The sequence below is a fragment of the Archangium minus genome, assembly GCF_044360475.1.
GTDB lineage: Bacteria > Myxococcota > Myxococcia > Myxococcales > Myxococcaceae > Archangium > Archangium minus.
The window spans coordinates 7,061,931-7,119,601 of the sequence record NZ_CP043494.1 but is presented as its reverse complement, the minus strand read 5'-3'; the positions used below and the strand labels follow the sequence as shown (position 1 = coordinate 7,119,601).

Annotated in this window: 48 protein-coding genes (2 of these 48 cut by a window edge); 21 read left to right on the top strand and 27 right to left on the bottom strand. The window is 67.3% G+C overall.

Translation table 11 applies throughout. The features are described 5' to 3' along the window. The 3 genes in view from F0U60_RS28805 to tnpA are tightly spaced (at most 48 nt apart) and all read right to left on the bottom strand, a layout consistent with a single transcriptional unit that may run on beyond the window. Positions 1–76: the start of a transposase gene (locus F0U60_RS28805; RefSeq protein ID WP_395825491.1), read on the bottom strand. 452 nt of this gene lie to the left of the window's left edge; only the first 76 of its 528 coding nucleotides appear in the window; its start codon is at positions 74–76; its stop codon lies off the left edge, out of view. A 48-nt stretch (positions 77–124) separates the two neighbouring features. Further along, entirely contained in the window at positions 125–496 is a 372-nt protein-coding gene (tnpB, locus tag F0U60_RS28800) for an IS66 family insertion sequence element accessory protein TnpB (RefSeq protein ID WP_395804316.1), read from the bottom strand. Then, on the bottom strand, positions 490–867 hold the full coding sequence (gene tnpA / locus F0U60_RS28795) for an IS66 family insertion sequence element accessory protein TnpA (RefSeq protein WP_395804314.1): 378 nt from the start codon (positions 865–867) through the stop codon (positions 490–492). The genes tnpB and tnpA overlap by 7 nt, the downstream gene beginning before the upstream one ends. Positions 868–943: 76 nt before the next feature. Here tnpA and fdhA point away from each other — a divergent pair, with 76 nt between their 5' ends. Beyond that, positions 944–2,086 (top strand): formaldehyde dehydrogenase, glutathione-independent, encoded by a 1,143-nt coding sequence (gene fdhA / locus F0U60_RS28790; protein WP_395825488.1) that lies wholly within the window; start codon positions 944–946, stop codon positions 2,084–2,086. Between the two features lie 152 nt (positions 2,087–2,238). On the opposite strand, the gene F0U60_RS28785 is transcribed toward fdhA, so the two are convergent. Then, positions 2,239–3,168 (bottom strand): cupin domain-containing protein, encoded by a 930-nt coding sequence (locus tag F0U60_RS28785; RefSeq protein ID WP_395804312.1) that lies wholly within the window; start codon positions 3,166–3,168, stop codon positions 2,239–2,241. 146 nt (positions 3,169–3,314) lie between these two features. Between F0U60_RS28785 and F0U60_RS28780 the strand changes: the two genes are divergently transcribed. Further along, positions 3,315–3,743, top strand: a complete 429-nt coding sequence (locus F0U60_RS28780) for a DUF4267 domain-containing protein (RefSeq protein WP_395804310.1) — start codon at positions 3,315–3,317, stop codon at positions 3,741–3,743. Positions 3,744–3,774: 31 nt separating this feature from the next. Here F0U60_RS28780 and F0U60_RS28775 read toward each other — a convergent pair whose 3' ends face one another. Beyond that, on the bottom strand, positions 3,775–4,626 hold the full coding sequence (locus tag F0U60_RS28775) for an aminotransferase class IV family protein (RefSeq protein ID WP_395804308.1): 852 nt from the start codon (positions 4,624–4,626) through the stop codon (positions 3,775–3,777). A gap of 145 nt (positions 4,627–4,771) precedes the next feature. Here F0U60_RS28775 and gcvA point away from each other — a divergent pair, with 145 nt between their 5' ends. Continuing rightward, entirely contained in the window at positions 4,772–5,674 is a 903-nt protein-coding gene (gcvA, locus tag F0U60_RS28770; protein WP_395825485.1) for a transcriptional regulator GcvA, read from the top strand. Between the two features lie 11 nt (positions 5,675–5,685). On the opposite strand, the gene F0U60_RS28765 is transcribed toward gcvA, so the two are convergent. Then, positions 5,686–6,648, bottom strand: coding sequence for a class I SAM-dependent methyltransferase (locus F0U60_RS28765; RefSeq protein ID WP_395804306.1), 963 nt, complete (start codon positions 6,646–6,648; stop codon positions 5,686–5,688). 340 nt (positions 6,649–6,988) lie between these two features. Between F0U60_RS28765 and ubiA the strand changes: the two genes are divergently transcribed. Beyond that, entirely contained in the window at positions 6,989–7,849 is an 861-nt protein-coding gene (gene ubiA, locus F0U60_RS28760; RefSeq protein WP_395804304.1) for a 4-hydroxybenzoate octaprenyltransferase, read from the top strand. A gap of 6 nt (positions 7,850–7,855) precedes the next feature. Here the strand turns inward: ubiA and F0U60_RS28755 are convergent, their stop codons facing one another. From F0U60_RS28755 to F0U60_RS28740, 4 genes are all read right to left on the bottom strand, one after another. Next, positions 7,856–8,695, bottom strand: coding sequence for a dienelactone hydrolase family protein (locus tag F0U60_RS28755; RefSeq protein WP_395804302.1), 840 nt, complete (start codon positions 8,693–8,695; stop codon positions 7,856–7,858). A 256-nt stretch (positions 8,696–8,951) separates the two neighbouring features. Continuing rightward, on the bottom strand, positions 8,952–10,970 hold the full coding sequence (locus F0U60_RS28750) for a DUF4157 domain-containing protein (RefSeq protein WP_395804300.1): 2,019 nt from the start codon (positions 10,968–10,970) through the stop codon (positions 8,952–8,954). 57 nt (positions 10,971–11,027) lie between these two features. After that, a complete protein-coding gene (locus F0U60_RS28745; protein WP_395804298.1) occupies positions 11,028–11,819 on the bottom strand; it encodes a biotin/lipoate A/B protein ligase family protein in 792 nt (263 codons plus the stop codon). Positions 11,820–11,916: 97 nt separating this feature from the next. Then, on the bottom strand, positions 11,917–12,345 hold the full coding sequence (locus F0U60_RS28740) for a DUF533 domain-containing protein (protein WP_395804296.1): 429 nt from the start codon (positions 12,343–12,345) through the stop codon (positions 11,917–11,919). Positions 12,346–12,640: 295 nt separating this feature from the next. Here F0U60_RS28740 and F0U60_RS28735 point away from each other — a divergent pair, with 295 nt between their 5' ends. Then, positions 12,641–14,263: a DUF2330 domain-containing protein gene (locus F0U60_RS28735; RefSeq protein WP_395804294.1), complete on the top strand. Its 1,623-nt coding sequence runs from the start codon at positions 12,641–12,643 to the stop codon at positions 14,261–14,263. 74 nt (positions 14,264–14,337) lie between these two features. On the opposite strand, the gene F0U60_RS28730 is transcribed toward F0U60_RS28735, so the two are convergent. The 7 genes from F0U60_RS28730 to nhaA all read right to left on the bottom strand — a co-directional run bounded on the left by F0U60_RS28730 (position 14,338) and on the right by nhaA (position 22,890). After that, a complete protein-coding gene (locus F0U60_RS28730) occupies positions 14,338–14,805 on the bottom strand; it encodes an NUDIX hydrolase (protein ID WP_395804292.1) in 468 nt (155 codons plus the stop codon). Next, positions 14,805–16,400, bottom strand: coding sequence for a DUF2380 domain-containing protein (locus F0U60_RS28725; RefSeq protein WP_395804290.1), 1,596 nt, complete (start codon positions 16,398–16,400; stop codon positions 14,805–14,807). Before F0U60_RS28725 ends, F0U60_RS28730 begins: the two co-directional genes overlap by 1 nt. A gap of 210 nt (positions 16,401–16,610) precedes the next feature. Then, positions 16,611–17,534: a DUF2381 family protein gene (locus tag F0U60_RS28720; protein WP_395804288.1), complete on the bottom strand. Its 924-nt coding sequence runs from the start codon at positions 17,532–17,534 to the stop codon at positions 16,611–16,613. A 21-nt stretch (positions 17,535–17,555) separates the two neighbouring features. Then, positions 17,556–19,289, bottom strand: coding sequence for a serine/threonine protein kinase (locus F0U60_RS28715; RefSeq protein ID WP_395804286.1), 1,734 nt, complete (start codon positions 19,287–19,289; stop codon positions 17,556–17,558). A 104-nt stretch (positions 19,290–19,393) separates the two neighbouring features. Further along, positions 19,394–19,630, bottom strand: a complete 237-nt coding sequence (locus tag F0U60_RS28710; protein WP_395804284.1) for a hypothetical protein — start codon at positions 19,628–19,630, stop codon at positions 19,394–19,396. Positions 19,631–19,752: 122 nt separating this feature from the next. Further along, the gene (locus tag F0U60_RS28705) at positions 19,753–21,441 is read right to left on the bottom strand and encodes an ABC1 kinase family protein (protein ID WP_395804282.1); all 1,689 of its coding nucleotides are present in this window, start codon (positions 21,439–21,441) and stop codon (positions 19,753–19,755) included. Between the two features lie 66 nt (positions 21,442–21,507). Then, positions 21,508–22,890, bottom strand: a complete 1,383-nt coding sequence (gene nhaA, locus F0U60_RS28700) for a Na+/H+ antiporter NhaA (RefSeq protein ID WP_395825482.1) — start codon at positions 22,888–22,890, stop codon at positions 21,508–21,510. A 295-nt stretch (positions 22,891–23,185) separates the two neighbouring features. Here nhaA and mutS point away from each other — a divergent pair, with 295 nt between their 5' ends. The 8 genes from mutS (at position 23,186) to F0U60_RS28660 (ending at position 38,911) form a co-directional block, all read left to right on the top strand. Next, the gene (mutS, locus tag F0U60_RS28695; RefSeq protein WP_395825479.1) at positions 23,186–25,804 is read left to right on the top strand and encodes a DNA mismatch repair protein MutS; all 2,619 of its coding nucleotides are present in this window, start codon (positions 23,186–23,188) and stop codon (positions 25,802–25,804) included. Positions 25,805–26,081: 277 nt separating this feature from the next. Next, complete coding sequence (locus F0U60_RS28690) at positions 26,082–26,954, top strand: SAM-dependent methyltransferase (RefSeq protein ID WP_395804280.1); 873 nt, start codon at positions 26,082–26,084, stop codon at positions 26,952–26,954. Between the two features lie 55 nt (positions 26,955–27,009). Continuing rightward, on the top strand, positions 27,010–27,579 hold the full coding sequence (locus tag F0U60_RS28685) for a hypothetical protein (protein WP_395804278.1): 570 nt from the start codon (positions 27,010–27,012) through the stop codon (positions 27,577–27,579). Positions 27,580–27,620: 41 nt separating this feature from the next. Then, positions 27,621–28,601, top strand: coding sequence for an IPT/TIG domain-containing protein (locus tag F0U60_RS28680; protein WP_395804276.1), 981 nt, complete (start codon positions 27,621–27,623; stop codon positions 28,599–28,601). Positions 28,602–28,609: 8 nt separating this feature from the next. After that, on the top strand, positions 28,610–29,575 hold the full coding sequence (locus F0U60_RS28675; RefSeq protein WP_395804274.1) for an IPT/TIG domain-containing protein: 966 nt from the start codon (positions 28,610–28,612) through the stop codon (positions 29,573–29,575). Between the two features lie 59 nt (positions 29,576–29,634). After that, positions 29,635–30,678 (top strand): hypothetical protein, encoded by a 1,044-nt coding sequence (locus tag F0U60_RS28670; protein ID WP_395804272.1) that lies wholly within the window; start codon positions 29,635–29,637, stop codon positions 30,676–30,678. After that, positions 30,675–31,019: a hypothetical protein gene (locus F0U60_RS28665; protein ID WP_395804270.1), complete on the top strand. Its 345-nt coding sequence runs from the start codon at positions 30,675–30,677 to the stop codon at positions 31,017–31,019. The genes F0U60_RS28670 and F0U60_RS28665 overlap by 4 nt, the downstream gene beginning before the upstream one ends. After that, on the top strand, positions 31,013–38,911 hold the full coding sequence (locus F0U60_RS28660) for an RHS repeat domain-containing protein (protein ID WP_395804268.1): 7,899 nt from the start codon (positions 31,013–31,015) through the stop codon (positions 38,909–38,911). Before F0U60_RS28665 ends, F0U60_RS28660 begins: the two co-directional genes overlap by 7 nt. A 64-nt stretch (positions 38,912–38,975) precedes the next feature. Here the strand turns inward: F0U60_RS28660 and F0U60_RS28655 are convergent, their stop codons facing one another. Together F0U60_RS28655 and F0U60_RS28650 are read right to left on the bottom strand one after the other, a co-directional pair. Next, on the bottom strand, positions 38,976–39,815 hold the full coding sequence (locus F0U60_RS28655; protein WP_395804266.1) for a class I SAM-dependent methyltransferase: 840 nt from the start codon (positions 39,813–39,815) through the stop codon (positions 38,976–38,978). A gap of 44 nt (positions 39,816–39,859) precedes the next feature. Beyond that, positions 39,860–40,579, bottom strand: a complete 720-nt coding sequence (locus tag F0U60_RS28650) for a dienelactone hydrolase family protein (RefSeq protein WP_395804264.1) — start codon at positions 40,577–40,579, stop codon at positions 39,860–39,862. 193 nt (positions 40,580–40,772) lie between these two features. Here F0U60_RS28650 and F0U60_RS28645 point away from each other — a divergent pair, with 193 nt between their 5' ends. Beyond that, the gene (locus F0U60_RS28645; protein WP_395804262.1) at positions 40,773–41,492 is read left to right on the top strand and encodes a hypothetical protein; all 720 of its coding nucleotides are present in this window, start codon (positions 40,773–40,775) and stop codon (positions 41,490–41,492) included. Further along, the gene (locus F0U60_RS28640) at positions 41,489–41,656 is read left to right on the top strand and encodes a hypothetical protein (protein WP_395804260.1); all 168 of its coding nucleotides are present in this window, start codon (positions 41,489–41,491) and stop codon (positions 41,654–41,656) included. Before F0U60_RS28645 ends, F0U60_RS28640 begins: the two co-directional genes overlap by 4 nt. Positions 41,657–41,733: 77 nt before the next feature. Here F0U60_RS28640 and F0U60_RS28635 read toward each other — a convergent pair whose 3' ends face one another. After that, positions 41,734–42,297 (bottom strand): hypothetical protein, encoded by a 564-nt coding sequence (locus F0U60_RS28635; protein ID WP_395804258.1) that lies wholly within the window; start codon positions 42,295–42,297, stop codon positions 41,734–41,736. A 226-nt stretch (positions 42,298–42,523) separates the two neighbouring features. Between F0U60_RS28635 and F0U60_RS28630 the strand changes: the two genes are divergently transcribed. Then, a complete protein-coding gene (locus F0U60_RS28630) occupies positions 42,524–44,014 on the top strand; it encodes a carboxylesterase/lipase family protein (protein WP_395804256.1) in 1,491 nt (496 codons plus the stop codon). Further along, on the top strand, positions 44,011–44,367 hold the full coding sequence (locus F0U60_RS28625; RefSeq protein WP_395804254.1) for a DUF952 domain-containing protein: 357 nt from the start codon (positions 44,011–44,013) through the stop codon (positions 44,365–44,367). The genes F0U60_RS28630 and F0U60_RS28625 overlap by 4 nt, the downstream gene beginning before the upstream one ends. Before the next feature lie 29 nt (positions 44,368–44,396). Here the strand turns inward: F0U60_RS28625 and F0U60_RS28620 are convergent, their stop codons facing one another. From F0U60_RS28620 to F0U60_RS28610, 3 genes are all read right to left on the bottom strand, one after another. Further along, positions 44,397–45,860, bottom strand: a complete 1,464-nt coding sequence (locus F0U60_RS28620; protein ID WP_395804252.1) for an RtcB family protein — start codon at positions 45,858–45,860, stop codon at positions 44,397–44,399. Between the two features lie 33 nt (positions 45,861–45,893). Further along, the gene (locus F0U60_RS28615) at positions 45,894–46,313 is read right to left on the bottom strand and encodes an archease (RefSeq protein ID WP_395804250.1); all 420 of its coding nucleotides are present in this window, start codon (positions 46,311–46,313) and stop codon (positions 45,894–45,896) included. Between the two features lie 72 nt (positions 46,314–46,385). Next, positions 46,386–47,981, bottom strand: a complete 1,596-nt coding sequence (locus F0U60_RS28610) for an acyl-CoA carboxylase subunit beta (protein WP_395804248.1) — start codon at positions 47,979–47,981, stop codon at positions 46,386–46,388. Between the two features lie 221 nt (positions 47,982–48,202). Between F0U60_RS28610 and F0U60_RS28605 the strand changes: the two genes are divergently transcribed. Genes F0U60_RS28605 through F0U60_RS28590 form a run of 4 tightly spaced genes read left to right on the top strand, consistent with a single transcriptional unit; the run spans position 48,203 to position 52,491 of the window. Next, the gene (locus F0U60_RS28605; RefSeq protein ID WP_395804246.1) at positions 48,203–48,826 is read left to right on the top strand and encodes a hypothetical protein; all 624 of its coding nucleotides are present in this window, start codon (positions 48,203–48,205) and stop codon (positions 48,824–48,826) included. Positions 48,827–48,863: 37 nt separating this feature from the next. Next, positions 48,864–49,931, top strand: coding sequence for a WD40 repeat domain-containing protein (locus F0U60_RS28600; RefSeq protein WP_395804244.1), 1,068 nt, complete (start codon positions 48,864–48,866; stop codon positions 49,929–49,931). 43 nt (positions 49,932–49,974) lie between these two features. Continuing rightward, positions 49,975–51,330, top strand: a complete 1,356-nt coding sequence (locus F0U60_RS28595; RefSeq protein WP_395804242.1) for a CobW family GTP-binding protein — start codon at positions 49,975–49,977, stop codon at positions 51,328–51,330. Positions 51,331–51,387: 57 nt separating this feature from the next. Next, positions 51,388–52,491: a hypothetical protein gene (locus F0U60_RS28590; protein ID WP_395804240.1), complete on the top strand. Its 1,104-nt coding sequence runs from the start codon at positions 51,388–51,390 to the stop codon at positions 52,489–52,491. 29 nt (positions 52,492–52,520) lie between these two features. Here F0U60_RS28590 and F0U60_RS28585 read toward each other — a convergent pair whose 3' ends face one another. The 4 genes from F0U60_RS28585 to F0U60_RS28570 all read right to left on the bottom strand — a co-directional run. After that, entirely contained in the window at positions 52,521–53,510 is a 990-nt protein-coding gene (locus tag F0U60_RS28585; RefSeq protein WP_395804238.1) for an alpha/beta fold hydrolase, read from the bottom strand. A 169-nt stretch (positions 53,511–53,679) separates the two neighbouring features. Further along, entirely contained in the window at positions 53,680–54,705 is a 1,026-nt protein-coding gene (locus F0U60_RS28580; RefSeq protein WP_395804236.1) for an aldo/keto reductase, read from the bottom strand. 214 nt (positions 54,706–54,919) lie between these two features. Beyond that, positions 54,920–56,104 (bottom strand): DUF6348 family protein, encoded by a 1,185-nt coding sequence (locus F0U60_RS28575; RefSeq protein WP_395804234.1) that lies wholly within the window; start codon positions 56,102–56,104, stop codon positions 54,920–54,922. Positions 56,105–56,110: 6 nt separating this feature from the next. Next, positions 56,111–57,671, bottom strand: the 3' portion of a protein-coding gene (locus F0U60_RS28570; RefSeq protein WP_395804232.1) for a HEAT repeat domain-containing protein. It continues 47 nt past the right edge of the window; only the last 1,561 of its 1,608 coding nucleotides appear in the window; its start codon lies beyond the right edge, outside the window; the stop codon is at positions 56,111–56,113.

Sequence of the window (57,671 nt, the reverse complement as noted above, 5' to 3'; positions counted from 1 at the left end):
CGGCCAGCAGCGTGCGCAGCAGCGCCGCCACGCCGTGTACGTCCGTCGTCTTCTTGCCGGGAGCCGCGCCGCTCATGTCCCGGGACATGAGCCATGACCCGGACCCAGGACGCAAGAGGTATTCTCAAGCAACCGACTTCTCAGGTGGGGGCTGCCAGCGAGGCCGGCGGACACTGGCCTTCAAATCAATCCCCTCCAGCAGCAGGGTGAGCTCCACCGCTTCCAGGATGACGGCGCCCGTGTCCTCCGGTAGCGGGCGCGGCAGGCGGAAGCTGCCCTTCTCCAGGCGCTTGGAGAAGAGGCAGAAGCCACCGGAGTGCCACCACAACACCTTCACCATGTCGCGCGTGCGGTTGAAGAAGACGAAGAGGTGTCCACTCAGCGGGTCCTCTCGCAGGACCTGTCGTGCCAGCAAGGACAGCCCGTCGAAGGACTTGCGCATGTCCACCGGCTGGCTCGCCAGGTGGATGCGCACCGAGGAGGGTAGTGTCAGCATGCTTCCTCCAGCGCCCTCACCAGCCGCGCCAGCGCGTGCGCGTCGAAGCCCGGCTCCACTCGGATGCGCCGGCCCCTGGCCAGTAGCACCTCCATGCTGGCTGTGCTCGGTGCCCCACGTGCTTCTGGCGAGGGCGGCGCCGTGACGTGCACCGGGACGAACGAGAGCGCCGGGCCCGCCTCCCCGGCCCGCCGCTTCTTCCACCACCTCAGCCGCTGTGGCGTAAGCCCATGGCGGCGGGCGAACTCCGCCACCGACAGCCCGCTCGCCTCGTAGGCCTCCAGCACCGCCTGCGCTTCGGCCTCCGTCCAGTAGTTGCTTGCCGCCGCCCTCGCCAGCGTTGCGTCCACTCTTTCCGTGTTGCGTCCCATGTCTACACCTCCTGGAACGCGACGCTGAACGGCTCCTCCCTCACGCGGAAGGTGTGGTCCACCGAGCGCTTACGACATCGACTACCCGAAGATGGTCAACCCGCAGGGAAAGCCCGTCGAGCACGGCGTCATCCTCAAGGTCGTCTCCACCAACATCTGCGGTTCGGACCAGCACATGGTGCGTGGCCGGACCACCGCTCCGCAGGGGCTCGTGCTCGGCCACGAAATCACCGGGGAGATCATCGAGAAAGGCAAGGACGTCGAGTACCTGGAGCTGGGCGACCTCGTCACAGTGCCCTTCAACGTGGCCTGCGGACGCTGCCGCACGTGCCGGGAGCAGCAGACGGGCGTGTGCCTCAACGTCAACGCGTCACGTCCCGGTGGCGCCTATGGCTATGTGGACATGGGCGGCTGGGTGGGTGGGCAGGCCCAGTTCGTCATGGTGCCTTACGCTGACTTCAACCTCATCCGCTTCCCCGACAAGGCTCGGGCGCTCGAGAAGATAAAGGACCTGACGATGCTCTCGGACATCCTGCCGACCGGCTTCCACGGCGCGGTCTGCGCGGGAGTCGGGGTGGGGTCCACCGTGTACGTCGCGGGCGCGGGGCCCGTGGGGCTCGCCGCAGCGGCCTCGGCCCACCTGCTCGGGGCGGCGGTGGTGATGATCGGTGACATCAATCCGGAGCGGTTGAAGCACGCGAAGTCCGTCGGGTTCGAGCCCATTGATCTCACGAAGAGCGACAAGCTGGATGAGTTGATCGCCGCGGTCATCGGTGTGCCCGAGGTCGACGCCTCCATCGATGCGGTGGGGTTCGAGGCGCGCGGTCACGGCGCCCAGCACGTGACGGAGGCACCTGCCACGGTGCTCAACTCGCTCATGGCCATTACGCGGGCGGGTGGAGCCATCGGCATCCCGGGGCTCTACGTCACGGAGGATCCGGGCGCGACGGACGAGGCCGCGAAGCAAGGCAACCTGCGCATGCGCTTCGGGCTCGGCTGGGCGAAGTCGCATCGGTTCTTCACCGGGCAGACGCCGGTACTTCGTTACAACCGCCAGCTCATGCAGGCCATCCTCCACGACCGCCTGCCCATCGCGAAGATCGTCAACGCCACTGTCATTTCACTCGACGAGGCGGTGCGCGGCTACCACGAGTTCGATACGGGCGTGGCGCGGAAGTTCGTCATCGACCCCCACGGCCTGTTGAAGAAGGCCGCCTGAGCGGGGTTCAGGAAGATGAACGGCGCCAAAGAGGACCTGCACTTCCTGCAGATCTGGATCATGCAACGGGAGAGGCCGCATCCGCATGCTGGAGACGACCCGGTACTTGCGCAAAAAGCGCGCGGGGCTGGCAGGCGCCTGAAGCATCAACCTCAGGAGCGTGCCTGCCGCCGGTACAGCCCGGGCGGCACGCCCATGAGCCGGCGGAACGCCCGGTTGAACGCGAACTCGGAGTCGTATCCCACGCGCGCCGCGATGGCCGCAAGGCCGTCGTCGCTCTCACGCAGCTGCACGGCGGCCTCCTGCATCCGCAGCCGCGTGAGGTACGCATGAGGTGCCATTCCCACTTCGGCCGCGAAGCGGCGCGCGAGCGTCGCTCGCGACGTCCCCGAGCGACGCGCCAGCTCGTCCACGCTCCAGTCCCGTCCGGGCTCGGAGTGCATCCACCCCAGAGCGCTGGCGAGCGTCCGGTCCCCGAGCGCCCCCAGCCACCCCGCGCCTCCGGGCGGCTGAGCATCGGCCCATGCGCGAAGCACCTGCACCAGCAGGACGTCGAGCAGCCGCGAGACAACCACCGAGACACCCCGCTCGGCGCGCTCGTGCTCCCGCTCCAGCAGGGCCACGGTGGGCGACATGGCGCGCGCCGCCTCGGAGTCGCCGCGCAGGTGCACCCGTGAGGGCAGCAGCCGCAACACCGGATGCGCTCCAGGCTCATCGAACGCGAAGAAGCCACAGAGGAACCGCGACTCCGCACCTGTGCCGCCCAGCAAGTGCGTGGGCTCTTCCCCCCGATCCGCCAGCCACTGCTCCAGCGGCACCTTCGGACTGCGCGGGGAGTCCGCCACGGCATGCCCTTCCCCACGAGGCAGCAGCACGACATCCCCGGGGCCCAGGGCGATGACTTCACGCCCCTGCGTCAGGTAGCCGGACCCCGACGCGACGAGGTGCAGGGTCGCCACGGCCGTCGGCGGGAAGCGGAGGCCCCAGGGCGCACGGGCCACGGTGCGGCAGTAGAGCCGCCCGCGCAGTCGCGTGCGTTCGAGAATCTGCCCGAGCAGGTCGGAAGGGCGGGAGACGTCCATCCCCACACGTTAGCAACAAGCCTGTCCGGCCCGCTCGGACGATGAGCGCTTCGGGCAAAACATTGAGCCACCCGCGAATGGTACGCGGAGGCCGCGCCGGCCATATTCCACCTCGTGAAGCGCGCCACGTCGCGCACGGAGGCACCATGGAAACGCAGCGCAACGACTTGTCCTGGAAGCTCACCTCGCCCACGGCCCTGCTGACCCTGCTGCTGGGGGCTTTCATGCTCTTCCTCAGCATCCTCTCCCGGGTGGACCCGGTGGGCGGGGCACGGGGCTTCGGGCTGCCACTCTCCGGATCCGAAGCCCTCCCCTGGCTGAGCATCAAGTCCGGGAGGGACCTCGGCATAGGGCTGGCGCTGGTCGCCATCGTCGCCACCCGGCAGCGGCTCGCGGCGGGCCTCTTCGTGCTCGCCAGCACCGTGATGCCCGTAGTCGACGCGCTGACCGTCCTGAAGAGCGGCGCCTCACTCGCGCTGGCCCTGTCGGTCCACGGCAGCGCCGCGGTCTACTGTGTCGTCCTCGCCTCGGCACTGCTGCGCCCCTCGGCCATCCGGAAGGACAGACAGTCGTAGAACGGAGCCACCTGCTCCCTCAACCGGCCTCCTATTCGCCCTTCCGAGAAGCGGCGCCCCGAATGGACCCTGGCGCTACCGCTTCCTCGGCCTGGTAGGCACGGTGGAGCAGCTCGAGGAAAGCGGGCGCATCTGGTAAGCGCACAGAGCCGATCCGGTGTACCGCGACACCGGGTGTCCACGAGTTCATGACCACGGCCCCGGAAAGCGTAGGCAGATCGGCGAGGGTCACTTCCTGAAATCGCTGGGCTATACCGATGCGGTCCAGCTGCCGACGGACAATGCCCATCGTGGTTCCGCTCAGCATCTCCGCCACGGGCCAAACGACGGCCTCGCCATCCCAAAATGCTAGATTCCAAATCGACCCCTCACTGAGCCGACCCCGGCGGTCGACGAAGGCGGCGTCATTGAATCCTTGTTGAACGGCCTGACGTAGGAAGTACGTCTTCGCGACCTCGCCAACGTGCTTGACGGATGGAAGCACCCGCTCGTACTCGACCGTCGCCAACGCCAGCGGCCCCTTCGGACCTGAGGCGGGCGGTCCGGTACGGATCAGCAATTCGGGGGAGACGCCCGTTCCGCTCGCGGTGAATTCGCCTTCGGGCGAGTACACCGTTGCCACCAGCGACACATCGGCCGGGCTTGCTTCCAGGGCCGCCTGCAAACAGGATCGGACCTGAGCGTCGGGCAATGCCTGGCCGAATAGCGTCATCGACGCGGAACGAAGCCGTGCCAGATGAAGGTCGAGGCCGCGAACCAGGCCACCTCGGACCTGCATGGCAGTGAAGTGCGCATAGCCGGCGAAGGCGAGCGGTGCCAGCTCTTCAGCGGACGCCGCCCGATCGTTACGGTGAACAACGAAAGACTTCAGACGACCTGTCATTCTGGCGCTCCTGAGTGTCTGCTCGGGACCCGGCGACCGCCGTGTCGCAACATCGCTAATCATTAAGCTGAGCAACTATCGTCAATTGACCGGGCGTTGAGAAACGAGTACTTCTTGCCAGATCATCAAATTCGGCTTGAAGATCGTGATGAACGGAATGCTGCCAGGAACGAGAGCACTGAGGACGTTCGAGGCCGCCGCGCGGCACCTGAACTTCACGCGCGCTGCCGAAGAGGTGGGACTGACGCCGGCCGCGGTCAGTTACCAGATCAAGGAAATCGAAGATCAACTGGGCGTCACGCTGTTCACGCGCACCAGCCGCAGCATCCGCCTTACCCCCGCAGGCACCGTCTTGTACGAGGCGACTGCCGACGCGTTGGACATCTTGCGACGTGGGGCCAGCCGCGCGCGGAGGATGGCGCGGGGGGCAACTCAACTGCGCGTATCGCTCAGCGCGATGTTTGCTTCGAACTGGCTATTTCCGCGACTGCCGCAGTTCCGGGCCGCGAACCCAGGGTTGGAGCTGACGTTCGATGTTTCGGATGAGGTACGGGATTTCGACGCGGATGATATCGATGTTGCCATCCGGTTTGGCACGGGCCGGTATGAAGGTGCGCGATCGGAGCGGCTGTTCGATACGGTGGTCGTTCCGGTTTGCAGCCCGAGATTGATCGAGGCTGGCTCAAGCATCAAAGCGCCACGAGACCTGTTCCGCCATACCCTCTGCTACGTGGACTGCAAGATCGACGGGATGGTGTGGCCGAACTGGCGCATGTGGATGGCAGCGGCTGGTATTGAAGATTTTGATGACAGTCGGTGCGTTGCGTTGCCTGATTCGAGCCATGTGGTGCAGGCCGTCATCAATGGCGCTGGCGTTGGCCTTGCCGAACTGGCCATGGTTGCCAGCGATCTATCGCAGGGCAGGTTGGTGAGGCTGTTTGATATCGGCGTGCGGGTGCCGGAGGAGTATGGGTATTATCTGGTGTATCCGGAAGCCAGCAGCCAGGATTCGCGCGTGCTGGCTTTTCGGCAGTGGATGCTTGGCTGAACGCGTAACGACTACCGGCGTGCCACCAGCAGCCAGGCCGGCGCCCACCAGTAGGGGTATAGCACCTCGCGATCGACACGCGTGAAACCAGCCTCACGTAGCAGCACCTCCCAGTCGGTCATCGGCTGCTCGAAGTTGGTGCGGGTGGCGCCGCGATCCACGTAGCCGAACAACACCGGCATCAGAAAGCCCTGCGATACCGTCTCGAAGTCCGCCCCCGCGTACTCGGCCAGCCCCTCTCGGTAGCGGGTGAGGAAATGCCGCGCGGTCTCCGGCGCCAGCGGCTCATCCATGGGTGGAGCATCGAACTCGGCCAGCAACAGCGCATCGCAGCGTGAGCGTAGCCATCCCAGCATCGCCGGACGTACGGGCGGAGGGAGGGATTGCAGACTGAAGGTGGCCTGAGCCACCTTCCAGTGCCGCGACTGCATGCCGGGCTCGACGACGAACTCCTGCAAGCCCCCGGCGAAGGCGTCGAAGCCCACGCCCCGTGTGGCAAGCTCCCGGGTGGTGCGCTCGAGCAGCGGCTCCGCGGGCTCCACCAGGGTCACCTTTCTCACCGCCGAGGTCAGTGCGGGCAGCAGCGCCATCCCATCGCCGACGCCAATGTCGAGAAGCTCGAATGGCTCGCTGGGGTAGCACCGGGTCAGCGCCGCGCTCGTTTCCCGGTAGAGAGGAATGTTGCCCCCACCTCGGATGAAGGCACCAAAGCCCTCCGCCGATACGTAGACGTTGCGCTTGCCCTCCCGGGCCACTCGCCCGAGGTAGATCGCGGCCTCACGCGACAGCAAATCCTCCGGCGCGGCCCGCGCAGCACCTTCGGCGAAGGTGGCGGCCTCGGCGTAGCGCTCATCGGCGAAGGCAAACAGCGCCAGATAGAGGAGCCCCTCTGGGGAGAGCGTCGTGGCGCGAGCCGCAGCATCGAGGCCCCCGTCGCGGTAATGGCTCCAGAGATGGGAAAAATCATCGCTCATAGACGCGGGGGAATGTACCTCATCTTCCTGCGGACTGGCGCGTGGCGGTTCCGACGTCTTCACCCGCGACGTCACCTGCGAGGCCACCTGGAGCCCCGACAACCCGTCGAGAGGGCGGGGGCTCCCTCTTTCGGGTGAAGCGTTTCATGGGCTTTCAGGTGATTTCCACCGAGGCCTAACGCTCTACCCTGAAGTGCGTGATCGGAACATTCGATGGCAGCATAGGAGGTAGCTCCCGATGACTACGGCCTCGGAGTCCAACCCACCGGCGCCTGTCGTGGGCGCGGGCGCGCGGAGCGTCGGACACACTGACATGCGGCCTGGCTGGATAGACCGGTTCGTGCCCGCCCCCGCGCGCCCTTACTTGCGGCTGATGCGGCTCGACCGGCCTATCGGTATCTGGCTGCGGCTCTTTCCGGCCTGGTGGGCCATCCTGCTGGCCAACCAGGGGAGACCCCACCTGGGATTGATGGCGCTCTTCCTGGCGGAAGCCATTCTGACACGTAGCCTGGGCTGTATCATCAATGACATTCTTGACCGCCATATCGACGCGCAGGTGGAGCGCACCCGCATGCGCCCGCTCGCCAGCAACCAGCTCACCGTACGTCAAGCGATAGCGTTCCTGGCGCTTCTGGCCGTGCTTGAGTTTCTCATTCTGTCCTCGCTCGGTCCACTCCTCCTCTCGATGCTTGCCGCCACCCTGGTACTGGCGGCCCTCTATCCGCTCATGAAGCGGTTGACATGGTGGCCGCAAGCCTTCCTGGGAGTCGTCTACAACTCGGGCGCGCTGATGGGCTGGGTGGCCCTGAGCGGCAAGCTCGACCTGGCCCCTCTGCTGCTCTATGCGGGATGTGTCCTCTGGACGCTGGGTTACGACACCATCTATGCCCACCAGGACAAGCGAGATGATGCCCGCATCGGCGTGAAATCAACCGCGGTGTATCTGGGGCGGTCCTCGAGAGGGTGGGTCAGCGCGTTCTATGCCCTGGCGCTCCTGTTCTGGGGCGCGGCGCTCGCCAGCCAGCTCTCGCCCTCAGCGACACTCGCGGCGCTGCTTGCAGTCACCCTCCATTTCGTCTGGCAACTCCGGTCGTGGAACCCGGAGAGCCCCGCTGATTGCCTCGCCAAGTTCAAGTCGAACCAGAGCGTGGGATGGCTGCTGCTCGCCGGGCTCGCGCTCGTCGGGGGAGGGTTCCGGTAAGGCCGGTCAGCCCGCGAGTAGCCGGGTCCGGAAGAGCGTGAGCACCTGCTCGAGCGCCGCGCGCGTGGGCTCGCCCGGGGCATCGATGAGGTCGGCGGTGAGTACGCTGTGGTGTTTCGGGAGCGGCCCCGCGGGGTTGCCATCCGCCTGTGCGAGCTCGACGGCCACGAAACCTTCGCCGAGCCGCTCCCGGAGGAAGTCGAAGCGCTCCTTCGGGACGAACGGGTCCTCCTTGAAGCGCAGGCCGAGCACCCGCAGGCCCTCACCGGCGCAGCGGCCGGCTACGGCCTCGAGCGTGGCAGGATCGCAGTCGATCGACCGCCGCTGCCGCTCCGCGATGGGGAGGGGGAGTGAGGGCTGTGACAGCACGGGGGCGAGCACACGCGAATCAGCGGCCATGGCGAGCGCGAAGCCGCCCGTGAAGCACATTCCCACCACGCCCACCCCCGGCCCCCCGCAGCGCGCGTGCTCCTGCGCGGCGAGCGCCCGCAGCCACGTGACGACCGGGGAGGAGCGTCCCGTGGCGAGGGCCGTGAACTCCCGGCTGATACAGACCCGCGCGAACGTCGTGAGTGCATAGAGCCTCGTTCCCAGTCCCTTGACGAGCGGGTCACGCCCGGCGGTACCGAAGAGGTCGGGCAGGACCGCGGTGCAGCCCAGCGCGACCACCCGGTCCGCGAATCCCAGCACCTGGGGAGAGATGCCCGGCATCTCGGAGATGATCAGCACGGCCGGCCCACGGCCCTTGCGGAATATGCCGTGCGAGACGCGCTCATGGGTGAAGACCTCTCGCGCGAAGGTGCTCAGGTCCCCCTCGGGTGCACGGGGCTTCTCAGTGGTGTGCATCGGAGAACTGTATTCCCTGGATGCGTGCGGAAGCGACAGCAACTGCAACTGTAATTACAAGAAGACAACACAGTCTCCGCTCGGGTTATCGAGGCCGGACGAGCAGGGTCTGTTCGGCATCTCCACGGATTGTAAGGCCGCGCCGTCCGGTAGTCCGGTCAGCGCGGCCTGAGCTATCCCGCAGTCAGCGCTTCGCCTTCCCTGCGATCGCCGCCTGCGCGCTGAAGTCGAGGATGTGCACACGGGGCGCGGAGGCTCAGCCCTGCAAGCGATTGCCCTGGAGGAACAGGGACTCGGCGGCCAGGTACAGGCCGAGCACCTGGTCCGCCTGCTGTTGGAGCGCCAGAGGCTCCACGTCCGGGTGGGCCCGCAGTTCCTTGAAGCGCCGGTAGGCCTGGTCGCCGAGCGCCAGTTGGGTGAAGCCCTGGCCATACTTGCGCCTGGCCTCGGGCTTCACCTCCTCAGCCCTGCCCGTCGAGGTGAGCAGGTTGTAGCGTGAAGCGGCGGCGGCGGCGGTGCGACGGGCCGAATCGAGGCTCGGGAGGAGCCGGATCGCCGCGGCCTCGCGCTCCGTCTTGCGCTGCTCGGCCTGGAGCCGGGCCTGTTGTTGCGCCGACGCCTGGGCTCCAGGGCTCAACCCCATCAGCGCCTCCTGGGCGCTCCGGCGCGAGGCCTGCGCCTGGTTCGCCCGCTCCGCCTCTTCCATCCAGGCCTCGAGCTCCCTCGCGCGCGCGTCCGTCACGGTCTCTCCCTCAAAGATCCAGCTCACCGTGTCCAGTGCCGCATCGAGCACCTCTTGCGGAGCGATCTTCTCTACGGCATCGGCGATGGCATGGGCTTGATCGCTCTCCATCCAGCTGCCAATGCCTTCCGCGACCTCCTGGACGGGCCGGGGCGCCCTGTCTCCAAGGTCGTTGAGGGTGTTGAGCGTGCTCCGGCGGGCCGCCTCCTTCGCGGCCTCGTAGACCTCCTCGCCCAGGTGCTCCAGCTGATTGCTGTTGCTGGTGTCCTCGAACTTGAATTGGCTCTGCCCGTCACGCCGCAGGGTGAGGCTGGCTTCTCCCAGCTTGTATTTGTAGAGCGTCTTCTTGATCTCCGGCCCCAGGCTGAAGCTCCCCAGGCCCGCCTTGGCTCGGGCGGAGAGGAAGAAGGACACCTCGATGGGGGCCGAGAGGATGACGTTCTGGCCCTCCGGAGTACTCAGGGGAATGGACAGCTTGGTGCCTCCCTCGAAGCCACCGCCGATGCCCACCTCGTAGCCAGGGACATCCTCCTTGTCCATCGCGTCCACGGGAGCAGCGGAGTGTTTTGCCTCGGAGATCCACCCCGCGCTCACGAGGCCCTTGGCGGAGAGGGAGACGTAACCCGAGGAGGGACCGGGCTGGTCCACACGGCTCTCGCCTCCCAGCTTCGCCTCCACGCCGCCGTTGGCGAACATGGGCACCGCCCGAATCTTGAAGGTCTTCGGCCCGAAGTCCTTCTTGTGGATCAGCGTCTCGACGCCGCCCTGCCACTCGGAGCCCTCGTCGTTGGTGCCCACCTTGAAGGTCGTCCGGCCGACGTCCATGGAGAATTCCCAGCCGCCGCCCGCCGTCGGAATGGTGCCCTTGCACTGCACGGCGCTGCCCGTGTCCACGGAGCGCCGCGAGGAGGCGGCTCCCAGCCCCTCCAGCAGCGGCTCCGCGGAGCGACCGCCCACGACGGCCTCGGCGACGGCGTCCGCCTGTTGCTCGTGGCGATCCCCGGAGCGGCCCAGGCCGTTGGACAACCGCACACCCGAGCGTTGCTGGACGACATGGGCCGCCTCATGCGCGGCGGTGCGCAGATCCGGCGGCTGTCGGAACGCCACGTGGTCTCCCGTGGTGTAGGCCAGGGCTTGCAGCTGCCGGTTGGCCTGCTCCGCCGGGCCGCCGATGTGGGCGCTTACCGGGCCCAGCTCGTAGCGGCCGAACGAGGCCTGGATGGCTTCGAGATAGGGAAGCGGCTGGGGACCCGCCCGCAGCCCCTGGTGCGCGATGAAGAGGGCATCGGGCCGTTTCAGGCTCCCTTCCCTGGCCTGCAGCCGGGCGCCCGCCACCGGTGGGGCTGAAGGGGAGGGGAAGACCCGCACCTGGTCGAAGCTCCACGCGAAAGGCGCCGGGTCCAACGTGCGTGCAGCGGGGGACTCGCGCTTCGAGGGGCGTGGGGGCTCGGCAGCGAGGGAGGAGGAGACACGCCCACGTTCCGCGGGCGAGTGTGTGCTCGGGGGAAGTCGGCCGGAGTAACTGCGCACCATGCAAGCTCCTTAGGCCTGGGACGACTCGTTCACCTCACCTACTGAAATCCCTGGCGTTCAGCAGACCGCGTCACGCGTCCAGTCGTCGCGGCCATACCGCTCCGCGACGAGCGCCTCGGCCCGGGTGCGCACGTGCGGGGCGAGGGGAGACGAGGTCCAGCTCGTGCCAAAGCGCTCGGTGAAGCCTTGCGCGAGAGCCTCCGCCGCCTCGGTGTGCCCCACCTCGCGGCCCGCTGCTTCGGACAGGTCCACCATCGCCTCGCGCAGCCGCTCCGGCGTCAGGCCGAACAACCGTGCGTGCAGGGCGTAGTCCGTCCTGAGTGGCAGCGCTCCGTGCTGTAAGAAGGCGCCTTTCTGCCGCCGCTGCGCACTGCCCACGAGCTTGCGGCCGTCCACCTTCAGTTCCTTGAGGGCAGGCGTGAGGAAGCATGCGCCGCTCGCCAGGCTGCGCTCGGGCCGCGAGGGCTCCAGTTCGGCCCGCACGCCGAACCGTCGCGCCAGCCCCGCGGCGATGGCTTCTGACAAGAGCGTGTAGTTCTGCTCGATGCTGTCGGTGAAAGGGGGCGCGATGCGGGCCACGAAGCTGTACGTGAGCTCTCCGTGGTGCAGCACTCCGGAGCCTCCGGTGACCCGGCGGACCACGTCGAGTCCCTCGGCTCGTGCTGCCTCGGCATCGACGCTGGCATGGGACTGCGTGCGCCCGAGGCTGAGACACCCCGGACGGAAGACATAGAGCCGCAGCGTGGGGACGAAGTCCTCCCGCGCGCTTGCCTCGTCGAGCAACGCCTCGTCGAGTGCCATCTGCCAGGCCCCGGGTGCCTCCTCCAGCGGCTGAATGAGATTCCACATGGGGCCATCCTCTCCCAGCACTGGCCGAACACAATGCTCCTTTTCGCTGGGCTCTTGTGAAGGGAGGGCCCCTCTCTTCGCGTGCGGGGCGAGCGGACTAGAGCAGTTTCGCCATGATCTCGCGCTCGCGCTGCTCGAGCTTGATCGAGGCGAGCGTCCAGTCGATGAGTTCGTCGGCGATCGACACGTCGAGACCGAAGGATCTGGCGGCCGCCTTCACCGCCTCGCGCTCCTCGCTCGCGATCTCGCCGTCGGCGCAGGAGACCTCGACGATCATGCGCAGGAGGGCCGCGCGCAGCTCTCGGTTTTCGATCTTGCTGACGATGTCCGTCAGGCGGCTGGGCTTCTGGAACTCCTGCTCGATGAGCGCGGAGATCTGCTCGTCGCGGGGCGACAGGCCGATGCCGGCCACCACGTTGTCGAGGTGCTGGCGCTCCTCCTCCGTGACGCGGCCGTCGCTCGCCGCGACGTTGGCCATGGCCTGGACGAACGCCATCAGCTGTTCCTGGGGATACTCGCGCGTCATGTCGTCTCCTTGGCGAGCGGATGGCCAGTGCTCGCGGGCAGATGAGGGGGGCAGGGCTGCTCAGCGCGGCAGGATAGTCGGCGCCGACGAGGACCCGAAACGGTTTTCGCTCGGACGCGAGAGGAGACGTGCGTAGAGCACGTTCTGCTGCCACTCAGGTTCGTTGCCGTGTCTGACAATGGGGTGGGCGATTTTCTAAGGGGCCAATGGTCCGCCAGGCTCAGTGATGTCGCGGGGTTGACAACCGGCCGGCCACTTGCGGAGCTATCCCTGTTTGCTCTGAGAGGGGGTCTGCATGCGTCAAGCGGTGATGTTCGGCGTGCTTCTGGCGGTGGGGTTGTTGTCGGCGCCCAGGGCCGAGGCGTGCGGTGGTTTCTTCTGTTCCCAGGTGCCCATCGATCAGGCCGGCGAGCGCATCGTCTTCGGCGTCAGCGGCAACTCGGTCGAGGCCCACATCCAGATTCAATACAAGGGCGCCGCGGAGGAGTTCGCCTGGGTGGTGCCGATGCAGGCGAAGCCCACGCTGGGGATCGGCTCGGCGCGGCTCTTCTCCTACCTGGATGCAGTGACGCAGCCGAGCTTCCAGCTGCAGTGGGAAGAGTCGTGCCGGCCCTTGTTCGGGGGGATTCCGGTCGGCGCTCCGCAGGAGGACAACGCAGGCCCTCCCAGCGCGGGGGGAGGTGGGGGCGTGGTGGTGGTGTCGCGCGAGGATGTGGGGCCCTATGATGCGGCCATCCTCACCGCGAACGACGCGGTGGCGCTGCGCACCTGGCTCACCACCAACGGCTACGACATCCCCGAGTCGGCCGGCAAGGCACTCGAGCCGTACGTGGGCAACGGCTACTACTTCGTCGCCCTCAAGCTGCAGCAGGACAAGACGGTGGGAGATCTGCGGCCCATCGTGGTGAAGTTCGAGGGCAACCGGCCCTGCGTCCCCATCCGGCTCACGGCGATCGCCGCGCAGCCGGACATGCCCATCATCGCCTACGTGCTGGCGCAGAAGCGCGCCGTGCCCATCAACTACCGGCACGTCCTCATCAACCCCACCAAGGTGGACTGGCTGGGCTTTGGCCGCAACTACGCGCAGGTGGCGACGGAGGCAGTGGACGAGGCGGGTGGCCAGGCCTTCCTCACCGAGTTCGCCGGAAGCGCGGTGAACTTCGCGCAGAGCTTCGCGCAGATGAACAGGGGCCTCGATACCGCCGCGCTCGCGAGCATCCCGCATCCGGTGGACTTCTTCAGCGAGATGTTGGCCCAGGGCTTCCAGGGCGACAGCACGACGCTGGCCCTGATGCGCAAGTACGTCCCCATGCCGCAAGCGCTCGTGGCGCAGGGCGTGCCGGAGACGCAGTTCTACAACTCCATTTGGAACTACCGGTACGACATCGACTCGGATCCAGGGCGGCCACCGTTCAACGTGAAGGGGTTTGCGCAGGAGTTGGAGGAGCAGGTGGTGCAGCCGCTGAAGACGGCCACAACGTTGCTCACGTCCCACCCTTACCTCACGCGCCTCTACACCACCATGTCCGCGGAGGAGATGACGGTGGATCCAGACTTCGACTTCAATACGGACGCGCCGGACGTCTCCAACCGCTTCACCGCCAAGGCCCGCTTCGAGTCGTGCCAGGATGACTTTTCGAAGCGCGAGGTGCGCATTGAGCTGCCGGACGGGCGCTACTTCTTCGTGAAGTTCAACCAGCCCATCGATCAGGGCCCGAGCGCGCAGCGCGTGGAGCAGTACAGCACCGAGGGCGCGCCCGCGGTCGTCCAGGACAATGGTCCGGCCATCCTGTCGGCGATCGAGGAGCTGGGTGGAGGAATGGCGGGGGGTTGCGGCTGCGGAGCCACGGACGCGGGCTCCGCGGCGATGCTGGCCCTGATGTTGGGCGCGTGGAGCCTTCGCCGCCGCCGTGACTGAGGAATCCGTCCTTATCCAGGATGCTTGGGTCGAGTGGGCCCTCATGCCGACGCGGGCCCACAGCGGGGTGAAGCTCAGGCTTCCTCGTCAGGCAAGAGCGTGAGCAGCAGCTCATCATCGGGCCCGAGCGGACGCCAACCGGGGGGCGGTGGCGTGGCGAGGAGCGCATCGCTGGCCCGGTTGACACGCGCCTGATGAGTCACTGGAGTGAAGCCAAACCAGGAGCCGAGCGCCATGGCGACTTCCAAGCGTGATTCGTCGTCCATTACAGCCGGCCAGCCGTTGGGGAAGCTCTCGTACAATTCACGCACAAATTGGCCGCGCACCAGGCGGGTGAGCTGGTGGCTTCGCTCAGCCTCGTCAACCAGTCCCTTGAAGAGCTGCACCGCGTTGAGGTCGTCCCCCAGTTCTTCGGCCAGCTCAACCAATGGGAGGGTAGGGTGTGCGTCAGCGAAGGCAGTGAGCGAACTGAAACCGCGCTCACGGACCCGCTCGTACAAGCGGGCTGGCCAGTTGCCCTGCCAAGAACGACCCTCGTTCATCACCTTCTCCCTGGGACGAAGTTCATCGGGATTTTATAGCGCCTCATCTCTCTTGCGACGAGCTTCAGGATCGCATTTCGCGTCAACATCCGGCCAGCCTGGGTTTCGGTTTGGCGCAGTACACCCATTATCATCTGATTCCATTCGTCGGGCCATGTGCGACCGAGGCGCCAGTTACCACCGCCATGGATGGCCTCGTGATGCGCCTGCTCCATTTCCACGCAGAACTGGTCGATGTCCATCTCGCCGGTGAAGCCGCGTTTCTCAAACCACTCGCGGAACTCTTTGGGCAGGACGTGGTGTCGCGGTGGCTCCTTCATGCCGGCCCCCGCTCTGCCTGTTACGCGCATGCCCCGCACCTCGGGACCATCGCCCAGTGCCTCGCGCACGCCCCTGGGCAATTCGTCGTGCGCCTGCGCCATCATCACCTGACCGGCGTGAATCCGCACGGCGGCGCTGACGACGGAAAGGGAGAGGACCCCCGCGCGCACCAACTGGTGCATCATCTCCACCCACTCGGCGGACACGACAATCCGCGTGCCCATCATCACGCCGTCGCCTCCCGCAACCAAGCCCACGCCGAGCAGGGTGGGGGCGGACGGCGGCATCGAGGGCAGCGAGAACTTCAGCGCCGAGAGCAGGGTGAGTGCTTCGATGGCATCCTTAAGCACCAGCGCCTTCTCGATGTTCTCCGCTCCCTTGCGTACGGTTTCGACGGTTGCGGCGAGCTCTCCCGTGAGGTGGCCTACCAGCGAGGGGACGTCTTGCGCTGCGGCCTCCACCTGCCCGGGCTCCAGCGAGGAGAGTGCCGTTATGGCGGGCTCCATCGTCACCTGCCAACGGTTCATGTCCACGAACATCCTCTCCACGCTATAGAGGCGCTGGGTGAGCACTGCGTCAGCGAACTGGAGGATGTCGAGCCAGACTGCGAGCAGGAGCGAGCTCATCATGGCGGCCTCAAGCCGTGGGCCGGCCAGGCGCAGCAGGGCCAGTTGTATGTCTGGGTCCTCTACCTCTGAGGCTGCGTTGGCCAGGCGGATGGTGGCGGCGATCTGGGCATCAATCCACCGCAGTTGGCTTTCGCCGTAATCGACGTAGGGGACGAATACACCTGTTCCGCCGCTAATGCCCCGCACGCTGCTCTTCAGGCTGGAGAGCTCCGCGGAGATGCGGCGGGTGGACCCCGAAACGTCGAGAATGGCACCGCGAAAGGCAAGCTGGGCCGCGAGGGCGTCCTGTCTCGCCGCTCTCTCCGCGCTGTCAGAGACCGCTGCCGTCATGACCTCACGGGCGGCCCGGCGCCGGTGCAGCCGCTCGTGAGCCTTGGGCTCCGCAGGGGAGGGCGGTGTGGAGGCAGGAGCGCGCGGAGCCCCTACGCTCAGCCCCTGCGCCAATACAGGCCCCGTGGCCTCGCGCGCTGTGTCATGCAGACTCATTCTCTGGCTGGGTGGTGGCGTCAGCGACACGCAACCGGTGGATAGCAGGGTCAGGGCAAGCAGCAGGCCCGTCCAGCGGCCCACCACCGCCTCACCGTAGGTAAAGAAGCTGTTAGCAAAGTGAGAGAGCAGCAGTAGCACCAGCAGCGTGAATGTCATCAGCGCCTCCGATGGGTAGCTCCCATTCTAGCGAGCGCTCTGACGAATCCGGACAGCCCAGATAGCGCGGATAAAAGCTCCCTCGTGGCGTGGGGGTCGTAGTTCAACCGCACGGGTCACCTGGGACAGTTCGATGCGTCCCGGTCACTTGGTTCTCATGTGTGGTTGTGCCATGAGGCCCCGGGAGGACTTCGCCCGGGGCCTTACGACTCAATTGTGGATTTCGCGTGCTGTCTCCTTGATCTCCGGGAACTTCACTCCTGGAATGGTGACGGTACGCGAGCTCTCATCCCAGATTTTCAGCACCATGGTACCTTGTGCCTGCCCATCCGAAACTCTGGCTTCCACAAAGACCGGGCGGATCTCCGTTGGCTGAATGGGAGCATCCTGTCGAAGGATCAATCCCGGCAATTCCTCACCTCGAGCATCAATGAGCGACGCCCCTGTTGCCATCCACGGCGCTGAGGTGGTGTTGCTGATCAACACCCACACCAGCACGAGCATTTTCGCCCGGAAGCATGTGACTTTCGTGTAGGAAAGCACATGTGGCGCTAATCCGGCCTTGTTCAAAGTCAAGGACGTGGCCTCGATTCCGACTTCGTCCATGAGCTTGTTGGCAACAATGCCTCGCAGGCCCTGGTTCTGCTCGACCTGAGCCAACAACCGCTGGTTCTCCTCGCGGAGTTGCTGGTTGCTGGCGCGCTCCTGCTCCGCCTCCTGCTGATAGGATTCCCGGGTTCGCCTGTCGCGGTACACCTCCACCTGCCGCGTGGCGCGTCCCCGGTGGGCCACGAGCGTGAAGGTGACGAGTTCCTCGGACGAGCCGTCTGCGGAGCGAGCCGTGAGCCGGAGGCGCTCCCCAATCGCCATGTCCCGTGGAGGCATGAAGCTGATGCCATTCCGCCCACGCAGCACTTCCACGAAGCGCATTTCGTCCTGCAACTCCAGGGAGACACGCGTGTCGAAGAGAAAGGCCGTCATGATTCCTGGGCTGACACAAATCTCCAGGGTTGTTGCCGTGGGGGGTGATGACAATTCGATGCGCCGTGAATCCTCGCAAGCCGAAGCTGCTTCCACAACGGTGGCGATTTGAAGAAGAACCAGGGCCAGGAGGGTGGGTGTGGGGGTTGGCACGGGAAGGTCTCCGGCGTGGCTCTAGAAGCTGAATCTGCTCACCACGCTGGCTCGTTGGAATCCCCCCACGATGGCTTTCTCCGGGGTGCTACCCGGCTCCATCGGTATGCCGATCTCCCTGCCAATGTTCCTATTCAACACCTTGTCGACAACGACCTCGTCGAGCTCGATGCAGATCGGAAAGACCTCCCTGCTCCCCTTCAATTCGATCTTCGTGAAACGGCCGTAGACACGGTTGTCACCGAACAACAGCTTTCCGTGGAGCAGGCTCCTGTATGGGATCTTGTCCATCCCCTCCTCGATCCAGACGGTGTGGTTTCCCTCGGAAACGGTCACCGTCCCCGGAAGGGGAATGCCGAAAGAGACGTGCAGGATCCGCCCCGCGGGATTGTTGAATCGCTTGTTGGTCTCCTCTGATCCAGGGGGGCACGGCTCCTCCGGCGGAGGCGGACGCCGCTGGACGCTCGCGCAGCCGGGGCCCACGCAGGTGGCGGCGCCGGTGATGAGAGTGGCCGCGGCCAGGGAACGAGCCTTCTTGGATGTCATCATCTGGGTTTCCTCGCTGGACGTCGCCGGGGGGGCGACGGGCGCGGGGGTGGGTGACTTCTGAGGTCCCGCGTCCTGGCCAACTTCTCCCGTCACCTGGGGGGAGGCCATTTCCTGGCGAAGACTGGCCTGCTGGGGTGGGGGCGGGGAGGGTGACTCCAAAAGTTGGGTCGGCGCTGTCGCTAGCAATCCCAGGGCCATGGTGAGTACGGAGCTGGCGGCCAGCCACTGCCTCCTGGGGGCCTGGCGCTCGGGCTTCGCCAGGGAGGGGGACGGGGTGGGGCGCTCCGCCTGTTCTGCTCCCGGGAACAGCGGCACGAGCCAGGATCTGTCGGCCTGAGCCCACTCCGTCGCGAGGGCCTCCGCGAGCTCCCGGGCATTGGCGAACCGGGCCCCGGGCTCCTTCTCCAGCATCCGCAGACACAGCTCGCTCAAGGCCAGGGGCACGTTCGGGTTGAGCGCATGCGGAGCCTGGGGGGTTTCATGGAGGATGGCCCGCACCATCCCCGGGTCGTGCCGGTCCCCGAAGGGAAGCTTGCCTGTCAGCACCGCGTAGGTGACGACGCCCAGCGCCCACAGGTCATCCCCGGGCCCGGCTGAGTACGGCTCTCCCTCCCACTCCCGGGCGAAGCGCCACGCCTCGGGGCTGCGGTACTCCGGGGTGCCCGGGGGGAGCCGCAGCGTCAGGCGCGGGGTGTCCTCGAGCCCCGCCGAGCCGAAGTCCACCAGGACGGGGAGCCCGTCGGCCTCCCGCATGACGATGTTGGGCTCCTTGATGTCCCGGTGCACCACGCCCGCGCCGTGCACGTCCGCCAGGGTGAGCGCGAGCGGCAGCAGCACCTGGCTCACCAGCTCGAGCGCGGAGGGGTTTTCCTCCCGCGCCCAGACGTCTAGCGGGCGCCCGTCGACGAGCTCCAGGGCCAGCACCAGGGCGCGCGGCTCGTTGTCCGGCCAGAAGCCATACCCATGGAAGCCCACCACATTGGGATGGCGCATCCGGCGCAGGGCATCCACCTCCCGGTCTCCCCGCGGGTTCCTGGGCACCAGCTTGATGGCGAAGAGCTGTCTGCCCCGTCTCGCCCGGTACACGGCCCCGGTGCTGCCGGTGGAGATCAGTCCTTCGATGGTGAAGCCCGCTACCTCCGTGCCAGGGGTGAAGCCCGGCCAGTCACTTCCATTCCTACCGTTTCCACCGCTTTCGTCGAGCATTCCGTGCGCCTCCGAAAGCGGCGCAGGTTACCAGAGCGGTAGGTCATCTTCCCGAACGTGACAGGTTGGGTGCGTGGTGGGTGAACAGCGAAGGGGGCATGGGTTTACTTCGAGGCGTGGAGCTCCTTCGCGTACTGCAGCAGGCCCTCCTCCGCCTCGGCCCCGGTCCACCCGAGCGGCACCATGCGCTCCAGCTTCTTTCCGTTGACCGAGACGATGAAGTAGCGATCGCAGCGGTCACCTTCGCCATAGGCGATGCCCAGGCGCATGCCGAGCTGCCTCGCCCGGGTCTCGAGCCGGGCCGTCGTCGATGTCGAGTAGAAGCGCGGGAGGATGAGCACGGAGCAAGCGGAGAAATGTCCGCTCCCGGTTTCAACCAGAACGCGCCGCCGCTTTGAAGGACCACCTGGGGAGTCACTCGGGTGGACCACCCGCTACGGTGGGTCCCAGGTGGAGGGGCCTGCTACCGGGTGCGCTTCTTCGCCAGCCAGCGGCTCACGCGCACCTTCCCGAAGCGCTTGCCGAACACGTACCAGGTGAGGCTCGCCCCGAAGAGCGCCGCCGACAGCGCCACGCCCAGAATCCCCAGCACCGGCACCCCGTGGTACTGCCACTGCGTCTGCGCGAATGAGATGAACGCCCCCACGATGAACCCGCAGGCGCACAGGCCCAGGAACATCACGATCGCCGCGCTCCGCAGGTTCTCGTTCAGCTTGTCGAACTGGTCCGCCCGCACCGTCACGCTGAACTTCCCCGACTCCAGGTCCAGCAAGATCTGCGACAGCTGCGTGGGCAGATCCTGCGCCAGCGATTGGAAGCGCAGCAGCGTCCGCATCAGCCCGCCCTGGAGCTGGCTTGGATCATACCGGTCCGCCAACAGCTCCTTGGCGTACGGCATGGCCACCTCGAGGATGTTCAGGTCCGGGTACAGGGTGCGCATCATGCCCTCGGTGGACACCGAGGCCCGGCTCAGCAGCGCGTACTCCTTGGGAATGCGGATCCGGTACTTCACCGCCAGATCCAACAGCTCGCGCATGAGGCTGCGTGCGTCCACCTCGCCCAGCGTCGCCGGCAGGTGCCGCCCGAGCAGCCCCTCGATGTCGTTGCGGAAGCCCATCAGGTTCGCCCGCGCGTCCGGCACGCCCACCCGGTAGAGGATGCGCGCCACCGAGTCGCTGTCCTTCAGCGCCACCGCCAGCACCAGCATCACCAGCGTCTCCTGCATGGCGCGCGACAGCCGACCCACCACTCCGAAGTCCAGCAGCGCCAGCCGGTTGCCCTCCAGCACCAGGATGTTCCCCGGGTGCGGATCTCCATGGAACAGCCCGTCCTCGAAGAGCTGCCGGAAGCTCGCGTCCAGGATGTGGCCCGCCACCTCGCGCCGGTCCTCCTGCGACAGCTCCGCCTGGCTGATCTTCACCCCCCGGATGAACTCCATCGTCAGCACCGTCCGGCTGCTGAGCCCGGCGTACACCCGCGGAATCTTCATGTACGGCCGGTTGCGGTGGTTCTCGTGGAAGGCCCGGATGTTCGCGGCCTCGTGCACGAAGTCCAGCTCCTCGTGGATGGCCCGGTCGAACTCGTCGATGATGCCGGTGGGCGAGTAGATGCCCGTCTCTTCCACCACCGCCTCCAGCAGCCTCGCCAGCGAGCGCAGCACCACCAGATCCGAGTCGATCCGCTCGCAGATCCCCGGCCGCTGCACCTTCACCACCACCTCGTCCCCCTCCAACGTCACCGCCCGGTGCACCTGGGCGATGGACGCCGCCGCCAGCGGCTGGGGATCAATCTCCTTGAAGAGCTCCGTCGCCTCCCGGCCCAGCGACTCACGGATGCGCGCGTACACGTCCTCCAGGGGAATGGGCTCCACCTGATCCTGCAGGGTGGCCAGCTCCTCGACGAACTCGGCCGGCAGCAGGTCCGCGCGCGTGGAGAGGATCTGTCCCAGCTTCACGAAGGTGGGGCCCAGATCGTTGAGCAGCATCCGGAAGCGGTGCGCGGTGGAGGCCCGCTGGGCCTCGGGGGACACCTCCACCTTCTCCTTCCGCCCGAGCAGACGCCACACGCCCGCCCGCTCAAGCCACTCGCCGAAGCCGTGGCGCGCTGCGATGACCCCAATCTGCCGGACGCGGTTCAAATCCTGGAGGAGCACGGTGGCCGGCACCTTTCCACGGGCCCGTGCGGCCCGCAAACACCAAGAGTGTCTCCTGGGTCCGGCTCAGGCCGCCCCGGAGGCGGGCTCGGCGGACGGCTCCGTTCTGGGCCGGGGCGTGGGTCCAAAACGCAACAACAGGTAGCCCACCACCGCGGACAGCAGGGAGCCGAGCAGGATGCCCAGCTTCGCCTCCGCCAGCAGCGCCGGCTCGTTGGCGAAGGCCAGCCCCGCCACGAACAGCGCCACCGTGAAGCCGATGCCGGCCACCACCGCCACCCCGTGCAATTGCAACGCTCGGGCCCGCCCCGGCATCTCCGACAGCCCCAGCTTCACGGCCACCCAGGTGAAGAGGAAGATGCCTACCTGCTTGCCCACGAAGAGGCCGAGCATCACCCCGAGCGGCAGCGGCTGCAGCAGATCCGACAGGTGCATCCCCTTCACGGAGATGCCCGAGTTGGCCAGCGCGAACAGAGGGACGATCGCGTACGCGGACCACCCGTGCCACAGGTGCACGAAGCGGGTGAGCGGCGGCTCGATGTCCTCCAGCTGCTCCTCGATGTGCAGCAGCTGGCTGGTGCGCACGGCCTCGTCCTCGGGCTCGCGCAAGAGCTGGCCGATGAAGCCGTGCAGCTCCTCCAGCACGTCCCGGCCCCGGCGCGAGGGCTTGGCGGGGATCATCATGCCCACCACCACACCGGCGATGGTGGCGTGCACGCCACCGTGGTGCATGGCGTACCAGAGCGCCCCGGCGAGCACCGCGTACACCATCCCGTTGCGCACGTAGTACTTGTTGCACGCCGCCAGCACCCCGGTGATGGCCAGCGCCCCCAGCAGCCACTCCACGTGCAGCCCCGTGCCGTAGAACATGGCGATGACGAGGATGCCGCCGATGTCATCGAAGATGGCCAGCGCCGTGAGGAACACCACCAGCCCGTGGCTCACCCGCCCCTTGAGCAGGGTGAGGCACCCGATGGCGAAGGCGATGTCCGTGGCCATGGGGATGGCCCACCCCTTGAGCGCCGGCGTCCCCACGTTGAGTGCCGCGTAGAGGGCCGCTGGCACCACCATGCCGCCCACCGCCGCGACCAGCGGCAGCAGCGCCTTGGACAGGCTGCGCAGCTCCCCGGCCGCCAGCTCGCGCTTGATCTCCATCCCCACCAGGAAGAAGAAGATCGTCATCAACCCGTCGTTGATGAATTCACGGAAGGTGAAGTGGAAGACGGTGCCCCCCAGCCCGAGCGCCAGGGGCGCGTCGAAGAGGGTGGCGTAGCTGTCGGCCCACGGAGAGTTGGCCCAGATCATGGCCACGACGGCGCAGAGCGCGAGGAGGATGCCGCTGCTCGCCTCCAGACGGAAGAACGCCTGGACGGGTGCGACGGCAACCTTGAAGAGCTGGGGAACAGGAGGGACGGAACGGGTCTCGCGAGTCTCCATGACGCGGGACAGGTTGCACGTCAAAGCGCCTTCGGACCACCGTTTTCGGCCGGGGGTCCTGACGATTTTTCAGGCCCGCGCCGGCTGGATGTCAGGGGGGCATGCTAGCCATCGCCGGAGTAGGAACGGGCGAGTGGACTGCTGAAGTCATGTGTTCTGTTGATCCAAGACCGGACGCATGACACAAGGGGCGGCGATGGGCGCGACGCAAGCGAAGGCAGGCAAGGGACACGGGGACGAGGCCGAGACGCCGGCGGAGACGGCGGGCGAGCCGTCCGGGGCGCGGGAGATTGGCGCGCTCACCCCGATGATGCGGCAGTACCTCGAGACGAAGGCACTCAATCCGGACGCGATCCTCTTCTTCCGGCTCGGGGACTTCTACGAGATGTTCTTCGAGGACGCGGTGCGGGCCTCGGAGATCCTCGGAATCACCCTCACCGCGCGAGCGAAGAACGCGGAGAAGGTGCCCATGGCAGGGGTGCCGTATCACTCGGCGCGCCGGTACATCGCCAAGCTCGTGGAGCACGGGCTGAAGGTGGCCATCTGCGAGCAGGTGGAGGACGCGGGCAGCGGGCCGGGGCTCGTCAAGCGTGAGGTCACGCGCATCATCACCCCCGGCATGGTGTTGGATGAGGAGGCGCTCGAGCCACGGGCGAGCAACTTCCTGGCCGCCATGTACCCAGGGGCAGAGGGCTTCGGAGCGGCGCTGCTGGAGGCCTCCACGGGGGAGTTCTTCACCCTGGAGGCGGAGACGACGCAGGAGCTGGTGGAGGCGCTGGCCCGGGTGGAGCCCCGCGAGCTGCTGGTGCCCGAGGGGGAGAAGGACTCCCCGGACACCACCTTTGTGGTCACTCGACTGGCAAAGCCTCCGGCGGTGGCGGAGCTGGAGAAGGCCGCCTTCGAGCCCTCGCGGGCCTCGCTCTACCTGCGCAACCACTTCGCGGTGCAGTCACTGGAGGCCTTCGGGCTGCAAGACGCGCCCCTGGCCACCGGGGCCGCCGGCGCGGCGCTGCGCTACCTCAAGGACACCCAGAAGACACCCGCGGCCCACGTGGACAGGCTCAGCCGCCAGCAGCGCGGCGGCCACCTCCTCATGGACGAGGCCTCGCGCTCCAACCTGGAGGTGTTGCGCACCCTGCGGGACGGGGGCCGCCGGGGCTCGCTGCTCGGAGTGCTGGACAGGACGGCCACCGGCCTGGGCGCGCGCAAGCTGGCCCGGTGGCTGGCAGCACCCCTGTGCTCGCTGCCGGAGATCAACGCCCGTCTGGACGCGGTGGAGGAGCTGTCCCAGCGCAGCGTGTGGCGCGAGGAGATGACGACGCTCCTCAAGGAAGTGGGGGACATCGAACGGCTGTGCGGCCGGCTGTCGCTGGGGGCGGGCAACGCGAGGGACTTGAGGGCCCTGGGGCTGTCGCTGGCGCAGCTGCCACGGCTGGGGGCGGTGCTCGCGCGCTGTGAGTCCGTATTGCTCAAGTCGCTGGCGGGGCCGCTTGGGGCGCTGCCGGAGCTGACGCAGCTGCTCTTGAGCGCGGTGGTGGACGAGCCGCCCACGACCCTCAAGGAAGGCGGCTTCATCCGCGCGGGCTTCCACGCCGAGCTGGACAAGCTGGTGGAGCTGTCCACCTCGGGCAAGGACTTCCTGCTCAAGATTGAGACGCGCGAGCGGGAGCGCACGGGCATCAACTCGCTGAAGATTCGCTACAACAAGGTCTTCGGGTACTACCTGGAGGTGACGAAGGCGAACCTGCACCTGGTGCCCTCGGACTACATCCGCAAGCAGACGATGGTGGGCGCTGAGCGCTTCATCACCCCGGAGCTCAAGGAGTACGAGGAGAAGGTGCTCACGGCGGAGGAGCGGCGCAGCGCGCTGGAGCTGGAGCTCTTCGAGCAGCTACGGGCCCAGGTGGTGAAGGAGGCGCCGCGGTTGCGCTCGGCGGCGGAGGCGGTGGCCACGGCGGATGCGCTGCTGTCGTTCGCGCGGTGCGCGGCCGAGTACGGCTACGTGCGGCCCTTGGTGGACGAGTCCGAGGTGCTGTCCATCACCGCCGGGCGTCACCCGGTGGTGGAGCGCATGCTGGGGGCGGGGGAGGCCTTCGTCCCCAACGACGTGAGGATGGACTCGGGGGATGAGCAGATCCTGGTCATCACCGGCCCCAACATGGCGGGCAAGAGCACGGTGATGAGGCAGGTGGCGCTCACGGTGCTGATGGCACAGGCGGGTAGCTTCGTTCCGGCGTCCTCGGTCCGTGTGGGCCTGTGCGACCGGATTTTCACGCGCGTGGGCGCGGCGGACAACCTGGCGCGCGGGCAGTCCACCTTCATGGTGGAGATGACGGAGACGAGCCACATCCTGCACCACGCCACGCGGCGCAGCCTGGTGGTGCTGGATGAGATCGGCCGAGGGACGTCCACCTACGACGGGCTCTCCATTGCCTGGGCGGTGGCCGAGCACATCCACGACAAGGTGGGAGCGCGGACGCTCTTCGCCACGCACTACCACGAGCTGGTGGATCTCTCCCGGGAGAAGCCCCGGGTGAAGAACATGTGCATCGCGGTGCGGGAGCAGGGGGGCAAGGTGCTCTTCCTGCGCAAGCTGGTGCCGGGTGGGGCCAACCGCTCCTACGGCATCGAAGTGGCGAGGCTTGCGGGCCTGCCACCCGAGGTGGTGACGCGGGCGAGGGACATCCTGCAGAACCTGGAGTCCGGCGAGTTCGATGACAGTGGCCGGCCGCGGCTGGCGCGGCGGACGTCGCGTGCGCCGTCTCCGGGGCAGCTCGGGCTGTTCGGCGGAGTGGCCGAGCCCGGGCCGAAGCTGGAGCCGAGCCACCAGAAGGTGCTGGAGGCGCTCAAGGCGCTGAAGGTGGACGAGACGACGCCGCTGGACGCGCTCAACCTCCTGGCAAAGTTGCAGCGCGAGCTGAAGTAGGGGAGGCGCACCTCTCACGGCTGGCCCCTGCGTTCCGCGCGAACGCGAATGCGTTCGTCCTCAACGCGGCGGCGCGGGGGGCGCGCGCCCACCCCAGGCCCCTTCCAAGGGACTTCCCTCGGAAGTGAGCCCCGCACGGCTCGGTTGGCGGACTGGGCACACCGTTTGCTGATGTCCTGGCATGTCGATGCCCGGGCCAAATCGCAGGGCACGAACCCAAACCCATGAACGGGTGTGGTGAGCACGCGCGTGGCCGCGATGCCTGGGGGTGTGTCCCGTGAGAGAGCAGCTCAACAGCAGCTCGTCGGAGCGTTCCGACGCAATCGCCTCGTCTTCACAGGGAGAAGAGGTCTCCTACGCGCGCAGGGTGCGCGACTATTACGACGCCTCGGCGTCTGGTTATGTGCGCTTCCTCGGCCATACCTTTCAGGCGGGCACGATCGATACCGGGCTCGCTGAGGGGGCGCCGCCGGACTACTACCGGGCGAACAATCTGTACATGGCCGCACGGGCGGGACTCGCCCCGGGTCAGCGAATCCTGGATGCCGGGTGCGGCGTTGCAGGGCCAGCAATTGATATCGCCACGGCGATTCCGGGGCTCCAGATCGACGGAGTGACGCTCTCTCCGGTTCAGGCGAAGCTGGCCCGGGGATTTATCTCCGCGGCGGGCCTCGAGGAGCGGGTGCGGGTCCAGCTCGCGGACTACCACCGTCTGCCTTTCCCGAACGGCACGTTCGATGCCGTCGTGTTCTTCGAGTCCAGCGGCTACTCGCCGTACCCCGAGCGACTGCTTCGAGAGATGTGGCGGGTGACCCGGCCTGGCGGGCGCTTGTATGTCAAGGATGTGTTTCGGCTCGACCGGACCCTCTCGGTGGAGGAACAGGCTGAGCTGGACGAGTTCAACCAGATCTTCGTGCATCACACCCGGCCGCTCGCCGCGCTGGCCGCGGCGGCCGAGGCGGCGGGCTACTCCGAGCTCGAAACGACCTGCCTGGATTCGGTGATCACCACCCGGTTCATGGAGGAGGCCATGGTCGGGGACCGTGAGCATCCCGCCCTGACGCCCTTCGGCGAGCGCCACTTCCGCCCCTTCAAGGTGTTGCCCATCACCTTCGGTGAGTTGCGGGCCCGTCGTCTCCTCACGGAGTAACGGAAATCCCTTTCACGTCTCACACGTCGTTCACGCTGCACAGGAGAGGAGTCACATGAATCTGCTTTCATCCCAGGATTATTCATTCATTGGCGGTCATCTGGCGAAGTTTGGCATCGACGTGATGCACCACACCACCCAGAAGATGACCGTCCCCGAGAACGCTACGCTCGAGCTCAGCCGGCATAGCAGGGACAGCGGGAGCCACATGGTCTACCGGACGAAGAGCCTCGACCAGTTCAAGAGCTGGGTGGGCAATCCCGACCATGTGTTCGATGCCAACACGATCTACACCGGCAAGCACCCCTCCAGGATGCTGGATCACCGTGTGCCGACGGCGTCGCTGACGTCGGAGGACTGGGAGAATCTCGAGCACGCGGCCAAGGGCTACATCTGGGGTCCCTCGCATGTCTTCGCCGCGAGCAAGATGGCCGTGGAGGCGCACGTGCCGCTCGAGACGGTGGTGCATGTCTACTCCCAGCTCGTCGTGAACGGAACCCTCGTCTTCAACGATGGCAAGTCCAACACCCTGGTGGTGGGCAAGCTCATCTACGGGCCGAACGGGCTGATCACGGGCGACACGAACCTCACCATCTACGCCAGTCAGATCATCCGCGCGAACTGAGCACCCCCGCGCACACACCCGTGAAGACAGAGAACCCAATCATGAGCAAGCGTGACAACAAGGCGCAGGTAGGCGCGACCGCGGCCAATCGCATCGACTTGAGTGGAATCAACGACGGGAAGAGCCCGAACCAGCCGGCAACGCCGTCCCAGCCGCCGCAGGCCGGCAGTGGCAGGAACGGTGGCTGCACGACCTGGAGCCAGTGCGAGAACAACTCGGCGGAGCGCAACGGCCAGCCGGGCACGCCGGGTGCTCCCGGTGTGGTGCCCGGCAGGGCCACCGACGGTGACAACGGCTCCAATGGCACCATCTACGTGCGGGATCTCCTGGCGCCGATCGAGGCCTACTCGACGGGGCGGCGTGGGGGGACCGGCGCCCAGGGGGGTAACGGAGGCCAGGGAGGGATGGGGGGCAATGGCGGCAGCGGCGGTCGGTGCTGCAGCAACGGTAGCGGAGGCGCGGGAGGCAAGGGGGGAACCGGAGGCAAGGGCGGGCCGGGTGGCAACGGCGGCAACGGTGGGACCATCACCGTGCTGTACACCAACGCCAACGGCTTCAACGTCACCGGTTCGGTCTCCGGTGGCCGCAAGGGCCCGGGCGGTGGCCCCGGTTCTCCAGGCACGGGTGGCGCCGGTGGCAACAATGGTGGCAGCGGGACGGCCAACACGGGTCCGGTTGGCGACTCCGGCTCTCAAGGCGTGGATGGTTCCGATGGCACGGACGGGAACATCATCTTCAAGGTCTCACCCCCGGTCCTGACCCTCACCGCGATCACGCCGAACAGTGGCCCCGCCGCTGGCGGGACGCCCTTCACCCTGACCGGCAGCAACTTCCTGGCCGACAACTCGGGCCGCCCATTGACCACCGTCCAGTTCGGCTCGGCCAATGCCGTTGACCTGGTCTTCGTGTCCGACAGCCAGCTCACGGGCAAGACGCCCCCGGGCTCCGGTTCCGCCACCGTGCTGGCTGGAAACCCGGACGGCAGCTTCGCGGTCCTGCCCACCACCTTCACCTATACCTAGAGACGACGATGCGTGATGAACTGACCATCGATTCGCCAGGTGTTCTGCTGCGGGCTCCTGACGGAAGGAACGGTGACGACGGGACCGCCGGACTCCCTCCGGATCCTTCCCAGGCTTCCAATGGCGATCCGGCGCAGTGCGGGAGCTGGAAGCCCAAAGCCGCGACCAACGGCTCTCCCGGCAAGAAGGGCGACGACACCTCCGTCGACGGGAAGGATGCCGGACCCGAGGGGAATGGAGGCCTGGGCAACAACCTGTCGGTGACCGTCAACACCCTCCTTGGCACGCTCTCCTTCGCCTCGTTCTCCGGCTCGGGCGGTAAGGGGGGTGACGGAGCCAACGGTGGCTCCGGCCAGGCCGGCGGAAACGGCGGGGTGAATGGAAAGTGCACCACGACGATCGCTTCGGGTGGCCCCGGCGGAGACGGCGGCCGCGGGGGTCGGGGGGGCAACGGTGGTGACGGTGGCGACGGTGGCTCCGTGACGGTGCTGTACAACACCGCCAACCCACCACCGATCGTCAAGGTCGCCGCTGGCAGCGCCGGTGGGGCTGGAGGTGCTGGCTTCGGTGCCTGGCCCGGCCAGGGGGGCAGGGCCAACGGTGGAAAGGGCGACCAGGCACCGAGTGGTCAGAAGGGGAGCGATGGAGTTCCTGGCCAACCTGGCTCCCCGGGCAAGGCCGGCAGCGCGATCGCCGTTGCCATCGCACCGCTCCCGCAGTTGCTGTCGCTGAGCCCTGCTCAGGGCCCGCTCGCCGGAGGCACGGCGTTCACCCTGACTGGGGTCAATCTGAAGCAGCCACAGCGTGTCTGCTTCGGAAGTGCAGAGGCGGGTGACGTCACGGTCGACCCGGCCGGTACGACGCTCACCGGCACGACGCCGGCCGGCACCGCTCCTGGCTCCGTGACCGTCACGGCGGCCTTCCCGGGCGGCTACATCGCCGCGCTCGTGCAGCAGTTCACCTACACGTCCTGACTGCCGGACCGCCGGGCCGCGACCATCACCGCGGCCCGGCGGTCGCAGCGGAGAATCCCATGCACTTGTCTACTCCCGTCGCGCAGCGGCCAAGGCTGCCGCGTGAGGCCGCCCTGGCGCAGCTCGCTGGACGGCTCGCCGGACGGCCGATGGCGGCCGACCAACTCTACGAGGCTCTCTCCCTGGAGGCCGCGCCCGAGGGCTCGGTCGCGCGAAGCCATGCCTCCTCCAACCTCAACGGCGACGGCTCGGCGCTCGAGCTGTGCATCACGTCGAGCCCAACGGGCTGCCGTTACCGGCTGATTGGAGATCCGGGCACCCTTCATGACAATCAGATGGAGCGCTGGGCGGTGCGCCGGCGAGCGCTGGCCTCGGTGCTCGAGGTCGCGGCGACGCATGAGTTGGAACCGCTCGTGACCCGCGCCATGTCGTGCTGGTTGCCGGCGGAGCCCGAGGCCGCCGCGCGGCTCACCGAGAGCGTCTTCTGGCTGGGCGCCCCCCTCGGGGATCCGGGCCTGGCCCTGTATATGGAGGGTGGGGCGGGCTCGGATGACGCGGCCTGGGCCGCGCTCCGCCGTTGGTTTGACGCGCTGGTGCCAGACGCCGCTCCCGCACAGGCCTACGTCGACGCCATCGCGGACGCTGGGCGTCTGTCCAGCGTCGGTATCGAGGGCTCCAGCCCCGGCGATGCCCGGGCCAAGTTCCACTGGCGCCTGCGCAAGCCGGTGCGCTGCGATCTGCTCGGGCTGCCATTGCTCGACGACCCGGATTTCTCCCGCTTCCTGACCACCATGGTGGGAGGGGAAAGCCAGCGGTTGCCGTTGAACAGCCTGGTGCTGTCCGCGGGCTTCTCCGTGAGCACTGGCGCCCTGGTGGACACCAAGATCGATATCTGTTGCTGCCACGCCTGCCTCGGCTTCGGACCGGAGCGCTGGATCGATCGGCTCGCCGAGGTCTACGGCCTGTTCGGGCTGGAGGTGCCGCCGGTAGCGGAGGCCCTGGCTCGCGAGGAGTGCCAGGGCCTGCTGCTTGGTTTCGGGCTCGACGTGAGCGGAAGGCGCCGCCTCAACCTGTACCTCATGCCGGGAGGGAGGGCGTCATGATCGGCTCACCGGACACCCCGCGGCCGGCCGGCATGGTGGATGCGCTGCTGAGCTCCGGCTCGGAACGGCCGATCCTTCTGTACCGGGGGAGCTGCCCCAAGTGCCGGCTGCTGTCCCGCCTCGCCGTCATCGCCGCCTTGGGCGTGCTGCGCCGCATCCCCATCGGGTCGGACGAGGCCGATCGCCTCTACCGGCGCCATCCCGGCACCGAAGGCCAGCTCGCGCTCTTTCATGGCGACCTGATGGCCACCGGACCGCGGGTGATTCCTTTCGCATTGCTGCTCTTCATCCGGATCTGGGCCGGACGTCTGACCAAGGAAAAGAAGGTCGAGAAATGCTAACCGCCGCTGTCGTCAAGAATGCCGTCTCCCCGTCCACGGGCCTCGTGTCGTTCCCCATGACGTTGGTGGAGCTGGAGGGCCGCAATGGCCTCAACCTCTCCCTGCAGGCCTTCTACAAGGGGGCGGTGGATTACACCGCCACGACCTGGAACCTGGAGGCACCCACGGGCAGTCTCGGTCTCGGGTGGACGCTCAGCGGCGAGATGATCATCGCCGACCACCAGCAGACCGGACTCACGTCGGCGGCGAGTTACCTCTATGCCGCGGATGGTCTGATCGACCGGTTGTTACAAACCGGCCGCACCGGCTCCGTCACCTCGTTCGTCCTGGCCTCTCATCGGTTTTGGAAGATCAGCTACGACAGCGCCTCTGAGACCTGGACCATCATCAAGGAGAACGGGTGGATCCACACCTTCGGGGGAGGCGTCACCCGCGGCGCCTCGGGGGCCAACACGAGCACCGGGAACTCCATCGAGTGGGGCGTGCGCTGGGGGGCTTGGACGGGCGGCTCGGTGCTGACGCAGAACCAGAGCCAGTATGCCCTCGTGTGGCGCCTCAACAAGGTCGCCGACTCATGGGGCAATGCCATCACCTACGCCTATACGGCGTTCAGCGACGACTCCATCGCGGTGGGCAGCGGTGGCCTGCCCTACACCCGCGCCACCTACCTGGACACCGTCACGGACACCTTTGGACGTACGGTCAAGCTCACCTACGGCTCCAAGGTCTACGACAACAACCAGCAGGAGTACCAGGCCGCTCATACCGGTGCCTCGCCCAACGCCTGGCAGGATCGCTATGAGACCCGCTTCGTGCAGTCCATCTCCGTGGCCGACGCCGCGGGCAACGCCCTGATGAGCGTGGGCTTTTCCTACGCGGTGAAGGGCACGGGCCGCCTCGCCAAGCGCTACCTGACCCAGGCCTGCCGGTACAACAGCCGCGGCGCCCGTCTGGCACCGGTGAGCTTCACCTATCACAACGATGCAGGTGCCACTCCGGCCGGCATGCTCGACACAGTGACGCTGCCGAGCGGCGCCACCTTCACCTTCAACTACGCCGAGCAGACGCTGGGCTTGAGCTCCCGCACGCTCCCCATCCAGAAGGCGAACCGGAACAAGCCGCGGGTGTGGTTCGACGTGGACTACGCGGTGGTGACCTGGAAGGACCCCCATTACCCCACGTTCCGCCCGTACCTCTACCAGTGGACCGGTCGCTGGCAGGAAGCGGACATGGGCGAGCAATCCGTGGCCGATCAGTACGACAACCTGCGGGTCCTGACCGAGAGCCACCTGTGTGGCATCTTCCGGCCGCAGTTCACGTACAACGGCGATAAGATCAAACCCGCCCTCCACTGTTATCACAAGGACCCAGCCAAGCCCGGCTCGTGGGTCTCGTCCAATCTCAGGCTCGAGGCGCTGCGCGTGGACGAGGCCGTGGACGTCGCCAGTGGCAACGGCTTCCTGGCGGCGGTCGGCAAGTCCAGCGGCGTCTTGTATCGCATCGCCTGGACTGGCTCGGACTGGTCCTCCGCGGAGCCCATCCAGCTCCCTCGCGTCGCCGGGGGCACGACGCTCTACGCCCTCTGCGCCAAGAACAACTGGCTCGCCGTCCTGTACCGCGCCAACAGTGATCAGAGCGAAACGGTCTACCTGAAGATCTGGTACCTGGATGCGACGGGCAACTGGCAGACCGGCTATGACGGCTCGGTCCATGGCACGGCGATCAACGCCCATGAGATCATGGCCTATGCCGGCAGCTCGTTCCTGATCCTCAGGGTCTACAACGACAAGTGGATTGGCGACGACTACCGCTACCAAGCGATCACCTGGGGGGCGGACTTCTCCTCGCCGACCGTCACCCTGCTGGTCGAAGCCGGCGGAGAGGCCGTCCCCAGCATCCATGGAGGGCTGGTCGGCATCGAGTCCAAGCTGTTCCGGTACAACGGTGTCAATTGGGACGACAGGATCGATCTCAAGGACAACGCCTACCGCTACCCAGGACAGACCGGGGACAGGTTCAACATGTCCTACGGCTTTGACAAGGCCGTGCGCAGGGTCACCCAGTCGGTGACTGGCTATGTCGATGGCTACGCCTACGACGTGACCGAGTACTACCCGGCTCAGCGGGCCTTCAAGGTTGACAAGTTCAACGGTGGCAACCTGCCCTCCATCCAGGAGCAGGTCTGGGGCATCACGGGCAATCCCAACAACACGATCCGCTTCCCCAGCAACTACGTGCTGCTGTCCAACCAGTTGCTCTACGAGAACCCGGACGCGAGCTGGAGCACCCTCACGAGCATCCCCGACACCGTCGCCAAGAAGGCGCCCCAGACGGTGCAGCTCGCGGCCTTCCAGTACCTGAGCTACCAGTCCGGCTCCGACGCCGTGGTGGTGCCGCTGCGCAACGGCACGGCGCTCGCCCCCATCACGCTCCCTGGCCGCTCCATCTACGCGGACAACACCTCCGGCAAGCTGTTGACGGGCATCAACGCCTTCGCGACCTTCACCGGCTCGTTCGACAATCCGAGCTCCCTCACCCTCCACTCCCTGGTGAAGAGCCAGGTCAGCGACACGGTCAAGGCTTGGGCGGTCACCCGGATCGATGTGAACGATGGGCTCGACCAGACCCGCGTGTCGTACGGCTATGACACCACCAAGGCCCTCGCCGTCACCACGGGGTGGGCCGGCCTCTTCAACCGGGCCCGTCTCATGCCGGGCAGCACGGATGGTCGGGCGACGCCCTACGGCTACACCGACACCTACAGCTTCAATGGGCTGAGCAGCTCCGAGTCCCTGGTTCCCTTCCCGGTCGACAATGCGTCGACCAACGCCGCCAGCACCTACGGTGCCCTGCTCGGCCTGCCCTATCAGGTGACCGCCTGCGATGCCCGGGGCACCCAGGTGTCGAACACCAAGAACTACTGGTGGGTGACCACTCAGAGGCAGCTCTCGGCGGGCAGCTCGCGCTATCCGCGCATGCGCCGCCAGGACTCGACCATTGACGGCCTGACCAGCACTCGGAGCCAAACCTACTCGGACACCACCGGGCTGCTGACGGCGAGCTCCCTGGCCAACACCAACTGGAACGGCGACACCGAGACGCTCACGACCCGCTACACGTACTTCCCTGACGCCTATCCGGACGCTGCGGCGCTCAACCTGCTCACGCCGGTGGTCCAGACCACAGAGCAGGTCGTCACCACGGAGCTCACCTTCAACCGGTCGGTCACGGTCTCCACGTGGAAGCAGTGGGTGACTGGGAAGTGGGCACCCCACAAGAGCTACCGGGCCCGCACCAACACCAGCGCGTTCGACTTCGCACGCTGGTCGGACTCGACCGAACCGCCGGCCCAAGACTGGCTCAAGACGGCCAGCCTGATGGCACCCAACGCCCAGGGACAACAGTGCGAGATGCGCGACGCCGATGACCGCGCCAGCTCCACGCTCTACGACTTCGCGAACCGCTGGCCGGTCGCCACCTTCAACAACGCCAGTCTCCAGAACGGCGAGGCGAGCTACTTCGGCTTCGAGAGTTATGAGTCCACGTCCGGCTGGTCGGTGCGGCCCGGCGGTGAGCTCTACGCCGGAGACAGCCACACGGGGCAGGGCTGTCTGCGGATGAAGCCTGTTGGCCAGGGCGGCAAGTCCCTGTGCCTTGCAGGCGACTTCTCGCCCATGGCCTCGGGTCGGGCGTTCACGGTGTCCTTCTGGGCGAAGACCCAGCCCGGCTACGGCGCCGACAGTGGCGAGGCGTGGATCTCCATCACCCTGCCCTCGAGCGGGGGCTCCATCACGGTGAAGATCCCGGATACCCAGGGCGCCTGGGCGTTCGTCTCGGTTCCCGCCTTCACCCCCTGCGCCAGCGGGGCGTCGACGCCCTGTCCGGTCTCACTCGAGCTCTACACCCAGAAGGCCTCGACCTGGGTGTTGATCGACGACATCCAGTTCCTGCCGGTGGACGCCACCAGCTCGGTCAATGCGTATGACCCGCGGTTCGGGCTCGTGACCGCGGCCCTGACGAACCAGAGCAGTACCCGGCGCACCCTCTTCGACGACTCGCAGGTTCCGGTCGCGGAGATTGGTCCCACGGAGAGCCCGACCGAGCTGCTCGCGCTCTGGCAGGTCCGGAATGAGCCCTCTGGCCAGTTGACGAGCCAGCACCTCAACCAGGTGTCCCGTGTCCGCTCGCGAGAGGCCGGCAGCTACGAGCCGTTCACCGATGATTGGAAGTCCCGCTGGCAGGCCACCTCGCCAGAGAAGTGGTCGGTGTCCGGTCGCACTCTGAGCCATGCGGGGAGTGGCGCGGACACCTGCACCTGGCTCGGGTATGGACAGCAGCTCAACTATGGCGTGCGAGTCCAGGTCCTGCCCCCGGCGGGCTCCACGGCTCCCGCAGGCAAGGTCGGCATCAAGATTGGCAACCTGGAGGTCTCATGGGCGCCGGCCACCCAGCCCGGCACTGGCTACTGGTACCTGGGCCAGACGCAGCTCACCAACTCCTTCGGCGATGGGACCTTCCCCTACGCCTCCGACTGGATGTTTGCGGTGGTCGACTCCCGGGTCCTGTTCTGGGCCGGTGGGCGGCTGATCATCGACAGCACGCCGCAGGTCTCATCACCGGGGGCTCTCGTGCTGGAGGCCGCGACGGACGTCTCGTTCACCGGGCTCGTCACCTTCGTCGAGCCGATTGTCGATGTCGTCTTCAAGGACGGCACCGGCAACGACCGGCAGGTTCAGCAGATGGCCGATGGCCTCAACGTGGTGGTCGCCCAGTTCGCCTATGACGGCCTGCTGCGCCCAGCCATCCGCTCCAAGGCCTCGACCATTCAAATGAGCGCAGTGGGCCCCCTGTTCACCTACCAGGGCGCCTACCTCACCAACGGCGGCCCCTCTGGCACCCTCTGGACGACGGGCACGGCGGAGGGACAGATCAACACCTACTGGCCGGGTGACGGCGGCTATCCCTTCTCCCGCGAGCAGTACGAGGACTCGCCGCTGGGCCGGCTCACGGCGGTTGGCAAGCCCGGCCAGAACTTCTCCCTGGCGGGTCATCCAACGCGCTTCGCCTACGGCAGCTCGACGGACCAGCGGTATCGCACGACCACGATCACGGACCCCAACGGCGTCTCCACCGTCACGACGATGGACCGGGCCGGCAACATGGTCTCCCGCAAGGCGGGCCCGACCCAGGTGGGCGGTACGGATTACGCCGTCACGAGCTACAGCCACACCTACTCCAGCAGCGGCCAGACCCACCAGGTACTCCTTCCCAGGTCCGGCACGACCATCACGGAGCAGATCGACTTCCTGGGCCGGTTGGTGCTCCGCCAGGCCGCCGACTCCGGAGTGACCCGCTTCATCCATGACCGGCTGGGCCGGCTCAGCTACGCCCTCTACGCCGAAGGGCTGGGAGCCGCTGGCCAGAACACGGATCGCAGCCTCTACTGGACCTATGACGCGCTCGACCGCGTCACCGAAGCAGGCACCGTCGACGCCGCCTGGTCCAGCCTGCCGCCCCTGCCTGCCGGTGGCATCCCTCCACCGGGCTCGACCGCGGTGCGCAAGCGCAACAGCTACTTCGGCGCTGGCACGGCCGACATCGGCAGGTTGCAGCAGACCGCCACCTACCAGCCCGGCGCGACGACCGCGGACGTGACCCTGCGCTACACCTATTCGGTGGCTGGCAATGTCACCTCCATCGTGCAGACCACCACCGCGGGAAGCGTGAACCACACGGGCACGGTGCAGTACACCTACGACAACCTGGGCAACACCACCCGCATGGTCTACCCGACCAGCACGCCCCTGCCGGTGAATTACCGATACAACCGGCGCGGCCTGGTCAGCATGATCGGCAACGACGTTTCTCCGGCCATCTACGCGGCCTACAGCTACAACGCCGACACTTCCATCCACAAGGAGTCGCTCGGCTTCCGGGGCTCGACGAACGTCAACCAGACCTACACTTACAACTCCCCGGGTTGGGTCAACACCGTCTCATACAACTACTTCGCCGGCACCGTGCTCTACGACACGCCGCAAGGGGGGTACCGAGAAGCCCGCTACTTCGATGGCACCATCCAGGCGACGTCGGCCCGTGGCCTGTACGCTGGCGCTCCCGCCGGATACACCTACAAGAACGCGTACGATCCACTGGGCCAGCTCCAGTTCGCTGAGAACAACCTCAGCACGGAGTGGGGCGTGGGGATCAGCAAGGGCGTCCAGTACGATCTGAACGGCAACATCCAGACCCTGAACCGCGGCAACCTGAACCTCACCTACAATTACGGCACCGGCTCGGACAGGCTGAGCAAGGTCGACCTGTACGATGCCTTGTCGCACCAGCAGTCGACCCTCGAGTTCGGCTACTCGCCCAGTGGGCAGGTCACCTCGGTTACCCCCAACCTGAGCACCCTCACGTATGATCCGTTCCAGCGCCTCACCAGCACCCTCAGGGTGGCGGCGCCCGAGGCGGCGCTCCTGACCTTCCGCTACGGCGGCGCCGGCGAGCGGGTGTCCAAGGTCCACCAGCTCGGCGGAAAGACGACCACCACCCTCTACGTCCGTGGGCTCGAGGACACTCCCATCCTGCACTCCATCACCGGTCCGGATGGCACGGTCACGGAGAAGGCGTTCATCCGCAGCCCCAACGGGCTGATCGCGATGATCACCGACGGCAAGACCTGTTACGTGGTGAGGGACCACCAGGGCTCGACCCGCGTGGTCTTTGACCAGAGCGGGACCGTGCTCGCCGCATTCGACTACCTGCCGTTCGGGCAGCTCATGCGGGCCAGCGGCGACATGACACTCATGCCCTATCGCTACACGGGGCAGGAGTGGGATGCCTTCGACTCCACAGGGACAGCAGGCCTCTATAACCACCGGGCCCGCCTCTACGACCCGGGCCTGGGACGGTTCTATGACACGGATCCGGCGTTCCAGTTCGCCAGCCCTTATGTCTATGTCGGCAACAACCCGTTCAACTTCACCGATCCCACCGGGTTGTTCTGGAAGGAGATCCTCGGCACGATCGCGGTGGTCGGCGCTTCCATCGCCGCGGTGCTGCTCCTGCCCGAGACGGCGGCTCTGGGGGGGGTTCTGCTCATCTGGGGCGGGTTCAGCGCCTTCTCGGTGATCGGCGGGAGCTACGCCATGATGAAGGGCGGCAGCCCCAACGACGTGGCGGACGCGAGCCTGTCGTTCGGCATCGGCGGAGCCCTGGCCGCTGCCGGCCTGGTGCTCGGGCCGCTCGCTGGCATGAGCTTGAAGTCCATTGGCATCGCCGAGTTCTTCGGTGTCGTGAATGCCTTCTCCATGGCGCCCCCGGACGCCAGTGCCGCGGACATGGGCTACTACCTGGCGGCGGGCATCGCCATCAGCTTCGCGTCCGAGGCCATCGGGAGCGCGGTGGCCGCGCGCGTCGGGGGCCACACCGGCTTGTTGGGCAACAGCACGCTGGGTGGGCTCCTCGACACGACCCGGCACGGCGGGCTGTGGAACACGTTGACCCGCAGCACCGCGCTCGAGACAGCCATCGACGCGTCGACCAGTGTGAGGTCCATCCAGAAGGGCGTCTCGGGTGTCTTTAGCGGCAGCTCCACGTACGGCGTCAGGTCCGCCGCCAAGGGCGACAGCGCCAGTACCGTCCTGGGGCAGACGCTGCTCGGTGGTGCTGTCTATGGGTTGGGCAGTGCCGCATCCGGGATGTTCGGTGGAGGCAATGGGTTGGTCGGACGCGGCCGGCTGTCCCTGCCCAGAGTCGTGAGCGACGAGCGGCTCACCTTCGGCATCCAGTGGGTCTCGGAGAAGGTCGTCAAGCAGACCCTGGTGATGGCGCTCGATCCTCGGATCCTGGAGTCGAGGCTCAACATGGTGCGCAGGGTTCTGGGGTAAAGGAGCGCGTCAAGGCGAGCTCTGGACCGCAGGGGTTGGGGCAGGTGGTCCGACCCCTGGGTCCTCACCGCCTGGCCACGACGAGCCACGTCACTCCGCCGAGCTGGACCTTGTCGCCCACCCGATGGTGCTCGCTCTCGCGGGCCACATCCTCCTCCCACGCTCGCCGCGCCTCCTGTGGCAACTCCTCCACGAGCTTCCACAGGGGGCCTCCGAGATCGCGAAGCCAGCGCACGACTCCCGCCCCATCCTCCGCTTCCATCACGGGGACATGCATGGACTCGGCGTGCTCCAGCGTGAAGCCGCTGCGCGCCAACAGCGGTCGTAGGCGCTCGGGGTCGGAGAAGCGATACACGCTCGGGGCGTCGGGCTCCACGGGGGGAAGCGGACGGTAGCGGGAGAGGCACTGGCGCGACAGTGACGCGTACTCGACCTGCTCGGGCGCCCCCCAGCAGGCGCACACCAGCAGCCCCGAGGGACGCAGCGCCCGCCACAGCCGCTCCAGCGCCTGCTCGGGCCGGCGCATGTACATCAACGCCCACCGCACGGTCGCCGCATCGAAGGACTGCTCCGGCACCTCGAGCGTCTCCGCATCCGCGACGCGAAACTCGATATGAGAGAGGGCCAGGGCGCGGGCTTTCTCCCGTGCAGCCTCCAGCATCTCGTCGGACTGGTCCGTTCCCAGCACGAAGCCGGAGGGGCCCACCCGTTGCGCGGCGCGCAGGGAGGGCTCGCCCATCCCCGAGGCCACATCCAGCACCCTCATCCCTGGCCGGAGGCCCGCCAGGTCGAGCATCCGCTCGCTGACGGACGCCGTGAGGCGGGACTCCATCTCGTCATACCGGCGGATGACGGCGGCGCGCTCGGCCCACCACGTCTGCGTCTGCGGCTTCTGGGTTGTCATGTCTGGACTCCAGGCGAGAGCACGAACCGTGTTGACCGGCGCCGTCAGGATCCCAGGTATTCGTGGAAGAACGCCGTGGTGGCGCGCCACGACTTCCGTGCGGCGTCCTTGTCGTAGCTCTCCCGGTCCTCGCAGAAGAAACCATGGGTGGCCCCGGGGAACACCGACAGGGTGTACTGCTTGCCCGCCCTGCTCAGCGCCTCGGCGATGCGCCCATGCTCATCCGGCCGGATGAAGGGGTCCTCCGCGCCGTACCACAGTTGAATCGGCGCCTGCATGTCCCCCACGCGCTCGAGCAGGGTCTTGCGGCCGAAGGCGTCTTCGACCGGGCCGATCCCGCCGCCATAGAACGCGGCGGCCGCCTTGAACCGCGACGCCAGCGCGGCGTTGGCGAGGAACGCATAACGGCCCCCCATGCAGAACCCGATCACCGCGACCGAGGTCCAGTCGGCTTCCTCCCGGGCCGCAAGGAAGTCGAGCGCCTTCTCCGTCCGCGCCAAGACGGTGTCGTCGTCCATGCGCTTCAGGTGAGCGAGGGCGTTGGGCAGATCGTCGTACGCATAGACGGCTCCGTCGTAGAGGTCGGGCGTTATCGTCGCGAAACCGGCGTCGGCGAAGCGCTCGGTCAGCCGCTTGAAATGCTCGTTGAGGCCAAAGGCCTCGATGTAGATCACGACGGACGGGAACTGTCCTGCCCCCTCGGGCCGTGCGTAATAGCCCCGTAGCCCATCGCCCAGCTCAACCCACTCGCCACGTACGCTCATCGTCTTGCTTCCTTCCGCTTACGGTTGATGGCTCCCACGGCAGCGCCCGCGGACCATGGCCGGAGCCAGAGGGTAGAACAAGAATGCCCGTCGAGAGGAAGGTGTCACGAGCAGGGGAGGTGTCGGACGTACGGAACACTTCATCAGGTGAGCGCCTCGAAAGACACGGGGCACTTGGGTAGTTTCCCCACCGATGAAGAAATGTGGCAGCAACCGGTGGTGGCTTGATGACGCGAAGCTCGTCATCCGGAGGCAGCGCAGGCTGCCGGACGTCCTCAAGGGCCTCGGCATCTTGGCCTTGTCCGCCGGGATGGCCTGGCTGATGCGGCTCGAGGTGAACCTCGAGTTCGTGGTCTACGGGCTGGCCGGTGTCAGTTTCGGCCTCTACTACACGTTGGGCGCGTGGGAAGTCACCCTCCACCGGGTGTCCCAACGGGCCTCCTGGCGCTGGGGTCTCGGAGTCCCCCTCTTCACTCGGAACAGGGTGGTGGCGGACACCGACCGCGTGCAGCTCGTCACCTCGAAGGGGACGAGCTCCGACTGGCGTCCCCACACCTACTCGATTCATCTCACCGGGGTGTCGAAGTCCGAGACCCTCGCGGGCAGTGACGACTACGACGAGGCGCTGGAGCTGGCCGAGGCGGTGGCCCGCCACATGCGGCGGGGGCTGCAGGTGGACGATGGACGCGTGCGTTCGTTCGAGTCCGAGCGGGTGGCCCGGCTGCGGGGCTTCGAGGCGGACTCCGCGCTCGCGAGCACGAGAGCGTCCACTCCTCCTGGCGCATCACCGTGTCGCGACAGGGACTGGAGCTGGAAAGCGTCGGAGCTCGGGAGCACCCGACGACACGGTGGGCAGCGGGGCTCATCCAGGACGTCGACGTGCGCGAGCGGACGGGAGGCCTGCTTCGTGTGAGTGGGGCCACCGTTCCCATGCTCGTCATCGAGCGGCGAGACGGGAAGACGGTGGCGGTCGGAGAGGGACTGCCTCGCGAGGAGCTCGAGTGGGCGGCGGCCCGCATTCGCCAGGAGCTCACCGCGCTCACCGGGAACAGGTTCCTGGCGACGAAGACAGGGTAGGTACCGCAGGAAGGGGAGTGGGTCGGTCCTCCTGGCTTCCGGCCCCTCCAGTACGAGGAGGGGCGGAGGTGGTGGCCTCAGTACTTGTCGGGGAGGCCGTTGGGCCGGACGGGGTCGCAGGCCTCTTGGTACGAGTCGTGCCAGCCGGTGGCGCCGGAGGCCCACCCGCGCGCATTGGCGGCCATGTCACTGGCGAATGAACCCCAGTCGCTCTTGCCCCGGTAGGCATCGCTGATCTCCCGAGCAATGCTCGCGCCCACAGCCGCCCCGGCCCCGAACACCCCGCGGCTCGCGGCCTCGTAGTTGGCCGCGCAGTGGAAGTAGGAGTCCGCGCCAATCACCGACGCGGCCTTCATGTCATGGTAGTTCTTCGCGAAGTCCAGCCCGGCCCCGAGGACCTGCGAGTAGGGCGACTTCAGCGCCTCATCCTTGGGCGTGAAGATGTCCCGGTAGCGGTCCAGCGCCTTGGCCATCTCCGCTGCCTTGGCCCGCTCCTCGGCCTTTGCCTTCTCGGCCTTCGCCTTCTCTGCGGCCTTCGCCTTCTCCGCAGCCTTCGCAGCGGCATCAGCCTTTGCGGCGGCGTCCGCACCCCTGCTGGCAGAGTCTGCTCCTCCAGAACGATCCGCGCCTCCAACTCCCATGTCGAACCTCCTGAAAAGCGAAAAGACATGTTATGGGAGCACAAACAATCAGGCCCCCACAAAGGGGTGACCTGTCGCGCGCCACGCTTCGCCGGGTTTCGAACACCAGGGCGAGGCCCGCGGTCACCAGCAGGCCATTGCGCACCAGCGGATCCACCTCCCATTCCGGCTAGGTTGCGGTGTCCGGCGACGGCTGTCGCCGCGGCGATTTTCAGGAGCTTGGGTCATGGATCATCCCGTCGTCACCACGTCTTCCGGCCGCATCCGCGGCATGGCTGGCAATGGCATCGCGCGATTCCTGGGCATCCCCTATGCCGCCTCGCCGCTGGGGAGCCGGCGGTTCCAACTCCCGCGGCCGCCCGAGCCATGGGCAGACGTTCGGGACGCCTCCGCGCCGGGTCCTACCGCGCCGCAGCTCCATCGGCCGTTGCCGGGGCTTGACCTCGACCCGCTGGTCGGTCGCGGCTGGCGACGCGGGGACGACTTCCTGAACGTGAACGTCTGGACGCCGGACGTCTCGGCCAGGGGCCTGCCGGTCATGGTCTTCATTCATGGTGGCGGTTTCGTGGGCGGGAGCAACGACGCCACTGTGAACGACGGCAGCGGCTTCGCGCGCTCGGGCGTGGTCTGCGTCGCGATCAATTACCGGCTGGGCGTGGAAGGCTTCCTGCCCGTCCCAGGCGCCCCCACCAATCTGGGCTTGCGCGATCAGCTCGCCGCGCTTGGCTGGGTCCAGGAGAATATCGCGGCCTTCGGCGGCGATCCGGGGAACGTCACCGTCTTCGGCGAGTCCGCCGGCGCGATGGCAGTCGCCAGCCTCCTCTCCTCGCCCCTGGCAAAGGGCCTGTTCCGTCGGGCGATCGTGCAGAGCGGCCATGGCGCGATGGTGCGCCCACCCGAGGTCGCCGCCCGGCTGGTCCATCGGATGGCGAAGCTCTTGCGCGTCACGCCCGACGTCGAGGGCTTCCGCCGCCGCACGGTCGAGGAGTGTCTCGCCGCGCTCGAAAAGCTCTCGCGGCCCTTCTCCGGCGTCGACCTGCGCGACGAGACGGGGCTGGATCCCGCCTTTGGTCTGAGTTCCTTCCTGCCAGTCCATGGCGACGACGTGCTGCCCGTACCGCCACTCACGGCGCTCGCGAAGGGAGCCGGCGCCGAGGTGGACCTGCTGATCGGAACGAACGCGGAGGAGATGAACCTCTATCTCGTGCTGGTCGAAGCTCGGCTGAGGATCTACGGCTGGATGGCGACGCTCGCGCTCAGCCGAAGGGTGCGTGGCGCCCGCGCCATCCTCGAGGACTATGGCTTGAACCAGAAGGGCCGAAGGGCAGGGGAGGTGCTGAGTGCGGCCATGAGCGACCTGGTCTTCCGCTGGCCCGCGCGTCAGTTCGCGGCGGCGCACCACGGACGCACGCACGTCTACGAGTTCGGGTGGCGCTCTCCTGCCTGCGGCGGCAAGCTGGGTGCGTGCCATGGGCTCGAGCTGCCCTTCGTCTTCGACACGCTGAAGTGCACGACCGGTCTGGAGGGACTCACCGGGACCGCACCGCCGCAGGCACTCGCCGATCGCATCCACCGGCTCTGGGTGGATTTCTCGACCGACGGGACGCTGCCCTGGCCAGAATATGATGCTGCCACGCGGCAGGTGTGCGCGCTGGAGACGGGCACGACGTTCACGGCGCGAGACATGCCGGCCGCGCGATATCTTCCCAGGGCATGAACGCCCCCATCTATACGCTCGTCCGCGGCGCCGACTGGCGGGCCGCCAAGACGCTTGGTGCCTATTTCGGTTCGGCCGACGACACGCGCGACGGCTTCCTGCATCTGTCCACGGCCGAGCAGGTACGAGAAAGCGCGCGCAAGCACCGCTCGGGGGAACGTGATCTGTGGCTGGTGGCCGTCGACCCGGCGGCACTCGGCTCCGCGCTGCGTTGGGAGCCGGCCTCGGGTGGCCGTCGCCCGGGGCTGTTCCCGCACCTGTATGGCCCACTCCCCATGTCGGCCGTGTTGTCGGAGGTCTCGCTGCCGCTAGGCGAAGACGGGCAGCATGTCTTCCCCCATGAGGTGCCGTGAAGCCGGAAGGGTGACGTCTACCGGGACATTCAGCCCTTGAGCACCGCCAGGGGCACCAGCCGTGCCACCTTCCGGGCGATTCCCGCGGTCTCCACCGTGTCCACCACCCGATCGACGTCCTTGTAGGCGGTGGGGGCTTCCTCCGCGAGCTCCGCGTTCGAGGGGCACTCCACGATGATGCCCTGGGCATTCAGCGCCTTGCGCAGCTCCGCGCCGACGACCTGACGCTTCGCGGCGGTCCGGCTCAGCCGCCGACCCGCTCCATGACAGGCGCTGCTGAGCGAGATGACTTGCGACTCGCTCCGCCCCGCCAGCACGAAGGAGGCCGTGCCCATGCTGCCGGGGATGAACACCGGCTGGCCGACCTGCTGATAGGCCGCGGGCAGCTCCTTGTTCCCCGGGCCGAACGCTCGTGTCGCGCCCTTGCGGTGGACGCACAGGCGCTTCCCTCCGTAGGTCTCCACCTTGGCGATGTTGTGGGCCACGTCATAGACGATCCGTGGCCAGCTCTCGGGCTGGGAACCGAGCCTCCGGCTGAACACCTCACGCACCCGGTGGGTGAGCACCTGCCGGTTGGACCAGGCGAAGTTGGCCGCGGCGCACATGGCACCGTAGTAGTTCTGCCCCTCGGGTGACGAGAACGGTGCGCAGGCGAGCTGCCGGTCCACCAGCCGGATGCCTTCGCGGGCCAAGGCCTGGTCCATCTCCCGTACGGCGTCCGTGCAGACCTGATGTCCCAGCCCGCGAGAGCCGGTGTGGATGAGGATCGTGAGCTGCCCTTCGAACAGCCCGAACGCCGTGGCGGCCTCCGGGTCGAAGATGCGCTCCACGCGCTGCAGCTCGAGGAAGTGATTGCCACCGCCGAGCGTCCCGAGCTGATCATGCCCCCGTTCCCTGGCCCGGACGGAGATCCTGGACGCATCGGCGCCGGGGAGGTGGCCACCCGCCTCGATGTGTGGGAGGTCCTCCCGCCTCCCCAGTCCCAGGACGTCCACCACGTAGGGGACCCCTTCGGCGAGGACCCGGTCGAGCTGCTCCGCGTCCAGGGACAGCCGGCCGTGGCGACCAAAGCCCGTGGGAATGCTCCGGGCCAGGTCGTGGGCCAGGGCTGGCAAGAGCGCCTCCACCTCTTCGTGGAGAAGCCCAGTGGAGAGCAGCCTCACTCCGCAGTTGATGTCGAACCCGATTCCTCCAGGAGAGATGACCCCATGGGGCAGCAGGGTGCCTGCTACGCCGCCCACGGGGAAGCCGTAGCCCTCATGCATGTCTGGCATGCCGATGGCGAAGCCTTGGATTCCAGGCAGCGTCGTCACATTGACGAGCTGGAGGATGCTGTGATCCTGGGACATCTGCTGGAGCAACTCCTCGTCGGCGACAATCCGGGCCGGCACGCGCATGTCCTCACGGAAGCTCGGGTCCAGCTCGTAGAGCGCCGGGCCGAGCTGGCGAAGGAGCGGTGAGAGCCGTTGCTGGACTTCGACGGTGGGTTCCATGCTCGCCTCGAGGCGGCCGGGGCCGCGATGGGATCAGACGTCGAGCACGACGGTGGCGATGAAGCACTCCTCGTGCTCGTGGATCTCCAACCCATGGAAGGTGGCAGCCTTCACCGCGGTCTTGAGCACCTGGGGCGTGAAGCCGCGAATCCGGGCGTGCAGCTTCCGCTCGGAGAGGCCGTCCACGACGAAGTCCGTGTAGACCCGCTTTCGCGCGTCCGCGCGGGAGATGAGCTCGTTAAGCCAGTCGACGAGCAGGGCCTCGGTGTCCGCCGCCTCGAGCGTGACGTGCTCCTCCTCCGCGTCAGGCGGCGTCTCTGGCCGTTCCTCGCCAAGCATGAGCTCGGCTAACGCATACCCCGCCTCCTCGAAGAGCTCCGACAGGCTGTAGCCCTCGATGCGGATCCGGACCTCCCCGGTGTGCGGCTCGAACTGGTAGGTGCCCGCCTCCACGGACCACCTCCCTGGGTAGAGGACTCCCTTCTCAACGTGGTGGCGTCCACGGTTGGGAGCAAGCGCTCCTCCTCACCAGGTGTCGATGAACCTGCGCCGCCCGTCGCGCACCGGGCGGGGGACGGAGCGCAGGCCCCGGAGAATCCAGGAGCGGGTCTCCGCGGGATCGATCACTGCGTCGATCTCCAAGAGAGAGGCCATGTTGAGCGCCTTCCCGCGCCGATGGGCCTCGGCAATCATCGCCTGGGCCATCTCCTCGCGAGCCGCCGGGTCTTCGATGGCCTCGAGCTGCTTGCGCATGCCGACGCGGACAGCCCCCTCCAGGTTCATTCCCCCGAACTCGCCCGTGGGCCAGGACACGATGAAGAACGGCGCGTGAAAGTGCCCGCCGGCCATCGCCTGCGCGCCGAGCCCGTAGCCTCGCCGCAGGACGACCGTGAAGAACGGGACCGAGAGGCTGGCTGCATTCACGAACATGCGGGAGACGTGGCGCACGAGGGCGGTTGTCTCGGCCTGCGGTCCCACCATGAACCCGGGGGTGTCACACAGCGACACGATGGGGAGCCCGAAGGCGTCGCACAGCTGGAAGAAGCGCGCAGCCTTGTCGGAGGCATTCGCATCGAGGGCGCCGCCGAGGTGGAACGTATCGTTCGCGATGAGCCCAAGCGGCTGTCCCTCAATTCGCACCAGCGCCGTCACCAGGCTTCGCCCGAAGTCCCGGCGCAGCTCGAGCACGGACCCCGTGTCCGCCAGCGTCTCGATGATGGGCCGAATCTTGTAGGCACGGCGACGGTTCTCGGGCAGGGCCTCTCGCAGCGCCGCCTGGTCGGCACACACGCCTGGAGCAATCGCTCCCTGGAAGTAGGAGAGGTACTGCTTCGCGACGGCCACCGCCTCCGCCTCGTCGCGCACGCGGACGTCGATGACACCGTTGCGGGTCTGGACGTCCGCGGGGCCAATCTCCTCTGGCGCGAACGTCCCGAGCCCGCCTCCTTCGATCATCGCCGGGCCCCCCATCCCGATGTTGCTGTTGTCCGTCGCGATGATGACGTCGCAGCAGCCCAGCAGCGCCGCGTTCCCGGCGAAGCAGCGCCCGGAGGCAATGCCGACACGGGGGACGAGCCCCGAGAGTGAGGCGAAGGACAGGAAGCTGGGCGTATCCAATCCAGCGACGGTGTGCGTATCCGTGTCGTTCGGGCGCCCGCCACCGCCCTCGGCGAAGAGCACCACCGGCACGCGCCACTGCGCGGCGAGCGCGAGCATGCGGTCGAGCTTCTGGTGGCCCATGAGCCCCTGGGTACCGGCGAAGACCGAGTAGTCGTATGCCATCACCAGGGTGCGCGAACGCTCGTCATCGAAGAGGGCGCGGTTGACGGTGCCAAGCCCGCAGACGAGGCCATCCGCGGGGCTCGCCCGGATGAGGTCCTCCAGAGAGCGGGTCGAGCGCTGTGCCGCGAGCGCGAGCCCTCCGTACTCGACGAAGCTCCCCGGGTCGACGAGGTCGTCAATGTTCTCCCGGGCGGTGCGCTGGCCGGTCTTGCGCCGTTTGGCGACTGCGTCCGGACGGCCGGCGTCCGTGGTTGCCGCGAGACGCTCGCGGAGCTCTGCGAGCTCGGGGCGAACCTCACCGGTGGATGACTTGTGGCCGTCGCCATTCGTGTTGCTCATGGGCGAGGGATGATGCCTCGGGATGCCAGCAGGCACCAGCGCAGCATGAGTACGGGGCGCCCCTCAATAGGCCCACTCGCCCAGGCCCGGAGGTGGTCCCAACGCAGGAGGTGGGGTTGCGCGGGCTGGGGCGCTCAATCCTGGTGGGTATTTAATGTAATCGAGTTGCAATAGAAGTTTGGGTGCGATAACAGAGGTGCTCCTCTCGCCTTGGAACTCGCATGCTGGAAAGTGCCCTGAGCCTCGGGTTGGTCCTCGGGCTTCGTCACGCCTCGGACGCGGATCATGTCTGCGCCATCGCTTCGTTGTTGAGGGCCGGGCAGGGCTTCCGGGCGGCCGTGCGCACGGCGCTTCTCTGGAGTCTGGGCCACTCGGCCACCTTCTTCGCGGTCGGGGCGGTGCTCGTCGGCGGGCAGCTGTCGGTGCCGGACGCCTGGGAGCCGGTGATGGAGCTCCTCGTCGCCGTTCTGCTGATCGTCCTGGGGGCCGTGCAGTGGCACCACGCGGACTGCCCGCTGCCCGAAAGCCCCGAGCACGCGAAGCCGCACTCCTGGCGCGTGGTGATGGTGGGCTTCGTTCACGGTCTGGCGGGCTCCGCGGGCATTGCGCTCCTCGCGCTCGCCACCGTTCACGAGCGGCTCGCCGCCTTCTTGTTCCTCCTCCTGTTCGGCGTGGGGGTCTCCGTGGGCATGGTGCTGCTCACCATCCTCCTGTCGCTGCCTCTGGGCTTCGTCGTCCGGAACTCGGAGCGCTGGCGCGCCCGCATTCTCAAGACGACCAGCGCACTGGGCATTGGGCTCGGTGCGTGGATGGGCGTATCGGGCCTGCAGGCCCTCCTGGGCTGAGTGCGCCGGGCGCGAACGTGAAAAGGAAGAGGGGGCCATGGCATCCACGAGAGGCAAGCGTAAGGGGGCCCGCGGGCCCATGCAGCTCTTCGACATTGAGCTGCCGGAAGGCATCAGCGCGGTGGCCTTCTCTCCGGAGGGGCTCCGCATCGCGGCGGCTACCTTTGGCGGTCCCGTGGTTCTCGTCGACGCGAGGTCCGGCGTGCTCCTCCGGGAGCTGCCTGGACATGCGGACGGAACGCTGGCGGTGAGCTTCTCACCGGACGGTGAGCAGCTCGCCACGGGAGGATGGGACGGCCGGGTCCGCGTCCACGCCTTGGATTCGTGGCAGGAGCTCCACGCCTGGGAAGCCGGCGGCGCCTGGGTGGAGCACGTCCAGTGGTCGCCATCGGGGGGCCATCTCGCCGCGGCGGCGGGGCGCGCTGTCCGCATCTGGTCTCGCCGGGGCGCCCTGAAGGGCGGCTACGAGCAGCATGCCAGTACCGTCACCTCCATCCAGTGGAGCGCGAGCGGCACGGGCATCATCTCCTCGTGCAACGGCGGACTCCACCGGCTCGAGGCGGGACGGAAGCGGCCGCTGGAGACGCTCGACGCAGAGGGCGCGGTCCTCGCCGTCGCCATCAGCCCGAACCGTCGCTACATCGCCGCGGGCAAGCAGGACGCGAGCGTCCGGCTCTGGGCCCTGCGCTCCTCCAAGGTCGACTCCTATGACATGCCGGGTTACCGGACCAAGGTCCGCACGCTGGCGTGGAACTCCGCCAGTAACCTCCTGGCTACCGGGGACGCCGAGCAGGTCGTCGTCTGGGAGCTGGGCTCCCGGGTTCGCGATCAGCAGCGCCCGCATCCCCTGAGGGCCCACTCGGAGCGGGTGACGGGGCTCGCCTTCCTCGAGGACGGCGCGGGCTCCGAGCTGCTGTTGTCCACTGGGCAGGACGGGCAGCTTTGTGGCTGGTACCCCACTCGGGGGCGGCGCCCGCTCTGGGCGCTCCATGCGGACGTGGCCCTTGAAGGGCTGACGCTCTCACCGGACAGGTCCATGGTGGTAGCGATTGGGGCCTGCGGGCGCCTGCTGGCGTGGCGCTTCGCGTCTTCCATGCGGCACTGACCCCACCTCTTGGCTGTACCCGCGATTTCAAGGAGGCAATGCCTTGGCGACTTCGGAGAAGAAGATTCCTGTCACCGTCCTGACCGGCTTTCTGGGCTCGGGCAAGACGACGCTCCTCAACCGCATCCTGACGGAGCAGCACGGCAAGCGCATCGCCGTCATCGAAAACGAGTTCGGGGAGATTGGCATCGACCAGGCGCTCGTCATCAACGCGGACGAGGAAGTCTTCGAGATGAACAACGGGTGCATCTGTTGCACGGTGCGGGGAGACCTCATCCGCATCCTCGGCAGCCTCATGCGCCGCAAGGACAAGTTCGACCATGTCCTCGTGGAGACCACGGGCATGGCGGACCCAAGCCCCGTGGCACAGACGTTCTTCGTCGATGACGAGATTGGCTCCCAGTTCAAGCTCGACGGCATCGTCACCCTGGTGGACGCCAAGCACGTCTCGCTGCACATCGACGACAGCGACGAGTGCAAGGAGCAGATCGCCTTCGGGGACGTCATCATCATCAACAAGACGGACCTGGTGACGCCGGAGGAGGTTGAGCGCGTGGAGCGCCGCATCCGGAGCATGAACGCCCTGGCCCGTATCCACCGGACGGTGAGGGGACAGATTCCCATCGAGAGCGTGCTCGACGTGGGCGGATTCGACCTGGGGCGGGCGCTGAAGCAGAAGCCCGCCTTCCTCGAGCCCGAGTACCCCTTTGAGTGGGGTGGCGTCTATTCGCTCCAGCCGGGCCAGGCCCGCCTCGTCCTCGGGGATGGCCCGGACGCGTCGATGGACGTCGCCTTCGTGCCGGTGGACTCGGCCGACGAGGCGGGGCTGAAGGAGGGCGCGGAGAAGGCCGTGCGCTTCTGGTCGCGCTCGCCCTCGCGCCGCGTTTCCGGCGGAGCCCTCGCCGCGGGGAACACCCACTTCCAGCTCGACTTCGCGAAGGATCGGGGCCGCAAGGTGTACCCCCTGACGGTGCCTCGCGAGGGGCTCTACGCCCTCTTCACGGAGCATGGTCCGGAGGAGTACGCGCTGCGGGTGGAGGATGCCGGGGGAGGCGCGCTGAAGCACCGGGTGGAGCAGGCCTTCGGCGCCGGCCACTCGCATGACGAGACGGTGACGTCCGTGGGCATCCACCTGGAGGGAGAGGTCGATCAGCACCGGCTGAATGCCTGGTTGGCCAAGGTGCTGCAAGAGCAGGGGACGGACATCTTCCGGATGAAGGGCATCCTCGCCATCGCGGGCCAGAAGAGCCGCTACGTCTTCCAGGGCGTGCACATGCTCTTTGACGGGCAGCCCGACAAGCCCTGGGGCAAGACGCCGCGTGCGAACGACCTCGTCTTCATCGGCCGCAATCTGGATCGGGAGGCGCTCACGGAGGGGTTCCGCAAGTGCCTCAAGTAACCCGGTTGCGAACGGGTATTGAGAGGGAGTGATGTCTCGGACATAGGATGCGGCCCCATGTGCCGCTTTGTCTTTTCCCTCTGCTCACTCCTGCTCCTGTTCACGGTGGGCTGCGCTCACTCGAACCCGTACTTGCCGACGCTGCCCGCCAGTCATGGACGATTGTCGTTCATCCTGGCCAAGTACGTAGAGCAGCAATCGGGGTCGCTCGACGAGTTCGTGCCGGTTCCTCCGGGCGTCCTCGACAACTCCACTCCGCTCGTCGTGGAGCCCGCCCAGGCGCCCGGTGTCTTCGCGGACGCAGTCCAGGTGCTGCGCGGAAAGGCCTCGGAGGAGCAGGTCCGCCAGGCTGCGGAGGACCTCTGGGCCAGTTGTGAGTCCGGGTTCTCGGAGGCGTGCGTCTTCCTGCGCGAGCAGTACAAGGCCCCGCAGAAGCTCCCCCAATTCTGGTCGGACGACCCCGCGGTGGCTCGCGTGCGGCCAATCCTTGCCATCGTGGTCATTCACTGCAGGGTGGGTGTGGATGGAGTGCCCCGGCAGTGTACGGCGTTGGAAGGGGGCCCCCATGGACTCACGGAGGCGGTTCTCGAGTACGCCACCAAGGTGCGGTACCATCCCGCGACCCTGGCCGGACACCCCATCGAGATACCCTTCACCACCGCTATCAAAACCGGGCCCACCCACCGCCTCACAACGGAGAAGTGGCTCGAGTGGGCTCGGGCCCGGGCGGCGAGGTTCCCCCAGAGCTCCACGGCATGGGCGGACTTGGCGATCCTGCTCTCGATTCAGGCACCCGAGGACCCCTGGTATGCGGACTCCCTGCACTACCTGCATGTGCTGAGGCCGGGTTTCTGGTGGGCGGCCAACGAGCTGGCGTGGCTTCACGTGCAGGGGGGCCGCTACGCGGAGGCCGCCCCACTTGCGAAGCGTGCGCGAGCCCTGGCGCCGGGCAACTCCTACGTCCTGGAGACCTCCGCGGCGGTGATGGCCGCCACGGGCCAGTGTGAGCAGGCGCTCCTGGCTCAGCGCCGCGCGGTGGAGAAGCTCCCGGCGGAGTGGCCTGCCCCGGAGAAGGAGCGCTTTGCTCGCACGCTGGAGGAGTACGAGCGGAAGTGCAAGCCGGCGGATGCGGCGCCCGCGCCGGAGCAGCCACGCGGATAGGCGTTTGTCTTCGATCGGCCCTCTCACGCCTATGCGTTGAGGGTCCTCGTCGCCAAGAAGCGATCGATGCCAGCTTCCAGCAGGGGGCCCATCCCGCCGAAGCGCCCCTGCCCGGCAACAATGTTCAAGGACGAGTGGCGCACACGGCGGTGCAGGTATTCCGCCATCGCCGGTAGGTGCGCGTTGTCCTGGGCACCGGTCTCCAGGAAGAGCGGAACACCGCCTTCATCCACCTGCTCGAGCGTGAAGCCAGGCTCTCGGCCCCACGCGAGCTCCGCGCCGAACGCCATGTACCAGTAGCCGCGTTGCCCGCACTCCTCGAGGAGTGTCGCGAAGTAGGTGTGAAAGGGATGCCCAGGCTGGAGCATCGCACGCTCCTCGGCTGAGAGGTTCGCGTCCACGAAGCTGCGGATCTTCGCCGCGGTTGAGGACAGCCCGAACAACGCTGTCATCGGGTACAGCAGGGCAGGGAAGCGCTGCGCGGTTGACCACAGCGCGGCATCATTCGGACGAGCGCCCTTGGTGACTTCAGGGTGCTCGGTCATCCAGCGGCCTGGAAGCAGGGGCCCGAACAGTCCAGCGCGCTCGATCCGGTTCGGTGCAAGGGCCGTGACGCCCAGCGCCACCAGCGTGCCGTAGCTGATGGCGATCAGCAGAAACTTCTCGATGCGAAGGTGATCCGCGAGGCGAATCACGCTCGCCGCCAGGTCGACGAGCCGAGACGACGGTGGCGGATCCGCAAGGCCTCCGAGGAGGTTGGGCGCGAGGCAGCGCAGTCCTCGTGCTCGGAAGAATTCATCATGCGCCGAGTACATGAGCCCAGACGCGCCCATCCCGTGGAGCGCGATGAGCGGCGCGCCGCTCGGGTCGCCGAACTCCCAATAGGTCAAGGGCGCGCCCTCCTGGAGCCTGGCGATCCGCGCTCCAGCGGACCTGCTACCCGGAGCGGTGCGCCGCACGAGCTCCGCGTCCGAAAGCGGCGGCGGACTCTTCCAGATGCGCCTCGATGCGAGACCCATGGCTTCCCCCTCATCAACAGTTCGCGGAGGCCGCCCTCATTGGCTGGAGAGCGGCCCACGCGCACGGAAGCACAAGGTCAGTGGAGCCGCAACCACGCCGCGAGCGGTGCCCAGGCGAGTGTCGGCGCGTCCTCCGCGTACAAGAGAGCACCATGGCCGAAGTCCTCGGCTAGAGCGATGGACTCCTGCCATCCAGGTAATCAATCACATTCTGCTCGAGCCGAACGTCAAGCGCGGCGAGATTCTCCCGGAAGTGGCTGAATTTGCTGCCTCCCAGTACTGGGATGATCGCTGGCTTTCGGTGCAGCATCCACGCGAGAACCAGGGTGTTGCCGTCGAGGCCCAGCCGGTTCCCGACTGTCTCGAGCCGTTCAAGGCGCGCGGCCGAATCGGGCGTATCGTAGAGGGGCCAGTTGTAATACGCGAGCCGCTTCTCCCTGCTCGCATAGATACCCTTCAGCAAGGGCGAGTACGCAAGCAGGGTCATCGAGGGGTTCTCCGCGAGATAGTCGAAGAACTCGTCGTCCGCATGGACCGCGACTCCCAGATTGGCGCCGGCGGCGGGTCGCAGGAAGCTATACTCCTGCTGGATCGCGACCGGTTGTGCCCAGCCATTCCGCTCGCAGATTGAGCGTATGCGCTCGAGCCGCCAGGTCCGCACATTGCTGTAGCCGATATGGCGGATCACGCCAGAGGTAACGAGCTCATGGAGCGTGCCGAGAGTTTCCTCGAGCGGGGTTTTGCGGTCATCGAGATGGATATAATAGAGGTCGATATAATCTGTGCGCAGGCGGCGGAGACTGTCCTTGACGGCGCCAAGGATGACCTGGCGCGACGCGCCCTCGTAATGCGACGGGACCTCGGCCCAGCGGGGGTTTCCGTCTGCGTCGCGGATCGCCCGTGGGTCGCGGAGGCGGGCACCGCATTTGGTCGCGAGGAAAAGCCGAGCCCTGTTCTTCCGCGCATGCATCCACTCCCCGAGCATGGCCTCGCTCTCATCTCCGACGAATTCCCCCTTCCCGACCCACCAGGAATAGCAGTTCGCCGTATCGATGAAGTTCCCGTTCTGCTCGGCGAAGAAGTCAAGCGTGCGGAACGATTCGTCTCTATCCATGAGGGTTCCCATCGCCATGGCCCCGAGGCAAACCCTGCTCACCTCCGCCCCTGTCTTTCCCAACACCGTATAGTTAATCATTTCCCTGTTCCCCAGTCGTTTGTGTGACCAGTCCTTTCTCGCCACGGTATCGGATTTTTGCCATCTAACGCCCCCGTAAATCCTTCTTCCGGCGCACTTCGGGCCGCGTCTCAGCGGAAGATTGCAGCCAGCGTCAACCGAGGGCGCGGCGCCTTGGGCTATCAGCCTTACCCGGGCGCTCTCCTGAGCGGGCTCGGAAGCACTTCGCCCCGCCTCACCAGAACTTCCACCACGGTTTCTGGGGTGGGGCAGGCGTGTTGGGCGGTGGTGCGGCAGGGGCTGATGGCCGGATGGCTGGCGCTTGGTTGTGCAGCTCCGCCGCTGCCTCCGCGGACAGCGTGATGACCGACGGGGCAAAGACGAGGTCCTCGGGCTTCGAGCCCGCGTTCAGCGCGTTGTTGAGGGCGTGGAGGGTGCTGCTGCGCAAGGCGATCGCGTTGAACTGATCCCGTGTCAGCGAGCCATCCGCGATCGCCTCCTCCGCGAGCCGGATGGACTCGCACCACAGGGGATCCTCGGGAAGGAACACCGGCCGCTCGTTCCGCGTGCCCGCTGTGACGAAGAGGGCCGAGTCGGGGAAGCGGGGCCCCATGTGTTGCACCAGCACCTGCCCGAAGGCCAGCGGGAGGTAGGCCACCAGCTTCTCGGCCTCCAACGGCGTGGCTCCCTGGGACCGGAGCTCCTCGTAGATGAGCTCATCGTCACGGTCGGGAGGATCGACGAAGGCTGCCACCGCTCGGCTCACATCCACGCCGCCCTGGAGCACCAGGAACAGCCGCTGGCTGAGGAACTCCGGCGCGCTCGGCCAGGGAGCCTTCTCCAGGGCTTCCTTCAGCTCGGGCCACTCCTGGTTGTCGAGGAGGACCTCGAGCACCATGGTCTGCGACGCTTGCTGGGCGTAATAGACGCGCAGCCAGTGGGTACCGGAGACCAGCGGCAGGGCCTTGAGCGCGCGCTCCAGCTCCTGGAACCAGGCGCGCGTGGCCTCCGCGGAGGGCTGTACGCCACGGCCCTGGATGTTCCCCAGGATGACCCGCCGGCGCACTCCCGAGAGCTCCCACTCCTCGACGGTCACATGCTCATCGGGTGGCCGGACGAACGCGCCCAGGAGGACGTGCAGGGAGCAGCGCGCGAGGTTTTCAAACGCATCCCGCTCGGCCTCCTGCGCCGTCTTGCCGAAGCCCCCGAAGGACTCGATGAGCACCCTCCCGGCCCACAGCTCGAGCACCACGTCGAGCTGCACGGAGCAGTGGCTCGGGTGGGACTGGGCGTTCACGAACCACGCTTGCGCACGTGGGCCGGAAGGGCCCAGGCGCAGCCAGTCGCCCTCGTCGAGGCAGGTCACATCATGGAGTTGCAACAGCTCGCGCAGGGGCGGGGTGGCGGAGGTCGAGGTCATGGTCAGTTAGGGTTCATAGGCGCGCAGCACGTGGTCCAGCTGTCGGGCCATCTGGGGATCGAGGTACTGGGCCGAGCGCACCGCCTCGCGCAGCGTCTGGAGCTGCGCTGGCGATGGACTGGCGGCGAAGCTCCGCAAGGACGCGTTCAGCCAGTGCCTGAGATGCTCCCGGGTCAGCTCACGTGCGAGCTCGTCGGGTAGATTGGCGGCGTCGAGCAGCAGGTGGAGGGCCTCGAAGCGCGTCAGGGCCGTGGTGAGCAGGAGGGCCTGCCGGAGGGTGTGAGGCGCCAGTCCCGGCCGGAGGAGGCACCGGCGCAGCCAGTCGGGTGTGACGCGCCCCGCGCGCTGGGTGAGGGCCTGGGTCGCGGCCCGGCAGACGCTCGGTGCCGGGTCGAGGAAGAGCTCGCGCAGGGCCTCCACGCCGCTGTCTCCTGCCAGCCGTCCCAATGCCGTGACTGCCTCGCGCCGCACCGCCACGCGCGGATGAGAGAGGAAGGGGGCCAGCAATGGCACGTCCGAGGCGCTGCCCGTCTCCCCCAGCCCGGCGAGGGCTCCAGGCCGCGTAGGCATCTCCCGGAGCGCCGCCCTGTACAGCTCGGAGACGTCCACGGTGCCAGAGAGTCTGCGCTGGGCCAGGTCGCGGATGGCCCGGTGGGAGTCCATCAACGCCTCGTGCACCTTGACCTCTCTGAGCGCGGGCACCCGCCGCATGTAGAGCGAGTAGGCCTCGCGCCGCATGAACATGGAGGGGGAGCGTTCCAGGCGCGCCAGCAGCCCCGAAAGCTCCTCGTCGGAGAAGAGCGCCTCCACCCGATCCAACGCGAATCGCCGGACCAGAGGATCCGGGTCGTCCAGACCGAAATCGGCGGCGCGTCGGGCCATCTCCCGCGGGCCCTTCAGCAACAGCTGGAAGGCCGTGCGGCGCGAGTGCCTCTTCAATGCATGGAGGTGTCTCTCCAACCACGTGAGTGCGTCCGGTTGGCGCAGCCGGTCCATCACCGCTTCGACGAAGGGCGTGTGGTCGGCGCGCTTGTGTTGGCGCAAGGCTTCCACCAGCGGGAGGTGCCGGGCCAGCAGCTCCACCGGGACATGGGGCAGCATGGCCGTCGCGGCCTGTCGTGCGGCCTCGCGCACGGGGCCTACCCAGTCATTGAGGCGCACGAGGAGGAAGGGCCAGGCGGTCACGTTCCCGCTCTCGGCCAGGTGCAGGAGGGCGGCCTGTCGCAGGTATCCATTCCCGTGGCACGCGAGCAGCGCCACCACCGAGGGGGACAGTGCCGCGAAGTCGCCGAGGTGCTGGGGACCCAGGTCGAGGTAGCCCAGCTCGTAGTCGCTGGCCTGGCGCAGCGCCTCGTCCAGGCCGCGCACGTCGTCCGGGCTGAGGTGGGTGAGGAGGTGGTGCAGCGCGACGGCGAGAGCGCGCGCCTCTCCCTTCTGGCTCGTGAACAGCAGCCGGAAGAGGGGCAGCACCAGGGCCGGTTCCCGCAGCTCTCCGAGTTGCAGCAGCAGGGCCTCCCGGTGGGGCCCTCGCGCACCACGCAGCTGTTCGAGGAAGCTGGTCTTCGTG

Excerpts from the sequence above, each read along its gene's own strand:
- tnpB (WP_395804316.1), bottom strand. The coding sequence starts at position 496 with ATGCTGACACTACCCTCCTCGGTGCGCATCCACCTGGCGAGCCAGCCG.
- tnpA (WP_395804314.1), bottom strand. The coding sequence starts at position 867 with ATGGGACGCAACACGGAAAGAGTGGACGCAACGCTGGCGAGGGCGGCG.
- F0U60_RS28785 (WP_395804312.1), bottom strand. The coding sequence starts at position 3,168 with ATGGACGTCTCCCGCCCTTCCGACCTGCTCGGGCAGATTCTCGAACGC.
- F0U60_RS28780 (WP_395804310.1), top strand. The coding sequence starts at position 3,315 with ATGGAAACGCAGCGCAACGACTTGTCCTGGAAGCTCACCTCGCCCACG.
- F0U60_RS28775 (WP_395804308.1), bottom strand. The coding sequence starts at position 4,626 with ATGACAGGTCGTCTGAAGTCTTTCGTTGTTCACCGTAACGATCGGGCG.
- F0U60_RS28765 (WP_395804306.1), bottom strand. The coding sequence starts at position 6,648 with ATGAGCGATGATTTTTCCCATCTCTGGAGCCATTACCGCGACGGGGGC.
- F0U60_RS28755 (WP_395804302.1), bottom strand. The coding sequence starts at position 8,695 with ATGCACACCACTGAGAAGCCCCGTGCACCCGAGGGGGACCTGAGCACC.
- F0U60_RS28750 (WP_395804300.1), bottom strand. The coding sequence starts at position 10,970 with ATGGTGCGCAGTTACTCCGGCCGACTTCCCCCGAGCACACACTCGCCC.
- F0U60_RS28745 (WP_395804298.1), bottom strand. The coding sequence starts at position 11,819 with ATGTGGAATCTCATTCAGCCGCTGGAGGAGGCACCCGGGGCCTGGCAG.
- F0U60_RS28740 (WP_395804296.1), bottom strand. The coding sequence starts at position 12,345 with ATGACGCGCGAGTATCCCCAGGAACAGCTGATGGCGTTCGTCCAGGCC.
- F0U60_RS28735 (WP_395804294.1), top strand. The coding sequence starts at position 12,641 with ATGCGTCAAGCGGTGATGTTCGGCGTGCTTCTGGCGGTGGGGTTGTTG.
- F0U60_RS28730 (WP_395804292.1), bottom strand. The coding sequence starts at position 14,805 with ATGAACGAGGGTCGTTCTTGGCAGGGCAACTGGCCAGCCCGCTTGTAC.
- F0U60_RS28725 (WP_395804290.1), bottom strand. The coding sequence starts at position 16,400 with ATGACATTCACGCTGCTGGTGCTACTGCTGCTCTCTCACTTTGCTAAC.
- F0U60_RS28715 (WP_395804286.1), bottom strand. The coding sequence starts at position 19,289 with ATGCTCGACGAAAGCGGTGGAAACGGTAGGAATGGAAGTGACTGGCCG.
- mutS (WP_395825479.1), top strand. The coding sequence starts at position 23,186 with ATGATGCGGCAGTACCTCGAGACGAAGGCACTCAATCCGGACGCGATC.
- F0U60_RS28685 (WP_395804278.1), top strand. The coding sequence starts at position 27,010 with ATGAATCTGCTTTCATCCCAGGATTATTCATTCATTGGCGGTCATCTG.
- F0U60_RS28680 (WP_395804276.1), top strand. The coding sequence starts at position 27,621 with ATGAGCAAGCGTGACAACAAGGCGCAGGTAGGCGCGACCGCGGCCAAT.
- F0U60_RS28675 (WP_395804274.1), top strand. The coding sequence starts at position 28,610 with ATGCGTGATGAACTGACCATCGATTCGCCAGGTGTTCTGCTGCGGGCT.
- F0U60_RS28670 (WP_395804272.1), top strand. The coding sequence starts at position 29,635 with ATGCACTTGTCTACTCCCGTCGCGCAGCGGCCAAGGCTGCCGCGTGAG.
- F0U60_RS28665 (WP_395804270.1), top strand. The coding sequence starts at position 30,675 with ATGATCGGCTCACCGGACACCCCGCGGCCGGCCGGCATGGTGGATGCG.
- F0U60_RS28660 (WP_395804268.1), top strand. The coding sequence starts at position 31,013 with ATGCTAACCGCCGCTGTCGTCAAGAATGCCGTCTCCCCGTCCACGGGC.
- F0U60_RS28655 (WP_395804266.1), bottom strand. The coding sequence starts at position 39,815 with ATGACAACCCAGAAGCCGCAGACGCAGACGTGGTGGGCCGAGCGCGCC.
- F0U60_RS28650 (WP_395804264.1), bottom strand. The coding sequence starts at position 40,579 with ATGAGCGTACGTGGCGAGTGGGTTGAGCTGGGCGATGGGCTACGGGGC.
- F0U60_RS28645 (WP_395804262.1), top strand. The coding sequence starts at position 40,773 with ATGAAGAAATGTGGCAGCAACCGGTGGTGGCTTGATGACGCGAAGCTC.
- F0U60_RS28635 (WP_395804258.1), bottom strand. The coding sequence starts at position 42,297 with ATGGGAGTTGGAGGCGCGGATCGTTCTGGAGGAGCAGACTCTGCCAGC.
- F0U60_RS28630 (WP_395804256.1), top strand. The coding sequence starts at position 42,524 with ATGGATCATCCCGTCGTCACCACGTCTTCCGGCCGCATCCGCGGCATG.
- F0U60_RS28625 (WP_395804254.1), top strand. The coding sequence starts at position 44,011 with ATGAACGCCCCCATCTATACGCTCGTCCGCGGCGCCGACTGGCGGGCC.
- F0U60_RS28620 (WP_395804252.1), bottom strand. The coding sequence starts at position 45,860 with ATGGAACCCACCGTCGAAGTCCAGCAACGGCTCTCACCGCTCCTTCGC.
- F0U60_RS28610 (WP_395804248.1), bottom strand. The coding sequence starts at position 47,981 with ATGAGCAACACGAATGGCGACGGCCACAAGTCATCCACCGGTGAGGTT.
- F0U60_RS28605 (WP_395804246.1), top strand. The coding sequence starts at position 48,203 with ATGCTGGAAAGTGCCCTGAGCCTCGGGTTGGTCCTCGGGCTTCGTCAC.
- F0U60_RS28600 (WP_395804244.1), top strand. The coding sequence starts at position 48,864 with ATGGCATCCACGAGAGGCAAGCGTAAGGGGGCCCGCGGGCCCATGCAG.
- F0U60_RS28590 (WP_395804240.1), top strand. The coding sequence starts at position 51,388 with ATGTGCCGCTTTGTCTTTTCCCTCTGCTCACTCCTGCTCCTGTTCACG.
- F0U60_RS28585 (WP_395804238.1), bottom strand. The coding sequence starts at position 53,510 with ATGGGTCTCGCATCGAGGCGCATCTGGAAGAGTCCGCCGCCGCTTTCG.
- F0U60_RS28580 (WP_395804236.1), bottom strand. The coding sequence starts at position 54,705 with ATGATTAACTATACGGTGTTGGGAAAGACAGGGGCGGAGGTGAGCAGG.
- F0U60_RS28575 (WP_395804234.1), bottom strand. The coding sequence starts at position 56,104 with ATGACCTCGACCTCCGCCACCCCGCCCCTGCGCGAGCTGTTGCAACTC.